This is a genomic window from Solitalea lacus, from assembly GCF_022014595.1.
GTDB lineage: Bacteria > Bacteroidota > Bacteroidia > Sphingobacteriales > Sphingobacteriaceae > Solitalea > Solitalea lacus.
In genome coordinates this window covers 1,960,831-2,018,501 of record NZ_CP091740.1, presented here as the reverse complement: position 1 = coordinate 2,018,501, position 57,671 = coordinate 1,960,831, and the positions used below count along the sequence as shown (strand labels likewise).

At 38.0% G+C, this 57,671-nt stretch carries 54 protein-coding genes, 2 tRNA genes and 1 pseudogene (1 of these 57 running past the window's edge); 23 read left to right on the top strand and 34 right to left on the bottom strand.

The features are described from left to right. The first annotated feature begins 172 nt into the window (after positions 1 to 172). The gene (locus tag L2B55_RS08585; protein ID WP_237850123.1) at positions 173 to 814 is read left to right on the top strand and encodes a Crp/Fnr family transcriptional regulator; all 642 of its coding nucleotides are present in this window, start codon (positions 173 to 175) and stop codon (positions 812 to 814) included. Positions 815 to 973: 159 nt separating this feature from the next. After that, complete coding sequence (locus tag L2B55_RS08580; protein ID WP_237850122.1) at positions 974 to 1,336, top strand: DUF4180 domain-containing protein; 363 nt, start codon at positions 974 to 976, stop codon at positions 1,334 to 1,336. Positions 1,337 to 1,434: 98 nt separating this feature from the next. Here L2B55_RS08580 and L2B55_RS08575 read toward each other — a convergent pair whose 3' ends face one another. Continuing rightward, the gene (locus tag L2B55_RS08575; RefSeq protein ID WP_237850121.1) at positions 1,435 to 1,941 is read right to left on the bottom strand and encodes a group II truncated hemoglobin; all 507 of its coding nucleotides are present in this window, start codon (positions 1,939 to 1,941) and stop codon (positions 1,435 to 1,437) included. Between the two features lie 888 nt (positions 1,942 to 2,829). Here L2B55_RS08575 and L2B55_RS08570 point away from each other — a divergent pair. Further along, complete coding sequence (locus L2B55_RS08570) at positions 2,830 to 3,543, top strand: hypothetical protein (protein ID WP_237850120.1); 714 nt, start codon at positions 2,830 to 2,832, stop codon at positions 3,541 to 3,543. Between the two features lie 95 nt (positions 3,544 to 3,638). Continuing rightward, positions 3,639 to 3,782 (top strand): annotated as a pseudogene (locus L2B55_RS08565) (IS481 family transposase); the annotation flags it as partial. Positions 3,783 to 3,957: 175 nt separating this feature from the next. Here the strand turns inward: L2B55_RS08565 and L2B55_RS08560 are convergent. The 14 genes from L2B55_RS08560 to L2B55_RS08495 form a co-directional block, all read right to left on the bottom strand. Beyond that, entirely contained in the window at positions 3,958 to 4,281 is a 324-nt protein-coding gene (locus L2B55_RS08560; RefSeq protein WP_237850119.1) for a hypothetical protein, read from the bottom strand. A 483-nt stretch (positions 4,282 to 4,764) separates the two neighbouring features. Next, the gene (locus tag L2B55_RS08555; RefSeq protein ID WP_237850118.1) at positions 4,765 to 6,402 is read right to left on the bottom strand and encodes a type I restriction-modification system subunit M; all 1,638 of its coding nucleotides are present in this window, start codon (positions 6,400 to 6,402) and stop codon (positions 4,765 to 4,767) included. A gap of 3 nt (positions 6,403 to 6,405) precedes the next feature. After that, positions 6,406 to 7,506, bottom strand: a complete 1,101-nt coding sequence (locus tag L2B55_RS08550; RefSeq protein ID WP_237850117.1) for an AAA family ATPase — start codon at positions 7,504 to 7,506, stop codon at positions 6,406 to 6,408. Further along, positions 7,499 to 8,800: a restriction endonuclease subunit S gene (locus tag L2B55_RS08545; protein ID WP_237850116.1), complete on the bottom strand. Its 1,302-nt coding sequence runs from the start codon at positions 8,798 to 8,800 to the stop codon at positions 7,499 to 7,501. The genes L2B55_RS08550 and L2B55_RS08545 overlap by 8 nt, the downstream gene beginning before the upstream one ends. Then, positions 8,793 to 11,765, bottom strand: a complete 2,973-nt coding sequence (locus tag L2B55_RS08540; protein ID WP_237850115.1) for a type I restriction endonuclease subunit R — start codon at positions 11,763 to 11,765, stop codon at positions 8,793 to 8,795. The genes L2B55_RS08545 and L2B55_RS08540 overlap by 8 nt, the downstream gene beginning before the upstream one ends. Before the next feature lie 295 nt (positions 11,766 to 12,060). After that, a complete protein-coding gene (locus L2B55_RS08535; RefSeq protein ID WP_237850114.1) occupies positions 12,061 to 12,768 on the bottom strand; it encodes a hypothetical protein in 708 nt (235 codons plus the stop codon). Between the two features lie 48 nt (positions 12,769 to 12,816). Further along, positions 12,817 to 12,891: transfer RNA gene (locus L2B55_RS08530), tRNA-Asn, on the bottom strand. 515 nt (positions 12,892 to 13,406) lie between these two features. Further along, positions 13,407 to 14,351 carry a relaxase/mobilization nuclease domain-containing protein gene (locus L2B55_RS08525; protein ID WP_237850113.1) on the bottom strand — a complete coding sequence of 315 codons (945 nt, stop codon included), beginning with the start codon at positions 14,349 to 14,351 and terminating at the stop codon, positions 13,407 to 13,409. Positions 14,352 to 14,353: 2 nt separating this feature from the next. Continuing rightward, positions 14,354 to 14,716 carry a plasmid mobilization protein gene (locus L2B55_RS08520; RefSeq protein ID WP_237850112.1) on the bottom strand — a complete coding sequence of 121 codons (363 nt, stop codon included), beginning with the start codon at positions 14,714 to 14,716 and terminating at the stop codon, positions 14,354 to 14,356. Between the two features lie 167 nt (positions 14,717 to 14,883). Then, complete coding sequence (locus L2B55_RS08515) at positions 14,884 to 15,171, bottom strand: hypothetical protein (protein WP_237850111.1); 288 nt, start codon at positions 15,169 to 15,171, stop codon at positions 14,884 to 14,886. Next, a complete protein-coding gene (locus tag L2B55_RS08510) occupies positions 15,168 to 15,434 on the bottom strand; it encodes a helix-turn-helix domain-containing protein (protein ID WP_237850110.1) in 267 nt (88 codons plus the stop codon). The genes L2B55_RS08515 and L2B55_RS08510 overlap by 4 nt, the downstream gene beginning before the upstream one ends. Before the next feature lie 104 nt (positions 15,435 to 15,538). Continuing rightward, a complete protein-coding gene (locus tag L2B55_RS08505; protein ID WP_237850109.1) occupies positions 15,539 to 16,300 on the bottom strand; it encodes a hypothetical protein in 762 nt (253 codons plus the stop codon). Between the two features lie 128 nt (positions 16,301 to 16,428). Further along, positions 16,429 to 18,108 carry a hypothetical protein gene (locus tag L2B55_RS08500; protein ID WP_237850108.1) on the bottom strand — a complete coding sequence of 560 codons (1,680 nt, stop codon included), beginning with the start codon at positions 18,106 to 18,108 and terminating at the stop codon, positions 16,429 to 16,431. Then, positions 18,101 to 19,015: a HEPN domain-containing protein gene (locus tag L2B55_RS08495; protein ID WP_237850107.1), complete on the bottom strand. Its 915-nt coding sequence runs from the start codon at positions 19,013 to 19,015 to the stop codon at positions 18,101 to 18,103. Before L2B55_RS08495 ends, L2B55_RS08500 begins: the two co-directional genes overlap by 8 nt. A 130-nt stretch (positions 19,016 to 19,145) precedes the next feature. Here L2B55_RS08495 and L2B55_RS08490 point away from each other — a divergent pair, with 130 nt between their 5' ends. Further along, complete coding sequence (locus L2B55_RS08490) at positions 19,146 to 19,553, top strand: helix-turn-helix domain-containing protein (protein ID WP_237850106.1); 408 nt, start codon at positions 19,146 to 19,148, stop codon at positions 19,551 to 19,553. Between the two features lie 166 nt (positions 19,554 to 19,719). On the opposite strand, the gene L2B55_RS08485 is transcribed toward L2B55_RS08490, so the two are convergent. The 9 genes from L2B55_RS08485 to L2B55_RS08445 form a co-directional block, all read right to left on the bottom strand. Beyond that, entirely contained in the window at positions 19,720 to 21,027 is a 1,308-nt protein-coding gene (locus L2B55_RS08485) for a TlpA disulfide reductase family protein (protein ID WP_237850105.1), read from the bottom strand. 143 nt (positions 21,028 to 21,170) lie between these two features. Then, positions 21,171 to 21,662, bottom strand: coding sequence for a nucleotidyltransferase (locus tag L2B55_RS08480; RefSeq protein WP_237850104.1), 492 nt, complete (start codon positions 21,660 to 21,662; stop codon positions 21,171 to 21,173). Next, entirely contained in the window at positions 21,659 to 22,087 is a 429-nt protein-coding gene (locus L2B55_RS08475; protein ID WP_237850103.1) for a hypothetical protein, read from the bottom strand. Before L2B55_RS08475 ends, L2B55_RS08480 begins: the two co-directional genes overlap by 4 nt. A 38-nt stretch (positions 22,088 to 22,125) precedes the next feature. Continuing rightward, positions 22,126 to 23,349 (bottom strand): site-specific integrase, encoded by a 1,224-nt coding sequence (locus L2B55_RS08470; RefSeq protein WP_237850102.1) that lies wholly within the window; start codon positions 23,347 to 23,349, stop codon positions 22,126 to 22,128. A 284-nt stretch (positions 23,350 to 23,633) separates the two neighbouring features. After that, positions 23,634 to 25,040: a group II intron reverse transcriptase/maturase gene (ltrA, locus tag L2B55_RS08465; RefSeq protein ID WP_237848891.1), complete on the bottom strand. Its 1,407-nt coding sequence runs from the start codon at positions 25,038 to 25,040 to the stop codon at positions 23,634 to 23,636. A 473-nt stretch (positions 25,041 to 25,513) separates the two neighbouring features. Then, positions 25,514 to 25,598, bottom strand: a tRNA-Ser gene (locus tag L2B55_RS08460). Positions 25,599 to 25,727: 129 nt separating this feature from the next. After that, positions 25,728 to 26,681 carry an aldo/keto reductase gene (locus L2B55_RS08455; protein WP_237850101.1) on the bottom strand — a complete coding sequence of 318 codons (954 nt, stop codon included), beginning with the start codon at positions 26,679 to 26,681 and terminating at the stop codon, positions 25,728 to 25,730. A gap of 33 nt (positions 26,682 to 26,714) precedes the next feature. Then, positions 26,715 to 27,257, bottom strand: coding sequence for an NADPH-dependent FMN reductase (locus L2B55_RS08450; protein WP_237850100.1), 543 nt, complete (start codon positions 27,255 to 27,257; stop codon positions 26,715 to 26,717). Positions 27,258 to 27,329: 72 nt separating this feature from the next. Then, positions 27,330 to 28,100 (bottom strand): cyclase family protein, encoded by a 771-nt coding sequence (locus L2B55_RS08445; RefSeq protein WP_237850099.1) that lies wholly within the window; start codon positions 28,098 to 28,100, stop codon positions 27,330 to 27,332. A 194-nt stretch (positions 28,101 to 28,294) separates the two neighbouring features. On the opposite strand from L2B55_RS08445, the gene L2B55_RS08440 reads away from it, so the two are divergent. The 9 genes from L2B55_RS08440 (at position 28,295) to L2B55_RS08400 (ending at position 36,363) form a co-directional block, all read left to right on the top strand. Then, positions 28,295 to 28,747, top strand: a complete 453-nt coding sequence (locus L2B55_RS08440; protein ID WP_237850098.1) for a MarR family winged helix-turn-helix transcriptional regulator — start codon at positions 28,295 to 28,297, stop codon at positions 28,745 to 28,747. 71 nt (positions 28,748 to 28,818) lie between these two features. Then, positions 28,819 to 29,358: a YceI family protein gene (locus L2B55_RS08435; RefSeq protein ID WP_237850097.1), complete on the top strand. Its 540-nt coding sequence runs from the start codon at positions 28,819 to 28,821 to the stop codon at positions 29,356 to 29,358. Between the two features lie 36 nt (positions 29,359 to 29,394). Further along, complete coding sequence (locus L2B55_RS08430; RefSeq protein ID WP_237850096.1) at positions 29,395 to 30,264, top strand: pirin family protein; 870 nt, start codon at positions 29,395 to 29,397, stop codon at positions 30,262 to 30,264. 152 nt (positions 30,265 to 30,416) lie between these two features. Continuing rightward, on the top strand, positions 30,417 to 31,175 hold the full coding sequence (locus L2B55_RS08425; protein ID WP_237850095.1) for a sulfite exporter TauE/SafE family protein: 759 nt from the start codon (positions 30,417 to 30,419) through the stop codon (positions 31,173 to 31,175). A gap of 181 nt (positions 31,176 to 31,356) precedes the next feature. Next, positions 31,357 to 32,442, top strand: coding sequence for a tRNA 2-thiouridine(34) synthase MnmA (mnmA, locus tag L2B55_RS08420; RefSeq protein WP_237850094.1), 1,086 nt, complete (start codon positions 31,357 to 31,359; stop codon positions 32,440 to 32,442). A 68-nt stretch (positions 32,443 to 32,510) separates the two neighbouring features. Continuing rightward, positions 32,511 to 33,485: a thioredoxin-disulfide reductase gene (gene trxB / locus L2B55_RS08415; protein ID WP_237850093.1), complete on the top strand. Its 975-nt coding sequence runs from the start codon at positions 32,511 to 32,513 to the stop codon at positions 33,483 to 33,485. Between the two features lie 141 nt (positions 33,486 to 33,626). Further along, entirely contained in the window at positions 33,627 to 35,042 is a 1,416-nt protein-coding gene (locus L2B55_RS08410; protein WP_237850092.1) for a dicarboxylate/amino acid:cation symporter, read from the top strand. Between the two features lie 32 nt (positions 35,043 to 35,074). Next, complete coding sequence (locus L2B55_RS08405) at positions 35,075 to 35,563, top strand: hypothetical protein (RefSeq protein WP_237850091.1); 489 nt, start codon at positions 35,075 to 35,077, stop codon at positions 35,561 to 35,563. 227 nt (positions 35,564 to 35,790) lie between these two features. Beyond that, the gene (locus L2B55_RS08400) at positions 35,791 to 36,363 is read left to right on the top strand and encodes an RNA polymerase sigma factor (protein WP_237850090.1); all 573 of its coding nucleotides are present in this window, start codon (positions 35,791 to 35,793) and stop codon (positions 36,361 to 36,363) included. A gap of 149 nt (positions 36,364 to 36,512) precedes the next feature. On the opposite strand, the gene L2B55_RS08395 is transcribed toward L2B55_RS08400, so the two are convergent. Further along, positions 36,513 to 36,899: a helix-turn-helix domain-containing protein gene (locus L2B55_RS08395; protein ID WP_237850089.1), complete on the bottom strand. Its 387-nt coding sequence runs from the start codon at positions 36,897 to 36,899 to the stop codon at positions 36,513 to 36,515. A gap of 85 nt (positions 36,900 to 36,984) precedes the next feature. Further along, a complete protein-coding gene (locus tag L2B55_RS08390) occupies positions 36,985 to 37,329 on the bottom strand; it encodes a type II toxin-antitoxin system RelE/ParE family toxin (RefSeq protein ID WP_237850088.1) in 345 nt (114 codons plus the stop codon). A 118-nt stretch (positions 37,330 to 37,447) separates the two neighbouring features. Here L2B55_RS08390 and L2B55_RS19040 point away from each other — a divergent pair, with 118 nt between their 5' ends. The 9 genes from L2B55_RS19040 to L2B55_RS08350 all read left to right on the top strand — a co-directional run bounded on the left by L2B55_RS19040 (position 37,448) and on the right by L2B55_RS08350 (position 44,730). Beyond that, positions 37,448 to 37,624, top strand: a complete 177-nt coding sequence (locus L2B55_RS19040; protein ID WP_420854516.1) for an RNA polymerase sigma factor — start codon at positions 37,448 to 37,450, stop codon at positions 37,622 to 37,624. Between the two features lie 134 nt (positions 37,625 to 37,758). After that, the gene (locus tag L2B55_RS08385; protein ID WP_237850087.1) at positions 37,759 to 38,157 is read left to right on the top strand and encodes a hypothetical protein; all 399 of its coding nucleotides are present in this window, start codon (positions 37,759 to 37,761) and stop codon (positions 38,155 to 38,157) included. Between the two features lie 135 nt (positions 38,158 to 38,292). Further along, positions 38,293 to 39,255 carry an ornithine cyclodeaminase family protein gene (locus L2B55_RS08380; RefSeq protein WP_237850086.1) on the top strand — a complete coding sequence of 321 codons (963 nt, stop codon included), beginning with the start codon at positions 38,293 to 38,295 and terminating at the stop codon, positions 39,253 to 39,255. Positions 39,256 to 39,268: 13 nt separating this feature from the next. Beyond that, a complete protein-coding gene (locus L2B55_RS08375) occupies positions 39,269 to 40,306 on the top strand; it encodes a proline racemase family protein (RefSeq protein ID WP_237850085.1) in 1,038 nt (345 codons plus the stop codon). Positions 40,307 to 40,312: 6 nt separating this feature from the next. After that, the gene (locus tag L2B55_RS08370; protein WP_237850084.1) at positions 40,313 to 41,884 is read left to right on the top strand and encodes a dipeptidase; all 1,572 of its coding nucleotides are present in this window, start codon (positions 40,313 to 40,315) and stop codon (positions 41,882 to 41,884) included. A 182-nt stretch (positions 41,885 to 42,066) separates the two neighbouring features. Next, the gene (gene rplU / locus L2B55_RS08365) at positions 42,067 to 42,378 is read left to right on the top strand and encodes a 50S ribosomal protein L21 (RefSeq protein WP_237850083.1); all 312 of its coding nucleotides are present in this window, start codon (positions 42,067 to 42,069) and stop codon (positions 42,376 to 42,378) included. 24 nt (positions 42,379 to 42,402) lie between these two features. Then, positions 42,403 to 42,684: a 50S ribosomal protein L27 gene (gene rpmA / locus L2B55_RS08360; RefSeq protein WP_237850082.1), complete on the top strand. Its 282-nt coding sequence runs from the start codon at positions 42,403 to 42,405 to the stop codon at positions 42,682 to 42,684. Between the two features lie 132 nt (positions 42,685 to 42,816). Continuing rightward, the gene (locus L2B55_RS08355; RefSeq protein ID WP_237850081.1) at positions 42,817 to 43,494 is read left to right on the top strand and encodes a Dph6-related ATP pyrophosphatase; all 678 of its coding nucleotides are present in this window, start codon (positions 42,817 to 42,819) and stop codon (positions 43,492 to 43,494) included. 30 nt (positions 43,495 to 43,524) lie between these two features. Next, complete coding sequence (locus L2B55_RS08350; RefSeq protein WP_237850080.1) at positions 43,525 to 44,730, top strand: THUMP-like domain-containing protein; 1,206 nt, start codon at positions 43,525 to 43,527, stop codon at positions 44,728 to 44,730. 92 nt (positions 44,731 to 44,822) lie between these two features. On the opposite strand, the gene L2B55_RS08345 is transcribed toward L2B55_RS08350, so the two are convergent. From L2B55_RS08345 to dinB, 8 genes are all read right to left on the bottom strand, one after another. Further along, the gene (locus L2B55_RS08345; RefSeq protein ID WP_237850079.1) at positions 44,823 to 45,746 is read right to left on the bottom strand and encodes a sterol desaturase family protein; all 924 of its coding nucleotides are present in this window, start codon (positions 45,744 to 45,746) and stop codon (positions 44,823 to 44,825) included. A 70-nt stretch (positions 45,747 to 45,816) separates the two neighbouring features. Beyond that, positions 45,817 to 46,923 carry a lipase family protein gene (locus L2B55_RS08340; protein ID WP_237850078.1) on the bottom strand — a complete coding sequence of 369 codons (1,107 nt, stop codon included), beginning with the start codon at positions 46,921 to 46,923 and terminating at the stop codon, positions 45,817 to 45,819. Between the two features lie 75 nt (positions 46,924 to 46,998). Then, positions 46,999 to 48,696, bottom strand: coding sequence for a sodium:solute symporter family protein (locus L2B55_RS08335; RefSeq protein ID WP_237850077.1), 1,698 nt, complete (start codon positions 48,694 to 48,696; stop codon positions 46,999 to 47,001). A 164-nt stretch (positions 48,697 to 48,860) separates the two neighbouring features. Further along, positions 48,861 to 51,335 (bottom strand): PIG-L family deacetylase, encoded by a 2,475-nt coding sequence (locus L2B55_RS08330; RefSeq protein WP_237850076.1) that lies wholly within the window; start codon positions 51,333 to 51,335, stop codon positions 48,861 to 48,863. An 84-nt stretch (positions 51,336 to 51,419) separates the two neighbouring features. After that, the gene (locus tag L2B55_RS08325; RefSeq protein ID WP_237850075.1) at positions 51,420 to 52,607 is read right to left on the bottom strand and encodes an acetyltransferase domain-containing protein; all 1,188 of its coding nucleotides are present in this window, start codon (positions 52,605 to 52,607) and stop codon (positions 51,420 to 51,422) included. Positions 52,608 to 52,668: 61 nt separating this feature from the next. Beyond that, positions 52,669 to 53,952 carry a hemolysin family protein gene (locus tag L2B55_RS08320; RefSeq protein ID WP_237850074.1) on the bottom strand — a complete coding sequence of 428 codons (1,284 nt, stop codon included), beginning with the start codon at positions 53,950 to 53,952 and terminating at the stop codon, positions 52,669 to 52,671. A gap of 98 nt (positions 53,953 to 54,050) precedes the next feature. After that, positions 54,051 to 56,990 (bottom strand): DNA polymerase III subunit alpha, encoded by a 2,940-nt coding sequence (locus tag L2B55_RS08315; protein ID WP_237850073.1) that lies wholly within the window; start codon positions 56,988 to 56,990, stop codon positions 54,051 to 54,053. Between the two features lie 6 nt (positions 56,991 to 56,996). Next, a protein-coding gene (gene dinB / locus L2B55_RS08310) for a DNA polymerase IV (protein WP_237850072.1) crosses the window boundary here: on the bottom strand, positions 56,997 to 57,671 show its 3' portion. 468 nt of this gene lie beyond the right edge of the window; 675 of the gene's 1,143 nt are visible here — the last part of the coding sequence; its start codon lies beyond the right edge, outside the window — the gene reads right to left on this strand; its stop codon occupies positions 56,997 to 56,999.

Genomic DNA, 57,671 nt, shown 5'->3' with positions numbered 1-57,671 from the left:
TGCTACTTATGTGCAAATAAAATTGACGAATGAAAGAGTCCAATAAACAATTCAATGAAATTGATATTTATCAACAAATTCCTTTGTACTTGATTTACATTTTACAGAGTCTTAGTTTTAAAAAATCTATCTAAAAATCATTAAGCCATTTAGCTTAAAACAATCTACTATTATGGAATTTTTATTTCAATCGTTATCGGCTATTACCCCTCTATCGACTGCCTATAAAAACCAGTTAAAGCAATTTGTTATTGAAAAACATTACGCTAAACATCAGCTGTTGATTGGCCAGGGTGATAAGATGGAAAATGTATATTTTATCAGAAAAGGGTTTGCTGTTGGTTATTTTTATGATGAGGAAAAAAGAGTTACCTCTTCCTTTTGGAGCACCGGACAATTCTTGTTCACAGCCCTTGATTTTGCAATTAACGAGAAATCTTCAATCTATATTGAACTTGTTGAAGATAGTATTGTGATGGCATTGCCATTTGAACATTTAACAGAGCTGAACACTTTGTTTCCTGAGGCGAAAGCAATCGAGCGTTTTCTGGTAGCAGAACAACACAAAATGTATGAAGACCGGCTAAAAGATTTCTTAACGCTTACAGGCGAAAACCGATACCTCAAATTAACCAAGGCCTTCCCTGACCTTTTCCAGAAATTAGCACAAAAATATATTTCCTCATACCTTGGAATTACCAAAGAAACCCTGAGCCGATACAGGGCAAAAAAACAGAACCTGAAGATTAGTTTTCTTTTGATTTCCAATTCTGTATTCATAAATCAATTTGAAGCCGCATTTGAATTCCTTTAGATACTACTTATTCGATAACGACCAGTTTTAATAATTGAACAACCTCCTGACAGTAATTTTGCTTTTAATTCTTTGGTATCTGCTCTTATATTTGACAGATTTGTTTGAATTAAAAAAAGAAAATTAGGGAACGAGATAGTCGAAGAATGAAAAGAAACAATGAAAATTGAAACTCATAAGATAAAAGACACATTAGTTGCCGAAGTGACTTCGGACGACATTATTATTAGCAATAACGAAGATGGATTAGACTTGTTAGGAAACCTGTATTACCAAGGATTTGATAAGATTGTAATTCATGAAAAAGACATCACAACTGATTTTTTTGATCTTAAAAACGGAATGGCAGGAGAAATACTACAAAAGTTTTCAACTTATCGTGTTCGCCTGGCTATAGTTGGAGACTTTTCTAAATACAAAAGCAAGAGTTTAAATGACTTCATTTTTGAAAGTAATAAAGGAAGACATATAAACTTTGTAACTTCCACGGTAGAAGCAATAAAAATCCTTTCGGACCGATAAATACAAGTAAACCAAATTGGGATAAGCATTATTTAGTAGAAACAACGACCAGCACTGCCGCAAACCATTACCATTAAATTACTTCCCAAAATTGATTTCTATTTTTCTTTAGGAATATAGGGGCCGCCAGTTTCTCCCCAACCCCACTTGGGCATGGGTTCATTATTGACCATGGGATTTTGAGTTAGTTGAGAATTGATGACTGCAATACGAGTTCCCCATTCTAAATAACCTACTAAGGCAGAACGAAACTCAGGATCACTTTTTAGTCCAATTTCGTCAGCAGTTTGCAATAAAAGCTGCATCCACCTTTTTCTTTTATCTTCTGTAAGCATCTTGCCAATATGTTTACCTATCATAGCAGCATGGCTTCCATTATCTTCAGTAGTATAAAATTCAGGCCCTCCGAAAACTTCTGCTACAAAATGTGAAACATGTTTGATATGCTCAGATGACATGTTTTTAAATACATCACCTAACAGGTCGTCTTTCAAGACTTTTTCATAAAAATTCTGGAATAAATTTTCAAAGGTTTGAATCCCTCCTGCCCATTCATAAAGGCTGGGAGCATTATCATTGTTTGGATTTATTTTTGTATCAGTCATTTGTAGTAGTTTTAATTATTTGTTTCAATAACAAACAGCCAAGCGATTGGTTCATGGAGGCTAAAGCAGTCAAGAGTAAAGTGCTTACACTTCATGGAACAGGGTTTATTCATTATTTAAAATAATTCCAATCGTCGGGCTTTTTCTGTTATCAGTTGTCTATACCGTTCTTTCATTTCATCAGGAATAAAGCTCGTTTCGATAAACTCAAACCATGAAGGGATAGCCTTTTGGAATTTCCGATAAATATTTTCCCTTGTTCTCTGTTCTATAGCATTGAATGCTGCTCTTAAAACAGTTTGTTTTAGGTGATTGAAGAGTTCAACCGTTATCTCGCTTCGCTTTAAAAGAACTGCAAACTCCTGAACAGAAGGAGACGCTTATGAAGTAGCTCACCACAGGAAACCTGCAACAGGCGACTTTGTTGGAGGATGGTCAGTTTAAGAACCTGAAAGTGTACAACGAAAAGCTGAAACCAGAGAAATAGAACTTTCTACTGAACTTAAACAAGAGAAAAAGGTTGCCAACAGCAGAAAGTAGAAACTTCAGTTGATGCACTAACAAGGTGAAAAAGGCTAAAATTATCAAAGCAACTTAAATACTCTTGTTCATGCTAATCAGCATTACAATACGTTCAACTGCATAACAATAAGCTTAAATCGAACATGGGGTTATATTTCCATTCTTTGGCCAAGAAAAGTGTGTACTTTCTTACATAAAGCCACATAATACGCACACCTGAAGAACAAGTAAATCGAATTAATTTCATTTAAAAGAAAATCCTAAGATTTCATTTCATTTTCATCTTCTGCCAATAGGTTTGCACAACAAAGTGATGGTAACATTTTTGCAATAATTATTAGTATTAACAACTAAAACTAAAATCAAATGAAAAAAATAACTCTTACAGCTATAGGTTTAATGGCTTTGGCGTTTGTTGCTTGTAAAAAAGATGAAGATAAAGGCTCATCCTTTAGCTATCAAGTTAAAGCAAGCAATGGTTCAACTTACTCAACTGCATCTACTTCAAAAGAAACGAACACAGTAGGCGTTACAGTCGGAACAACCTCGCTGATTAATTTTACTGCAGGTTCATTGTTAGTATCTGAAGTTGATTTTGAAGCAGAGAAAGATGAAGCAGCCGGACAAAATGAAGACAATACAGAAGTGGCTTTTGAGTTTGAAGGGCCTATAAAGATTGATCTGTTTGGAACCAGCCAGCCATTTGGTGATGTAAAGGTTGTGGCAGGTGCTTATGAAGAAATTGAGTTAAGCGTTAAGTTTAAAAAATCGGCTACTGAGCCGGCAGTTTCTTTATCGGGTACTTTCGGTACAATTCCTGTTCAGGTTGTGATCAATGATGAACTTGAATTTGAAGCTGAATATGAAAATATTGTAGTAAATGAAGAGATGGACTACCTGGGCTTAGTTCACCTGAATCTTAATTTGTTGTCAACCGGCATTACTGCAGCTGAGTTAGAGGCCGCTGTCAAAACCAATGGTAAAATTGTAATCAGCAGCACTTCAAATCAGGCTATTTACGCTAAAATGCTGGCTAATTTACATGCTGTTGCTGATGTAGAGTTTGAAAACGAAGACTAAGGCATTGTAAAAGCGCCGTCTTTGCCATATAATGACTTGCCTGATCGTAATTGACACAGTTTATTTTACAACATAAAGATCCTCTCTTTTAAGGATCTTCAGCCATTGACTTTGTAAATTATACAATGGAAAGATTTCCATTTAGAATACAAACCATTCAAACCGAAAATGGTCATGAATTTCAGGCGAAATTCCACTGGCATTGTGAAGTTCTGGGTATACATTATGGAAAAACTAAAGGCAGCTTTAGGTGGTAAAATACCTTATGAAGAGCTTAAGAAAAAAACTAATCCCGCATTAATATTCTTTTTCGAATCCCTCCTCAAAATATAAGGAGGGTTTGAAAAAGAATATTTTTGCATTGTCTCGTCAACCCTAGTTAACCATTGTCATAATTTCTTTCTTTTTCGGTTGTTAATAGGAAGGAGTTGAATAACTTGGTGTTGAGTAACTCGGTCTAGAATAGCTTGGTGTTGTCGAGTAACTGTTACCATACATTTCTTTGTTGGCTTTATAACGCATATCGGAAGTACCGTCCTTTTTGGTCTGTGCGTAATTTCTTTCCTGTTTCGGTTGTGAATAGGAAGGAGTTGAATAACTTGGTACCGAGTAACTGTTACCATACATTTCTTTGATGGCTTTGTAACGCATATCAGGTATATCGTCCTTTTTGGTCTGTGCGTTAACACCTAATGCTATTAAAGTCAACATTACTGTCAAGAAAAACATTCTTTTCATCTGCTTGAATTTAAACATTGCCCACTCTAATCAGTTTTCGGCTTCCTGTGCTTACTTTTTTGTTTAGTGTCGGTGAAGTCATAAAAGGTCTTAAACTGAGCGGATTTCTCTTGGTGATACGTCTAAAAAGGTTGTACTCGGCTAATGGTTGGTAACTACGGACCCCCATAGAGGACTTGCACCTCCTAGTTTATAGATATGCACGGCACACAACAAAAACGCTGTAAATCATTCAATTTACAGCGTTTGTTACTTTTTGATGAAGTAGGGAGCGGAAAGTGAGGGATTCGAACCAAGTTCGATTTAGTCACTTGTAACCGTTTTTCGCTGTATTTTGATTTAACAGGTCACTGAATAGGACACTGTCGTAAAAAACATCATTAATTATCCCTAAAATTAACCGTTTAAAATTATAATAACAATACCGATTAGATTAGAACTGACCTTTTGAGTATGATAAAAATCTAAATCAATTAGATAGTTTTAAATCAGAGGCAATCCCAATTCCTGTAAAAATTGGTTGTGCTTGTTTTTTGCTTCAGCTATTTTCTTTTCTAAATCAACCACGCTTTTGTTTACTGCCTGCAAATCAATTTTCTCTTCTTCTACTGAAGTACTTACATAGCGGGAGATATTGAGGTTGTATCCGTTTTGCTCAATTTCTGCCATTGAAACTTTACGGGAATAACGATCTTCTTCGCTCCGGTTTTTATACGTCTCTACAATTTTGCGTATATCGTTTGGCTCATTGCCATCTCCATCCCTTAAACGGTTTTGACGTTTCCCTTTTTCAAAATGTTCTGCTGCGTTAATGAACAATACATCGTCAAACTTTTTGCACTTCTTTAATACGATAATGCAAACAGGAATACCTGTTGAAAAAAACAAGTTAGCAGGCAAACCGATGACTGTATCTATGTTGTGATCTTTTAATAGCTTGGCGCGAATACGCTCTTCTGCACCGCCACGGAACAGTACGCCATGGGGCAGGATGATGGCCATCGTACCTTCATTGTCTAGGAAATGAAAACCATGTAACAAGAAAGCAAAATCTGCTGCTGATTTTGGGGCCAAACCATAGTTTTTAAAACGAAAATCTTCACCTAGTACTTCTGTAGGCTCCCAACGTAAACTGAAAGGCGGATTGGATACAATTGCATCGAACTCCATCTTTTTTGCCGGGTTCATCTCATTAAGTATATCCCAGTCATTCACTAAAGTATCCCCATGATGTATTTCAAATTCGGTATCCTTTACCCCATGCAGTAGCATGTTCATACGGGCAAGGTTGTAAGTAGTGATGTTCTTTTCTTGTCCGTAAATTTTGCCGATACCATGTGCCCCCATTTGGCGGCGTACATTTAATAATAGTGAGCCCGAACCGCAGGTAAGATCCAGCACCTTGCTCAGCTTTGTTTTTTTGCCTAAAGCAGGGTCCTGGCTATCTAGTGTTACAATTTCAGAGAGGATGGTCGATATCTGTTGAGGGGTATAAAACTCTCCGGCTTTTTTCCCTGAGCCTGCGGCAAACTGGCCAATTAAATATTCATACGCATCGCCGAGTATATCAGTATTGGTGGAGAACCTGGCAATGCCTTCGGCTATTTTTTGCAAGATGGTGCAAAGTCTGGCATTTCTTTCTTTATAGCTTTTACCCAGCTTGTCGGACGATAGATTGATCTCTGAGAACAGCCCCTGGAAATTACTTTCGAAGGATTGGTTTTCGATGAACTTGAAACCGTTCTCCAGTGTATGCAATAATTCGACATCTTGTTTCCTTGCCAGTTCTGCTAAATGGCTCCAAAGATATTGCGGTTCTATTACATAATGCACTTTACGGCGCATCTGCTTCTCAAAGGCTTCTATATCGTCAGGATTTTCTGCATACCAAACTTCTAAAGGTGTAGAATAGCCTAATTTTTTTAAAACATCCAAAGGAGTATCAGGATAATCCGAGCCTAATTCTTTTTTAACAGCTGCCTCGTAGTTATCACTCAGGTAGCGTAAAAAGAGGAAGGACAGCATATAATCCCTGAAATCATCGGCATTCATGGCGCCGCGCAAATCATCTGCTATGGCCCAAAGTGTTTTACCTAATTGTTGTTGTTCTATAGCGGTCATAATTTATGCTGTTTGTGCAACTGCCTCTGGAAATAGTTCAGGGTTAAATCGGTAATTGTTCATAAAATCATTCAAGATCCTTCTAAAATATTCCTTGTTTTCAGGTAGCATCTCAGTAGGTTCAAAAAGTGAATAATTACCATGACTTAAAATGTTTATTATACGGGCATATACTACACCTTCTGGATCATCATCTAGCTGTTTAATACATGAAGAAAAATTCTTAAATCCGTGAAAATTTGCAGTTTTCTCAAGAACATTTCGTAGAATATTAAAATGGTAGGTATATAGGTTTCCAGATTCGGCTGCTCTTCGCAAATCTTGCAATAAAGAAACATGGTAAAAATAGGGCGTGTCGCTTGTATCAGTTAAAATGTAGCTTCCATGGTTGGGCCCCTTGCTTAAAAAATATTTTACACCGTTCTTCAACTCATTAAACATAACATTAAAGAACAGAGTATGATGGGATGATATAATCGTTTTTACTTCATTGCCCTCTTTTTTTAACATTTGTGCCAAATGACTGGCAACTGCAATTGCATTATGATCATCAAGTGAAGAAATTGGATCGTCTATGTACAAATATTTCACCCAGGTATAACCAGGTTGCTTATCGATAGCTAATTGAGCGACTGCCAAAAAGAAGCACCAAATAAAAATATTCTCTTCTCCTCTTGAAATTTTTATATACTCTACATTTTGTACAGTCCTATCTACTAATACTTCACGCATGAAATTAACAGTCCAATTCTGATAATCTATCAGAAAGTTGAAATCGGCGTAACGATGTAACAATGGACGAATTTTGTTCTCCATGTCTTGTTCCTGAATACCAGAAAAAAAACTTGAATTTCTATTCATGCGTAAAACCCGCTGAGAATCATTCTCCAAGTCGTTGTCCCACGAGAATAAGTCTTCAGTAAAGGCATTAAAGTATAATGTGTCTCGTTCTGTACCGTTTTTACCGGCATCCTGAAACGCCATTGACAAGCGAGTTTTTCCAATACCATTATAAGCGTATAGCAAAGTATTCTTTTTGTTTATAGAACGAAGGTGGGCAACAACTGCTGACATATCAGCAAAAGGTGGTAATTGATTAGCCATTATTAATATCATTAAGGTTTGGGAAAAGTTGCTGCATCAGCCCTTTTTTATGCTGCTTAAGCTGCCCTATTTGTTCTGCCTGTGCCGTGATGAGCGCATCCAGGGCGGCAAGGCATTCGGCGATTTTTTGTTGTTCGATTGGGTCTTTAGGTATTAACATTGGGCAGTTTAAAACATCTTCTTTTCGAAGATTAGTTTGCTTAACACCATCATCAAATGCCAAAAAATGAGGATTTCTGTTTAATATGTAATACAAGAGGACATTGTTGACATTAAATGGTATTATTCGACAAATTCTTTGATTAACTGTATAAAGTTCATCAGCATCTAAAAGAAAACATTTTGCTATCGCCTTGCCATTGGGAACATCACTGAGCACCATTAAAATATCGCCTTTTCGTGCCAGGCAAAAAGCTGTATTTGTAAATTTTCTTTCCTCACCATCGGATGAAATGAACTTAGAGTTTACAACAACATAATCGCCTGTTTCTACGATATCTTGCTCGTGAGCTTTCCCATTTTCATAGTTTGCAACCTGGCTTAGTGTCGTCTCCTCCCAATCCCCATTATCTTTAAACTCAGGAAATCGAAACTTGGGTACAGTTTCGCCTTCGGCTGGGAATAGCTGTTGCATCAGCCCTTTTTTATGGGCTTTGAGTACATCCAGTTTTTGGCTTTCGGCAGATAATAATTGATCTAAAGAAGAAAGGCAATCGCGGATTTTTTGTTGTTCAAGCTTGTTGTTAGGATAACCAATTTTAATATTGGATAACCTTGTTCCAGATATACCTAAAACTTTTGCTCCTTGTGCTTCTCTTTGAATTTGTGCTCGTACAGCACCAGACCTGAACAGATGCCCGCCAAAACCAACTATTAACTTTGGCTCCTTCTGTCTTGCTAACAAAGTATGTAAACCAGACAATAATTTTTCATTGTTTAGGTTTACTATTTCAATGCTTTTTCCGACATCTTGTAAATCTTCTGATGCATCTGCAAAAATTATATCACCTTCAATACAGTAGTTCTCTTCTTGGATTTTTTCAATTGATATAGAAGGATTGATAAACGGAACTTTTTCTTTCGTTATATCAAATAGTGTTGAGAACTTCGTGTGAATATCACCATAGTGAATGTTTTTAACTTTGCCCGATTCATAGTTTAGGTTATCTCTCGAAAATGAGTTTGTAACCTTAAATGTATACAGTTCTCCAAAAGACTCGATATTACAGCCTTCTTCTTTAAATTCCGGAAACCTCAACTTCGGCACCATTGCGTTTATTGTTTCTTTACTCATAAGCATTCAATCCGGATATTTCATGCCCTTGGGCTAATTTTTTTAATTGTGGTATTAAGTCTTCCATCAAGGCCAGTTCTTTTTTGCTGCGGTCCTTCCAGCCCAGCTCCAGTGGTGCCAGGAGGTCGTTTAGTTGTTCCCCGTCAAAAATCATCCGGCTGATGATGTTGTTTACAAATGTTTTTAAGGATTTTATGTCCAGCCCATGCTTTTGTGCAATGGCTGCCAGTTCCGCTGCACTTTTTTCCTCTTTAAAATTTTCATAGCCATCCCGTATTTCTGTTTCACTCAACCCTTTGCCCACTTCCAGGCTGTTGATGTAGCCCACAATATCGTCCCGCTCGTCCATCAGGTTGGCGCTGGAGTTGAGCAGGTTAATAAGCTGCTCCTTGGTCATTTTTTGTTTGTTTGGCGGTCGCTGCGTGTAGCGGGCTATAAGGCCCATAATGTAATCGTAGTCGATAGTGGCAGAAGCAAAGAGCACAAATTCGAAATCCAGTTGCTGCACCACCGGGTCAGCATCCTCGCTTTTTTCCTGAATATCTTTCAGGCGTTTGGCCGTTTCCAGGTAAGCCCCTTTAAACGAACGCAGTTCTTCAGGCGGCAATAGGGCATCTATCTGCGATATCTGTTCAGGCGCCAGGTCGGTGTACTGGTCGAGCTGCGTTTTCAGCCGCTGCACTTCCTTAAAATGATTGATGAATTCGGTACGGGCTATATCACCTTTAAGATTATTTACCTCTTCGGGCTTATTTTCCAATCCCTGCAATTGCATGAATTGTTCCAATGCCTCCACAGCTTTTTCATATTTGCCAATCACCACCGGTGCAGGTTCTACCAGCCATATTTCCCGTGCATGTTCTTTCTGTTCGCCGGAGAATAGGCCGATGGCTTCATCTACATCTGCCTGCTGTTGGCGAAAGTCCAGCACGTTGCCATAAGGTTTGCTGTCGTTCAAAATACGGTTGGTACGGCTAAATGCCTGTATCAATCCGTGATACTTCAGGTTTTTATCTACATACAATGTGTTCAGGTATTTGCTGTCAAAACCAGTAAGCAGCATATCCACCACAATCACCATGTCAATTTTATTTTTTGCCGCGTAATCGGCATTGCTGTACTTATGGTCTTTAATGCGTTGCTGTACATCCTGGTAATACTGGTCGAACTCGCCAATAGTATGATTGGTTCCAAATTGTTTGTTATAATCGCTGATGATGGCTTTTAAAGCAATCTTCTTTTCCTCCGGCGCCACTTTATTGTCGGCCTTTTCCTGTTGTAGATCTTCTTGCAGTTGTTGCACGTCTTTATTGCCATCGGCAGGAGGTGAGAACACGCAGGCAATATTCAGCGGATGGAAGTTTTCATCTATCGCCTTATTTTTTGCCTGAATATCTTTAAACAAGTTATAATACGCAATGGCCTCATTGATGGAAGCTGTCGCCAGTATAGCATTGAAGCGGCGTTCATTGGTAGCCGCACCGTGTTTGGTCAGTATGGCTTCTGCTACGGCTTGCTGTGCAATGGCCTCGCCGGACTTTGCCTTATATTCGCCTTCACCTTTAAAGTAATCGATATGAAACTGCAATACATTGCGGTCTTCAATAGCGTGGGTGATGGTGTAAGCGTGCAGCAGTTTTTGAAAAATATCTTCGGTGGTTTTGTAAGAACCGATTGTGTCCTGTATCTGCTGGTATGATGCATTGGCTTCAAAAATGGGAGTACCTGTAAAGCCAAAGAGCTGTGCCTTTGGAAAAAATTCCTTGATGGTCTGGTGGTTTTCGCCAAACTGTGAGCGATGGCATTCGTCGAAAATAATGACCAGTCTTTTATCACTCAGCGGTTGCAAGCGCTCCTTAAACTTCTGCTTATGATTGGGGTCCAGTGCCAGCCCTAATTTTTGAATGGTAGTAACGATTACCTTATCGGCATAATCTTCCGACAGCATACGACGAACCAGCGTTTCGGTATTGGTGTTCTCTTCCACACATCCATCCTGGAACTTGTTGAACTCCTCACGGGTTTGCCTGTCAAGGTCTTTACGATCCACTACAAACAAACATTTTTCAATATCCGGGTTGTCTTTTAATAATGTAGATGCTTTGAATGAGGTCAATGTTTTACCACTACCCGTTGTATGCCAGATATAACCATTGCCCCTGTTTTGATGGATACACTCCACGATGGCTTTTACCGCATAGATCTGGTAGGGCCGCATCACTAATAGTTTTTGCTCACTTTCCACCAGCACCATATAGCGGCTGATCATTTCTCCCAGTGTGCATTTGGCCAGAAATTTCTCGGCAAAATCATATAGGTTGTCTACTTTCTTATTGTCTTCCTTTGCCCATTTGTACACCGGCAGGAATTGTTCGTCGGCATTGAAATTAAAATGTTGGTTGCGGTTGTTGGCAAAGTAATAAGTGTTGCTTCGGTTGCTCACAATAAACAACTGCATGAAACAAAGTAATGAATTGGTATAGCCATTGCCCGGATCATTTTTATAATCCACAATCTGCTGCATGGCACGGCGCGGACTGATCTGTAAGGTCTTCAATTCAATCTGCACCACAGGAACGCCATTTATCAACAATATAGCGTCGTATCGATGACTACTGTTTTCAGTATTCATCCGCAACTGGTTGATCACCTCAAACTCGTTTTTGCACCAGTCGGTAATATTTACCAACGAATAATGTAAAGGCGTTCCATCTTCACGAATAAAAGTGTTGCGCTGGCGCAGGGTTTTTGACGCTTGAAACACGTCGGCTGTAATGATATCATCCCGGAGGCGGGCAAATTCGGTGTCTGAAAGACGGACTCGATTCAGTGCTTCGAATTTGTTTCGGAAGTTTAGCTCCAGCGAGTGACGATCTCGTATATCCGGCCGGTGGGTATATTTAAGATCGGTTAGTTTTCCGACGAAGCCATATTCTATTTGGGATTCATTGACTATTGTTGTCATTTTCAAAACAATTGCAGCTTATCAGGTAAAATGGTTAAAATGGCAGCGTTTTTATTTTTTTCCAAGTCGCAAAATAACAAAAATGTAGAAACTGTACTGGTATTTATAGCTTATTTCATAGTTGATAATTGCAAAAATGGAATTCACACAGCATCAACTACTTGAATTCTTTAAGCTGGAGGAAAAGTTATAGTAAGTCATGGAGCATTTATCGCCCTCTTACTCTTATTTAACAAAAATCCCCAGAGAATTGGTTGAAAATTCTCCGGGGGGTTATAAGAGATGAAGTTTAGTATTAGTTACCAATTCTTCTTGGTTTTAGTTTTAGCCGTTTCTTTTTGTCAGCAAGTGTCCAGGTTTTTCTTTCATCAATTATTGCCTGAATATTAGTAAGACGTGTAAAGTAATAATTATAATGGGCGATATGATTGTTTTTGGGTCTTGCATCAATAAGCCCTCTTACAATTTCAATTATTTCCTTAAACACTTCAAACCAAATGTCTATTTGCATTACATCAATTAAATTCATCAATGTTTGTGCTTCATTGTCGTGTGTAATATTGTTTTTGTGTAAGGGAAATTCCCATTGACCATGAGCTATTTTGTTTCTAATTTGAGCTTGAGTTTTTAGATAGTCATCAATTAACTTGTGTATTTTCTTTTTCTTATTGGGTATTTCTGAACCGTTATTACGGAATTTACTAAAAGCAGTATTAACGCATTTTTTCCACTTATTAATTATATCCTTGTCTTTAAGTATTTTTTTCTTTTCTTCTATTGTAAAGCCGAATGGGGTATGCACTAATTTAATTAATGAAGCCTCTGTCCACGCACTATAAACCAATAAATAAAGGTTTGTGTATATTTTCAAAGAAAATTCATCGTCTCGTCTTAATGAATCGTTGATTTGAGAATTCACTTTTCTTCGTGTCGCTTCCATAGAAGCTACATTTTTACTGAAATCACGATGAAATTGTTGTTCATTTGTTGGTGTTAGTACCATAAAATAAATGCGGTAAAGGCAGTTGAGAGAGAACTTATTTATTTCGCCCTCAACTGCCTGGAATCGAACCAGGATTACCAAACTAACAGTAAGGCGTGTTATTCCAAATTACACTACAGCTGTTTCTTAAATATCTTTTTTTATAATTCTTGGTATTGGTGTCTGTTGTTTGTTGCGCTGCAAATGTAAAAATATACTAATTAACTATTGGTTAAAATAATCTTATTTTTTTCATTTTTTGGTAAAAAGCAGAATAGGGAGATAAGGTGTAAATTGGGCAACACAAAATTGAGCGAGTTTGCAAGTTTGCAAAACCCTATATATGCTGTTGCAAAGTTTCAAGCGTTTAAATAGTTAATTTTTAACTACTTAGAAAGTGTTTTATTCCGCCTTTTCCGTGGTCTTTGCAAAGTCGGTAAAAGCACCCTGTTTGCATCGATAATGGTAATTGGAATTTGCATGATTTGTTTGATACGATTTTCAAGCGTTCTGGGCTTGCAATCGTATTCTTCGCTGAGAATATCGAATAATGATTGCTTGGCCGATGAACAGGCGTAGATCCAGGTTTGTATCGCCCAACGAAGCGGTATGGATTATTTACTATATGGATTTTGACAACATTGGTAGGTGTAAAATTATTATAAGCTTTGCCGTTTCTTCTTTTTCTTCTTTTTTCGTTTAAACTGCCATTCAAAATCAGATACAGCATTATAACTGGAATGTTCGGGTTTTAGCAGTACTTCCAGTAGGTTTTCACTTTGGGGGGATTTCCACTGATGTGAATTATCACTCATTGCAGGTTCATTCTTTAACCTTAAAGAAGCTTGTTTTGAATGAGGGTAAGCGTTCAGCCGAATTCGGTTCTGCAACAATTGTTTATTTAAGCATGCATAACTGAGTGACCGGTCAATAGCAGAACCTTTTAAAACTATTCCATCCTTGCCAAAGGAAATGCCCTGAATGGTATTCGTTCCACGTTGGTACTTATACTGGATCATTATGCCCTTTTCAAGCAGAGCTGCTTCCAACTGTTCCCAATTGCTGGAGGTTCGTAAAACAGTATGAATGGAATCATATAGTTCATAACGCAGGCCATCCTTGCCCCTAAGCGATTTTCTGTTTACCAGTCCTTTTCCTCTTCCCAAATAATACCCGTATTTTAATGTCAATTCCTTGCAGACATTTACGTTTCGCCTCCAGTTGTTAGCATCCGAAATGGTTTTACCGTTATTGGCTACACGGTTATAAACGATGTGCAGGTGTGCGTGCTCGCGATCCTTGTGTTGAATAATGACAAACTGGGTATCCCGAATATTCATGCAGTTCAAGTATTCCTTTGCCCGCTCTTTCATGATGGTAGCACTGAGCTTAGCTTTATCTTCTTTACTCCAGCTGAGAATCAAGTGGCCGACCGCTTTGCCCAAGTTTGGGTTCAGTTTCCGCTGACGGTCAAAGTCACGAATCAAAGTGTTGACGTTTAAAGCGCTCACGCCCTGACTTTCCAGAATCACCGCTTCGGGTTTCAGCACTAAATACCGAAGGCAGCCTTTAAAGCTTCTGCCGGATAATTGTTTGCCGATCATTGCTAGGAGCGATTTAGCAGGTTCTCTATTTTGTCAAGCATCTGTTTTAAGTCCTTTTCGATGAGCGCAAGCCCGTACACATGACTTTGACGGGTCAGCTGGTTCAAATTATTGGCCATGCCTGCCAGGATGCGAAACCAATTAGCCTCCTGCACAGAAATTCTAGCCACAACCTCCGCCTGTTTGGCTGCCTTACGGAACCATTCACTTATTTTCAGCCCGGCCTTTTTCGCCTTGTTTTCAATCAGGAGCCGCTCGGTAGGTGTCAGCCGCACCATAATTACCTCACTCCGCTTGATTCCTTTTTTCGGCCTGCCCGGTAATCGCCTTTTAGTTTCATTTTGCTGACTGTTTTTGAAGCCCATCTTTCCTTTTCTCTAATATCATCCAACCCCAGTGACCATCGGGAGCAAGCTTCGGGGTCATCCCCCGAAGTGTTTTTGTATAGCAAAAACATTAACTTGCTCCTTAAAGGCACATTTAATACTCTCCGCTTACTTCAACTTTTTTCATCCTGCACTTTTAGGAATTCTTAAGCCTGTAAAAGACTTATCCGGCTGGCCTTTTTAGGATGATAAGAAGGCTGGTAATCAATAAAGCCGAGTGCGATCAATTCCTTTAAACATTTGTGATAGGTAGCAATGGATTTAATGGAAGACAGTTGCATCAGCTTCCTTCGGGATACCCTGAAGGAAGCATCATACTGCTGCTGTTTCCAAACTTCCAGTAAAGCAGCATATAGGCTGATATGAAATGTCCCCAGTTTGTTATACCTGGGTAACTGCTTTAGAAAATAACTTAACTGCGCTCCTGTTTTCATAACTCCTTCCCTCCTTCTAATAGGTTTAACAGTTCACCATAAGGGTAGTAATGAATGCTGCCCACTTTGCGAAACGGTAACACCCCTTTAATCCGCAGATGCTGAAGAGTGCCGTACGAAATCTTTAGTAGCTTTCGAACCTCCGCGCTTCTGAGCCATTTTCGTTCAGGTTGGTCTTCGGGCCTGAGCAGTTGTTTTAATTCCGTAAACAATTCCGATTTGAACCGGTCGAGGTCCTCTCTGGTCACTAATTCCACACGCATAATCCCTCCTTGTTTTGTTTGATAAAGACAAAATTGAAGGCTGAATGAAGGATTTAAATGACCATTGAAGCCGTTTGGTCATGTTCAGGCGCTAAACAGGCTTGCTAGTTGCATTTAAGCGGGATGATCTGAAAGTGTTTGTCCTTCTGAGGAACCTCGGAGCCTTTGATCAGCTTCACACTTTTTTGAGCCGGGAAATAATTACGGGCGGTATTGATGGGAATTTCCTTTTCGCCATGCAAGAAATACCTGCTGAGCAGCTTGTACCAGGGGCTTTGAGTTTGGGATTTTAAGAGCGATTTGTTGTTGGGAAGTGTCAGTTCCTGCAGCTGTTGCAAGAGGTCAATGAAGGTAGGCAGTTTGTCTTCGGCAATGCTGATCTTCTCAGCGCTTTCATGCTGGCGGAGCTGCTGGATCTCGGATTCAAGCTGCTTGATCCGCTCCTTCGACGCAGTCAGTTGCCGTTCCCATTCCGCAAGTAGGGAAGAAAAATTAAGTGTTTTATTCCATTCATCAATACTAATGAGGTGTTGCTTAAAACAGGTCAGTTTTTCAATATGATGAATATGTTGTGTATGTTTTGAAGAGAAAGGGTCTGAGTTTCTATAATAACTGATGCGGTTCACCACTATGCTCCAAACATGTTCGAAGAATAGATGTTTAGCATCCGAATGAGGGTGTTTTTCCAGGAAATATGCCAGGTGAAATTGATAATAATCCCCGTAGTGCTCTTCTTTAAGCTGATAGATTTTCAGCAGGAAATGATTGTCTTCATAACCCTTAGAAAGGCCGATGGGACTACCGATTTGGTAGGGATGAAAAGAAAAAGAGAATGGTTTGCGATGAGCGAAATAAGTTGTTTTCATATGGCAGCATCTTAAAAGAAAATTCAAGATAGAAATATGCATGCCAAAAATGAGAAGGCCGGAAGACCATTTTCCACCTTATCTCTCTGTAAGCAACCCTGAGAGGGTAAGGTGGAAAATGGGTCTGGTTAACGTGGAAACACCTGCATTCCAGTGACTGCCACGTTGTGTTTTGAAAGCATTTCTTTCAATTGATCTACCCATTTTATATTCTTTTCAATAAACGTAAATGGCAACATAAGATACGATTCACATTGCTGCCCGGGAAAATCAGGATGCAGGGAAAGTACCAGTTTTTTATATGCCTCTTCAATCTCACGGTCGCGTTGAACGACAAAAAGCCGTTCATCCTCCAACTTGAGATAACAAGTTCCTGATTGCAAAACATTGCATTCTGTACCATCCTCGTAACGCATGCAGGGTTCCAGTACCAACATATTATCCTTCTGTGAAATGTTCAGCACCGGCTGTTGGCAAAGTGAACGATGATTTAATAGGCTTGAATCCGGATCTTGCCCGGTCCCGATAACAGTCAATGGATACTGATGACTTAAATGCACCAAAAACGTCTGGAAGAACTCTTTAAGATGTGATTTTAGTACGGAGAGCTTATTACCTGACTGATGAAATAAATCCAGCAGTTCATCATCCATTAAAGAGGTTAATAAGTAGATGTTGTTATCCCTGTCCATTAAAAAGAAAGGAATGCGATTATTGCTGAACTGGACCTGTTTACCCCTTACTTTTAAAACCAACCGAAGCAGATAGTAATCACCTTTATCCTGCAAGTAAAAATGCAGTTGCGGTGTATCCAGTGAAAAACGACATGCATGCATTTCCTGTTTGCGTGGTTTCCCCTTGATGTTGCGCATGCCATAAGAGTATTGCTGAAAGGTAAATTGCTGCTGAACAAGTAGCGGAAAAACAGCCTTCCAATAATTAAATAAGGTTTGTTTTCGGGTAATAAACGCTGCTTTCGACTCCTTTATTTCTTCTCCACTGGCATTGCAGGGGTTAAGCAAGGCAATCTTTTGCATTTTGTCGGCATAGGCATTTAAAACCAGTTCTTCATTCGAAAAATGTAAAACAGGCTCCCGAGCAGGGTCATTCAGGTAGGACTCAAAGCTTATAACCGACGCACCGTTCTTTGTCGCCTTTCCACAAAAGGGCACCAGAAAGGGAAAGTGCTGCCAGTGATAAGAATGAAGGCTGGTATGGGCCAGTACGTAACCAATGACGATTTCACCAGATAGTTGGGATTGAACTGTTAAGGGAGAAACAAGTGGCTCACAATAAGTTTCTAGATCACAGGATAACAAGGGTACTCCCGGACGGAAAAACGTTCCATATTGCGGCTTAGCCTGAATTGAAAAAGAGGAATGTTCCACCGAAATCTGCAGGAATTTGTTCTTATCCTTAAAGAAATCCGGCCAATAATATCCTTGAAAACTCTTATAGCCACCTAAGAAGACAAACCTATACAAGCCAAAGTACGCATGGCGACTTAAGCTTGAGCCATCACCTATCTTGCTGCACCAAACCATCAAAGCCGATGGAGTCACTTTTAAACAAAGGAGCTCTTCCGTATCACCACGAATACTGACCAGCAGCTTTAATATGCCACTGGTATAGGCTAGCTCCTGGGTCGAGAACGAAACATAGCGGCGATTATCCTGCCGAAACTGAGAGTGTTTGTTTAATACTTCCAGTGTCAACGTAAAATCATCGTTTTCAAAAGGAAGAATGTAAGGCTCGGCGAGTTCAGTTAAATCGAAATCCCAAGCGGCGTGTTTGTTGCGTTTAGCCATGATGCACCTCCGTTTCCACAGGATCAGTTGCAAGTATATTCCTTCCTACTCGGGCTTTTACAGCAGCTTCAAAAACGACAAGCTGATGCATGCAAAGGTTTTCGATTGCGAGAATACACTCCTTCACTTTTTCGCAGATCAAGGTAACATCACCAGCACTTACTGTAAAGTTGTCTTTATAACGGGCACCGGAGTAACTGTTGTTCAAAAGTGTAAATAGGCGCTGTTCTTCTTTGGTGTTTCGTGGAAATAGCGTATCGGTTTGAGATAAGAAACAACCACACAAATCCAGCATCCGACCCAAATGATGCATGTCTGTCCGGTAAGCAATGTAAACCTGAATTAGGGTGGCCAGTGATTGTTCCAGGACTTGATGCAGTATGAACACGGCCACGGAATAATGACCTGTAGCCAATGTTTCCTGTGCTGCATTTAAAAAGCCTTTAGCCAGTGGGAAACGGCGTTCGAATTGCCTGCGGGCCTTTTCAAGCGTTTGTACAATATCAACTTCTGAAATAGCATAAGTCTGAATAAATCCATCCTTAGAATAGAGTATACAACCTTGCGACAAAACCGTAGTGAAGAACCTACTACCTTTTAAAATAGCCTCTTCAACGGTTTTCTTCCCATGGGAAAGAATGGTGACCTTGCCATCAGCAAAGCGAAAGTTGACAAAGTCTTGTACATTGAATTCAATTCGCTTGCTTTCTGCAGTAATCATTAATAGAAAGTAGTGATAGGATGTGCTTTCGGCTGGTTCAAAAAAGCAGCTTGAAGAATGATTGCTATGCTGAATCCTGCCAAAGCAAATGATTTGCTCTGGCTGATACTTTTCAACCAGGTCTTTAATGAGTTTCTGTAAGGCCTCCTCCTGACCAGTACAAAACGAAGTAAGTTTGTTTTCCATAACACAAAAGATTCAAGGGTGATATGATCAAAGTTCCTGAGGGAGAATGCTGTAGCGAACCACAGGCAGTTGTATTTTACAACCGATTGGTTGTTTCGTACTTTAGTCAAAAGTTGATATATTTGAAAGTATGGAAACATCAACACCTACATATAAATCCCACATTGGCCGTAAGATCAGCCGAATTCGTGAATTACGTGGTATGAAGCAGGATACACTAGCGTTCGAATTGGGAGTTAGTCAGCAAAGTATTTCGAAAATCGAGCAAAGTGAAATCGTTGAAGATACTGTATTGGAGAAAGTGGCTAAAGTATTAGGCGTTTCTCCTGAAGCCATAAAAGGATTTAATGAAGATGCTATATTTAATATTATTGGTAACAATTATCATGATCATTCAGCTTCCTTAAACTTTCAGTGCACATTTAATCCAATAGACAAGCTAATGGAGGTAATTGATGAAAACCGAAAGCTTTATGAACGACTACTTGAAAGTGAAAGAGAGAAAGTAGAATTATTAAAGAGGATAGTTGAAAAATAAATAATAATAATATTATAACCGTACATATGAGAGAGTTGGCAGATTTACTGCACGAAAAGAATTGTTACCATGTGGGAAAAACAATTATGGGAAGGCAAAATGATGGGGTGTGCCTTGGGTATTTTGGCTTACCATGTGTATTCAATTTTATGCCAAGAAAATCGGTTTAACCTAACAGCTTGGCTAAGGTTTGTTTTACTTCCTCGGCTGTGGGATCAATGGCTATAATTTTGCCTTCTTTGTCAATGAGGAATATGCCTCCACCACTATGGTCTTTCCCGTATTTTTGCCAGATCTTATTTTTTTTGTCCAGTTCTACCAAGTTTAGCCAAGGCCATTTTTCTTTTTCCAGGAAACGAACTACTGTATTTAAGGTTTTATATTCTCCAGCAACACCAACTATGGTGAAACCTTTGTCTTTATATTCAGCATAAATAGGAAGCATCCTTTTGCTGTTTGCAATACACGGCCCGCACCAGGTAGCCCATAAATCTAATAAAGCAACTTTTCCTTCAATTTTTTCAGATAGTTTCACCAGGTTTCCGCTTAAATCAGGAGCAGAAAAATCGACGTATCTTTTCCCGATTTTTATATTTTCCATTGCGCTTATAAGATTTATAGCAAGTTCATTGTAAGGATGATTGGGATTGGCTTTAGAAAGTATTTTATTAAATCTTTTAGCTAAATCGATGTCAATGTCTCGTTTCCAGTCGAGTTCATTTAAAAAGAGCCCATAAGAGACGATAGTAGGATTTTGTGCAATGTATTTATGTAAATATTCTTTTTGTTCGGCAAAAATTTTAAGAGTTTTTTCCTCTATAATTTTTGCTTTCGGGGATTTGTCCAATCCTTGTTTTATTAAATCGTCCATTTTTTTAAATAGATCTTTTTTTTCATCCTGTGATGATGCTTCTTGTAATTTTAAATCAATGGCTTTCATTTCATCACTACTGTATTGACCTTTTGCAATCATTTCATCCTGACTCTCATAAAGTGGCTTCAACCTTTCATTGAATTTAAGGTCCAGGCCGTTTTTATATTTTTTGTATTCCTCATTCAGTTTGCCGCCTTGAACCCTATTTTTATCAAATTCCTCTTCTGAATGTATTACCAAGTTTATATCCTCATTTTCTAAGAATAAAAACATATATTTTCCGCCCTCATTTTTAGCTTTACCAAGTAATAATCGTACTGCCTCAGGATGTAAAAGCTTAGTTTCAAAATGAAACTTTCCATTTTCAACAGGAATTTCTATTACGTCATCATGACGTGGATCCTGGTTTATTTTTTCCAATAAAATTGATTGGGTATTTGAGTTGAAAACAGTTCCGGTAATTCGGCAACTTTTTTCTTTTTTTGATTGACTCGAGATCTTTCCTTTTGATTTAGTTTGTGCATAAGCCGTTTGTACCAAACCAAAGGTTTCAATAATTAATAGAGCAATTAAAAAGATTTTAGATAGTTGTTGTCGCATGGTTTAAATAGTTAAAAGGCCGAATATAAAACTTTATGAATAGTTATTAATAGTTTAGTATAAGTTGCCGGCGACGAATGAGGAATGCCTATTTTCTTTATAATGCAAGATTTAGGTAGTAGTTTTCTGACGTTTTATTAATCTTATTTCTTTGGTCGTAGCCTTTTTTTCTTTACTACTTTTTCATCCATTTTATTTTTAATCTCTTTAATATCGGTCAAATCCTGGCTTCGGCCGGAAGATTGCTTGTTCGTAATAAAATCTTGCAAGCCTATGTAGTTAATCGTCAGATTATCGGCTTTTAACTGCTGCACGTTTTTTATTGCCTGGTTAAATTCAAGACCATCAATGTTATTGAGAATATCAATACGTAGCGGCGGGTAACCAATCTGGGTAATATAACCCGGTTTTAAAAAATCTTCTTTTTCAAAACCTAAAGCCGACAAGCCAAATTCATTTAATACCTTAAGCAGCTTCTCAGCGTTAACTTCAGAAATATTAATCCAAATATCCAAATCACCCGTATGACGTGGCTTGCCATGAAAAGCAAGTGCATACCCACCTACCACCATGTATTCAACAGCATACTTGTTGAGCAGTTGTATAAAATCCTCAAAATCCCTTGCTAATATCATGGCTTCATTAGTTGTTTGTTAATGATGGCTTTATTCATGCTTTCACCTTTTTTAAGCGATTGCGAAATAATAAACGTCACGGCTTCAATTCTTTTTTCAGTTGGTTGGGAAAGCCAATAGTCCAAATCCTTGGTGCTTTCCTTTGCCTGGCTCATTGCCACTCTGTTTACAACCGGCATAATCTGACGGGTAACCATAACTTCTTCTTTCATTTTAGGTTGACTAATAATCGGCTTTCGTTCAATGCGAACAGTATCATTTTCGTAGGCAGTTTTAGCCTTACTGAGATAATTATTCAGCGTATTGTAATTATATTCCGGATAACTCAGGCAGAAATTTTTAAGATTGGAAAAAACTTCCCATTGGCATTTCGCTTTGTTTTTCCAGTGCACAACTACCACGCGTTTAACGATTTGATTAGTCATATTAGCTATTAATATAACAAATATAGTTAAAATAATGGTCATTTGATAGCCACTTTAAGCTTCAGCTTAAGTCGCTTCATGTCCTCACTTACCTTAATATCCAAGATCTTAGCATAATGCTGGGTGGTTTTAATATTAATATGCCCCAGCATCTTACTTACACTTTCAATCGGAACCCCATTGGATAAGGTAACAGTAGTGGCAAAAGTATGCCTGGCAATATGATAGGTGAGCTGCTTTTTGATGCCGCATAAATCAGCAATTTCTTTTAAATAAGCATTCATTTTTTGATTGCTTAAAACGGGTAGTAGCAAGTCTTTGTATTCACATTCAATGTTATCCTGGTAACGATTTAGAATGGCAATAGCAGAAGGTAGCAAGGGAATACGTGATGTAGTATCGGTTTTCTTACGAGAGGTGTAAATCCACAATTCATCATCAATTCCTTTCTGGATTTCTGAGCGTTTGAGTTTCTTTACGTCAGCGTAGGCGAGTCCGGTAAAGCAGCTGAACAGGAAGATATCGCGAACAATACTTAATCGTTCAATGGAGAATTCTTTGTTAGTAATGCTTTGAATTTCTTCAGCGGTTAAATATTCACGTACCACTTCTTTTATTTTAGCTTTATAGTTTATAAACGGGTTCTTGTCCAACCAGCCGTTGGCCAGGCAAATACGGATGATCTTGCCAAAGTTCTTGATATACTTCACGGCTGTATTATTACTGCATTTACGAATGCTGCGTAAGTAAAATTCATATTCAGTAATAAAGTGATGATCAATCTTTCGAATATCAATATCTCTTAGGTTAAACTTCCAGTTTAAAAAGTCGGTGGTGTGCTTAAGAGAGGTCTTGTAGCGTTCCAATGTTCCCGCAGAATATTCCTGGCCCAGCAGGGCCTCCATTCTTTGGTTGTGCTCTTCAAAAATGGGAATCAAGGTCCGTGCTGTTTCATCCGATCCAAGTAATTTGTTTTTTAAGCTGACGGTTGTTACTGTCGAACCTTTTTTAAGCAAAGCATGATAGGCTTCATAAGCCTGCTGTTCTAAGGTTTTAAGATAAGCGTTCAGGGATTTGACTTCTTCTGAATTACCATTTACTTTTTGAGCCATGCGATTCCATTTTTTGGGTTCGATGTATCGTTTGGAGGCAATTTCAGTTTGCTTGCCGTCAATGGTGATGCGCAAGTAAATGGGAACTGTGCCGTTTGCAAGGAGTTTGTTTCTCTTTACGTAAAAGAGCAGGTTAAATGTTTTGTTCATAAGCCGGTAACCTTAAAAGTTAATTAAATTAAGCTTCAATCGGGCTTTAATCAAGATGTATGGCTGATGTACAGCTGATATTAAAGCCTTGTAAGGATTTTTCAGTGACCTGTTTGGAAATTTTTAAACAGGTCACTGAATAGGTCACTTACAGAATAAGAATTAATGAACTTTTTGAGACAGGTACCAAATCGAGTAGGAGGAAAAATAAAATAGGTTTTCCTCCTATTTCATTTTCCGACCTCTCACACCACCGTACGTACCGTTCGGTATACGGCGGTTTCTTAATTTACACAACGCAATTTTTGATAGTAGTCAGTAAAGAACAGGTAACCCGACTGCTTAAGGCGTTCATTGGTGATACTTCTGCTAAGGATTGGACTATTAGCTGTATGCCAGTAGCTTTTCCTTGTGTTGCCGTATTCCTTTGCCTTGTTTTTCGGGATATCCAGTTTTATCAGATTCCTAATTCGGGTTTTGATACTTTTCCATTGTTTCCATATCAATGACCTGATTCTTCTTCGATACCATTCATCTATGCGTTCCAACAATCCTTTCATGTCTGCCAGCTGAAAATAGTTAAGCCAGCCTGTGATGTACTGTCTTATTGCTTCCTTTCGGCGTTCATTGCCCCATCCGTTGCTCCGTGAGGTCAGTTCTCGGATTTTCTCTTTCATCTTTTCAACACTTTTCTTATGGGCGCGCATTTTGCAACCATTTTTGTTGAAGTAAAATCCATACCCCAAGAACTTAACGTCCTTGATGTGTGCAACCTTGGTTTTCTCCCTATTGACTTTCAGATAAAGCTTTTGTTCAATGTAGGTTGTAATGCCGACAAGCACCCTCTGGGCGGCTCGGCGGCTTTTACAGAATACCATACAATCATCAGCGTATCTGACAAAACGATGTCCTCTTTCCGTTAGCTCCTTGTCCAATTCGTTAAGCATTACATTACTCAATAATGGACTTAAATTCCCTCCCTGCGGAACCCCCATCGATGTCGCTTGAAAAACTCCATGCGTCATTACCCCTGCCTTTAGGTATTTATGTATCAATGACACCACCCTGCCATCAGGGATGGTTCGGGATAAAATCTCTATCAGCTTGCTTTGGTTAACAGTATCGAAGAATTTTTCCAAATCCATATCCACAACGTAACGATAACCCTCATTTGCGTTGACCTGGCATTGTTTTATTGCCTGATGAGCACTGCGTTTTGGACGAAAACCGTAACTGTTGGACGAGAACTGTCGTTCGTAAATAGGTGTTAATTGTTGGGTGATTGCCTGCTGAATGACCCTATCCACTACCGTGGGGATGCCTAAGGCTCGCTTTTTGCCGTTCTCTTTGGGTATTTCAACCCGGCGAACAGCTTGAGGCTTGTACCTCCCATTTTGTAGTGAATGAAGCAATACTTCTCGGTGGGAGTGTAAGTAGGGTAAAAGCAATTCTACGCTCATCCCGTCAACCCCACCTGTTCCATCATTACGCTTAACTTGTTTGTAGGCCGCATTAAGGTTCGACGGCGAGAGTATGTACTCCAGAAGTTGGGCTTGTTGCCCTTGCGTTGTGTTGGTGTTTCCTTTTTCAGTCATCCATAGATATGTCTGCCCTCCAGAGCTTGATTCGGTTGCCGACCTAGTTCCGCTCTGCCAGGTGTCTTGCTCCGTTTTCTGCTTTCTACCATTCATACAGTAACTTTCAGTTGATGCTCACCTCTTAAGATTCGACCCTTCCCCTGCTAGCTCGTAGCAGCGTACTTTGGTCTCTGCTGACTTCTGACAGCAATTGTTAGCCGTGTTTCATACTGCTTGTTTCCGCACGTCTGTCAGACCTCCCGTGGTAAACCTATACACTTTCTCCCCATGTAACCGCCTTATTTACACTCCAGTATCCGGGTAGTTATTGGACTTCGATTTGTGTTGCAATCTCATCCTGCTGGATATGCCTGATAGGGTTCGTGTGCCTCGGTTCAGGGATTTGCCTCAAGCTTCCTTCAGATTCCGCTTCGCAACGGACACCCTTGCTCTTGGCTAATGGTTGGTAACTACCGACCCCCATAGAGGACTTGCACCTCCTAGTTTATAGATATGCACGGCACACAACAAAAACGCTGTAAATCATTCAATTTACAGCGTTTGTTACTTTTTGATTAAGTAGGGAGCGGAAAGTGAGGGATTCGAACCCCCGGACCTGTTACAGTCAACGGTTTTCAAGACCGCCGCATTCGACCACTCTGCCAACTTTCCGGAGGCAAAAGTACAAATTCAGGTCATACTGGCAAATCTTTTTTAGTGTTTAGTGACCCATAAAGACATACTCTGTTCACATTCAGTTAAATAATTTTTTACTTTTTATTAAAACAAGGGTAATTTCTATCAAAATACACTTGCTTTATCCAACTTCAGCATCGAATTTTCATCAAGTTTTATCCTTAAGGCCCCTAAAAGTTCAGTTAACTGATGGCTTTTTGTTGCACTTGCGATAGGAGCAGCTATACTTTTCTTAGCCAGTAACCAGGCTAACGAAATTTGAGCAGGCGTTGCCTTATAGTTTTCAGCCAATTCATCTAGGGCTTTTAAAATTGAAAAGCCTCGTTTATTAAGATAGTTTTTCACTCCTGCACCACGGGCACTTTGTCCCAGGTCGACCTCCGACCGGTATTTGCCCGTTAAAAAACCGCTGGCAAGCGAATAATAGGGAATAACTCCCAGCTTTTCTTTTAAAGCCAATTGTTCCAACTGTTCTTCATATTCCGCACGATCGTATAAGTTGTAAAATGGCTGCAAACTTTCGTAGCGTGGTAATCCATTGGTTTTACTGGCTGATAAAGCGGCTTGCAACCTGCTGGCACTAAAATTCGAAGCGCCGATGTAACGTACTTTTCCTTCTTTTATCAATTGAGCATAAGCTTCAAGAGGTTCTTCTACCGGTGTGCTTAAATCGTCATAATGTGATTGATATAAATCAATATAATCAGTTTGCAATCGCTTTAAGGAACCTTCTACTGCCTTTAAAATATAGTCTTTTTTCAGGGTTTTCTGTGGAGAACGGACCATTGTTGAACCCACTTTGGTTGCTATAATTAGTTTATCGCGATTGCCTCGTGCTTTTTGCCAATTACCAATTATCCGTTCAGATTCACCCCCTTCATTTCCAGGCACCCAATTTGAGTAAACATCAGCCGTGTCAATAAAAGTAAATCCGTTGGCATAAAATTCATCCAACAATTGAAAAGAAGTTGCTTGATCAACGGTCCAGCCAAAAACATTTCCTCCAAACACCAATGGTAAAAATTCAAGAGCTGTATTTCCTATTTTTCTTTTTTCCATGCAAAATTTAATTGGATATCTAATAAAGCACCTCTACCCTATCTTATCACACAACCACAAAAATTCATCAATAAACTTTTCAATACGCTCACCATACCCAGCATCAATCAACGCATTCTCTACATCAAATAATGTTTGCACTTTAGGAGTGATTAAAAAAGACGGAGAAACTATTCCATTTAGACGTAATCCGTAATGTTGTAGATCACGGGCCGCATTTATACCGCCTAGCATACCAGCCGAAACGGTTACAATTCCAAAGGGTTTACGAAAATACTCTTCATAAAAGAAATCCATCGTGTTTTTCAAGGCACCAGAAAAACTGCTATTGTGCTCTGGAGAAACCACCACCACAGCTTGTGACTGAGCTAAATATTGCTGAAACTCTTTCATTTTATCTGTTGGAGATGGATGTGTACGAAATGTATAATCAAGCAATGGCAATTGATACTCCTTTACATCCAATAAAATGGTATTGATACTTGACCGTTTATCAAGTCTTCTTTGAACCTCTAAAGCAACCTTATGCGATTGACGTTCGGGACGTGCGCTGCCCGATATTACTGCAACTTGCATATACTCTATAATTAACAGTACTTAAGTTAACGTTTCTCTTGGAAGTTTAACATGCCCAGCCTTTTGAAAAAATTATTGTTCATCCAATATGGCAACAACCCTTGCAGGTGCAGCAGAAGCTCCCTTTATTTTCAAAGGAAAAACAGCCACTTTAAAACCTGAAGCTGGTAACGCATTCAAGTTTACAAGCTGCTCAATATGGCAGTACTCCTTTTCCTGTCCAACTAAATGTGCTTGCCAGAAAAATTCAGGATTGCCACTTTCCTTCGTTTTTTTTGCCATATATTTTAACGGAAGATCGAACCCCCATTGATCGATACCAATTACTTTTACACCCTGGTCAACCAACCATTCTGTTGCTTCCCTACTCATACCGGTTCCGGTTGTAATATATTCAGGGGTTCCACTCAGTTTGTCTCTACCAGTTTTAATGAGCACAATAGTTTGGGGATTAATCTTTGCCCCACTTTTTTGTAAATCCATTTGAATGTCATCAACTGTAATCACAGAAAAGTCGACTTTATGGCACATATCAATAACAATACCATTTCCATAACACCATTCAAGTGGAACTTCATCAATAGTTTTAGCGCGCTTTCCATTAGAGGTCGGACTATAATGCCAAGGAGCATCTATGTGCGTTGAGGCATGTACTCCCATGCTGAGTATTTTGTCGTCAGCCCAACCGGAAAAGTTTTTGGGAAATAATTTTTGAGGCAAACCCAGAAAAAAACGGATTAGCAATTTACTTCGATTGTGTGGGTAGTTTTTTACTTTAATCCGCATAAACCACGGATCCTTCTTGCTGTACTGAATTGTTTTGGATAGATCGATAATTTTCATTTGTAATCGGCAAATATTTTAAGCACGTAAAAATAAAAAAGACTTTTACTGAATAATAATGAACCTTAATTCTGACAAACATTGAAGTATTTTACAACTCTTTAAAAAAGCAATCCCTTTAAATATTAAAGCTTTAAAAACATTTTTTTAAAAATATATGTTGCAACAACAATTGTTTTTACTATATTTGTATTGTGAAAATTGAAAAAGAAATACTTCAGGAAGATTTTGGCAACAGTCATCAGAAAGCGGTAATCAATTTAATGTTTACCCACAACTGGGTACGTGATAAGCTGAGTGGTATTTTTAAAACATATGATATTTTACCTCAGCACTATAATGTACTAAGAATATTAAAGGGTAAACACCCTCAACCAGTTTCACCTGGACAAATTAAAGATGTGATGATAGACAAAGGCAACGACGTAACTCGCCTTTTGGATAAACTAGTGACCAAAGGTTTTGTTAAACGATGTCTTTGTGAAGAAAACCGTAGAAAAATGGATATTACTATTACCGAAGCAGGTTTAAAGCTTCTTGATGAATTAAGTCCGTTTTTCGACGAATTTTATCAAGCAATGAAAGGACGTTTAAATGAAAATGATGCTGAATTATTAAGTGATTTATTAGACAAATTGCGGGATTAATTTTTTTGACCAAATATTTGTTACAACAAAATTAGTTAAAACAAAATATTTAAAATTTAAATTATAAAACTATGGCAAATACAAAATGGGGAATTGACCCTTCGCACAGCGAAATTCAATTTAAAATTAAACACATGATGGTTAGCAATGTAACTGGTAACTTTAACCAATTTGATGTTAATGTTGAAACTGATAATGATAATTTTGAAAATGCAAAGATCAGTTTCAATGCTGATATAGACTCTATTTCAACGGGAAATGAACAGAGAGATTCACACCTTAAATCTGCAGATTTTTTTGATGCAGAAAGTTTCCCTAAAATCACTTTCGAATCATCAGAATTTAATAAGGTTGATGACAGCGAATTTGAGTTGAAAGGTAATTTAACCATAAAAGATATTACCAAGCCTATTAAGCTTAATGTTGAATTTGGTGGATCAGGCCTTGACCCATGGGGAAACAAAAAAGCAGGCTTTAGCATTGCAGGAAAAATTAACAGAAAAGATTTTGGACTAAACTGGAATTCAGCTTTGGAAACCGGTGGAGTTTTGGTAAGCGATGAAGTGAAATTGCTTGCTGAAGTTCAATTGGCAGAAGTTGTAATTGCTTAATAAATGCTAAATTAATTTAAGAAAGGAGTTGTTGTAATGGCAACTAAATCAATAAAACAGGTATTAACAGGAGCATCTCCACACATGGTAGGCGACGGTTTCCGAGTGTCAAACTATGTACCAGGCCCATACGGCATCACACGTGAAACCAATCCATTCATAATGCTGGACTATAACATGCCCCACTATTTTGAGCCTTCAGCATACCGAAGAGGTGTTGGAGAACATCCTCACCGTGGTTTTGAAACGGTAAGTATTGCATACGAAGGACAAATTGAGCACCGTGACTCTTCCGGTGGTGGGGGAGTTATCAGTGCAGGCGATGTGCAATGGATGACAGCGGCTGCAGGTCTGATGCATGATGAATTTCAATCACAAGAATTTGCAGAAACAGGAGGTTTGCAGCACTTCATTCAGGTTTGGGTTAATTTACCGGCCAAGGATAAAATGAGCCCACCTAAATACCAGGCTATTACTAATGATAGCATTAGCACGGTTAAGATTGATGACAAAGGCAGTGTGAACCGCATTATTGCCGGAAATTTTAAAGGGGTAAATGGAGCTGCAAGTACTTTTACTCCAATTGAAATGTATGACATCAGAATGGTAACTGGAGCGGAAGTAAGCTTTGATCTTCCTGCTTTGTTTAACACTATGATACTGATTACAAAAGGAAGTTTCATCATAAACAACGAACAACAAGCCAAGCATAAAGACTTTGTGTTGTTTAATCATGATGGAGAAACCATTACATTAAAAGCTGAAGAAGACAGCTATGCAATGGTTTTTAGTGGTGAACCTATTAATGAACCCATTGTTAGTTATGGCCCTTTTGTTATGAATACACAGGAAGAAATCATTCAAGCTATAAATGATTTTAACTCAGGAAAATTTGGTTCAATTTAAGTGATAATTTTTTTTGCTGTTTTCCATTAAAAAGGGAAACAGCAATTCTTTTATCCACTATCCCTCCTATTTTACAAGCGTAATAAATTTATTAACAATGAGTATGGGTGAAAAAATCTCTGCAAATTTGTCGCCCAACTATTCGACTTCAAATGGAAATAATTTTATTGTGTTGTTTTGCTTTTCTTGCTGGATTTGTCGACTCTATTGTGGGCGGAGGCGGCCTGATTCAAATGCCTGCACTATTATTCACATTGCCCCAAACGGCATTGCCGGTACTTTTCGGTACAGGTAAAATACCAGCTATTACCGGTACTACAGCAGCCGCTTGGCAATACAGTAAAAAAGTTAATTTTAACTTCAAAATATTAGCAACTGTTGCCGCTTGTGCACTTGTTGCAGCTTATTTAGGAGCCCAAACAATCAATTTGCTTGACAGCTCCCTTTTGAAACCTCTTATTCTGATCATCCTTGTACTTATTGCCGTATATACCTTCTTTAAAAAAGATTTAGGCAGCACGCAGGCCCGAGAAATCCCTGAAAGCAAAATGCTGATCATGGGGAGCTTGATTGGATTGATAATCGGTTTTTATGACGGTTTTTTTGGCCCAGGAACAGGAAGCTTTTTCATTTTGGCATTTATCATGTTTTTAGGATTTGATTTCCTAAACGCCTCTGCTTATGCTAAAATCATTAACTGTGTTACCAACCTTTCAGCATTAACGGCATTCATCTTTAACAAACAAGTGTTGTATCACATAGCCTTGCCAATGGCGGTATGCAATCTTGCTGGCGGTATAATTGGCAGCAAATTGGCCTTAACTAAAGGCAATGAGTTTATACGCAAATTCTTCTTAATTGTAATTTGCTTGTTAATTGCCCGTTATGCTTATGATGTGTTTTTCAAATAAACACAAATTGGTATCATTTTGAGGAGTTAACAGGCTTTCATGGAAAAAAAGCACATAATCAGCCGGTTACTATTATCAAAAATGGTTTATTCAACCAAATCCAACTAGCATTTTACCTTGTAATGACGCAGAAATCACTTCATTACAAAACCAAATGTCTATCTTTGCGGTTTGAAAAATTATGAGTAAGCACGGAAGAATTTTAGTGGCAATGAGTGGAGGTATCGACAGTTCGGTAGCTTCAATTATGTTGCATGAGCAAGGCTATGAAGTAATTGGCCTTACCATGAAAACCTGGGATTATGCATCTTCGGGTAGTTCTTCTAAGGAAACCGGTTGCTGCAGTCTTGACTCAATAAACGATGCACGTTCTTTAGCCGTTCAATACGGCTTTCCTCATTATATTTTAGACATTCGCGAGGAGTTCGGCAATTTTGTTATCGATAATTTTGTTGAAGAATACCTTGCCGGACGTACACCTAACCCATGTGTATTATGCAACACCCACATCAAATGGGAAGCATTAATGAAACGTGCGGATAAACTGGATTGTGAATTTATTGCGACCGGTCATTATGCCCAAATTCGCCAGGAGAACGATCGTTATGTGGTTTCAAAAGGCTTGGATAACAACAAAGACCAATCTTACGTACTCTGGGGTGTATCTCAATATAATTTAAGTAGAACAATGTTACCATTAGGCGGTTTCAGAAAAACTGAAATCCGGCAAATGGCCATGGAAATGGGACAAATTGACCTGGCTAACAAAAGTGAGAGCTATGAAATTTGCTTTGTACCCGATAATGATTATCGTTCGTTCTTAAAGCATCGCGTACCTGATCTGGAAGAACGCGTTGACGGAGGTGACTTTGTATTAACTGACGGGCGAAAAGTTGGTAAGCATAAAGGCTATCCTTTTTATACCATTGGACAACGTAAAGGCTTGGGCATTGCTTTGGGAGAACCAGTATTTGTAACCCGAATTATCCCTGAAACCAATACTGTTGTTTTGGGCAGAGAGGAAGATCTACAAAAATCACAAGCATTTGTTCGTAATTATAACCTTGTAAAGTATGATTCGATTACCAATCCTATCGAAGCTGTTACAAAAATTAGATATAAAGATGCCGGCACAATGAGTACTATTGTGCAGGATGGAGATCTGATGAAGGTTGAATTTGACCACTCAGTTTCAGCAATTGCTCCCGGACAATCAGCTGTATTTTATGAAGGTGATGATTTAATAGGTGGAGGATTTCTGTGTTAATTAAAAATTTCCTTTCAATATAACCATTTAACCAAGTTTTTAACCTAAACTTAGAACACTGCAAAAGTATGTCAAGCGAATTAGAACACATTCATTGCCTGATCATCGGATCAGGACCCGCAGGTTACACTGCGGCTATTTATGCTGCGCGCGCTGATTTGAAACCAGTTATGTACACAGGTTTGCAACCAGGCGGACAGCTTACAACTACAACTGAAGTTGAAAACTTCCCTGGTTATCCTGAAGGTACTCAAGGACCAGAAATGATGGAAGATTTCAAAAAACAGGCTGAACGCTTTGGAGCTGAAGTACGTTTTGGTATTGTTACGGCTGTTGATTTCTCTTCACTTCCTCACAGGGTAACTTTAGATGATGGAAAAGTAATAACAGCTGACTCAGTAATTATTTCAACCGGAGCTTCTGCTAAATGGTTGGGATTACCTTCTGAAGAAAAATATAACGGTTTTGGAGTTTCTGCTTGCGCTGTTTGCGACGGATTCTTTTTCCGTAAGCAAGATGTTGCCATTGTTGGTGCAGGAGATACAGCAGCTGAAGAAGCTACTTACCTGTCAAAACTTTGCAATAAAGTTTATATGATTATTCGTAAAGGTGAAATGCGTGCTTCTAAAGCTATGCAGCACCGTGTAATGAACACTCCTAATATTGAGGTATTGTTCAACCAAGAAACCAAAGAAATTTTAGGTGACGGCCAAAATGTAACCGGAGCATTATTAATTAATAATGAAACTGGTAAAGAGACGACTATTGACGTTACAGGTTTCTTTGTAGCCATAGGTCACAAACCAAATACCGACGTGTTTAAAGACTGGTTGGATATGGATGAAAATGGTTACATCATTACTAAATCAGGTAGCACAAAAACCAATATTGAAGGAGTATTTGCTGCAGGTGACGTACAAGACCATATTTACCGTCAAGCGGTAACTGCAGCCGGTTCAGGTTGTATGGCAGCACTTGATGCTGAACGCTATTTGGCGGCTAAAGAGCATAGCTCTATTTATGCAGAAGACTTAACTAACTAAGTTATAAAAGCAATAATCTAACGCCGGTACCATGTACTGGCGTTTTTTTTGTGTATTAAACTATTAATTAAGCAATATAAGAAGCTTACAAGCCCATAGTTTTTTATAGATTTGCGGATTATCAAAAAACAAATCATTTCTATGTTGGAGAAAAAAAACAGGTTAACCCTATACATCTTTATCGCCTTAATATTGGGTGTAATTTTAGGGTACATTCTTAACGTTTCCTATATCAACACCTATAATGATGGAATATCCGCAGCTACCCAAAAAATAGCGGTTGCCGAAAAAAAATTACCTACACTAGATAGTGCTTCTACTGCATACAAACAGCTAACAACTGAAATTTCGGAAGCTCAAAAAAGCAAATCAGAAAACGATAAGTTGCGCGAAAAAAAACTGGAGCTTTTCACCGTATTGAGTGATATTTTCCTTCGCTTAATTAAAATGATTGTTGCGCCATTGGTACTAACTACCTTGGTTGTTGGAGTGGCTAAACTTGGGGATATAAAATCGGTAGGACGTATTGGAGGTAAAACTTTACTTTGGTTTTTAAGCGCCAGTCTACTTTCATTACTGTTGGGAATGATTTTGGTAAACATCTTCCGTCCGGGAGAAGCTATGAATTTGCCTTTACCAGATACCCATGCAAGTACCGGAATTCAAAAAGCAGCCCTAAGTTTCAAAGATTTCATTGCACACATATTCCCTAAAAGTGTTATTGAAGCAATGGCAAGCAATGAAATTTTACAAATAGTTGTTTTTGCATTGTTCTTTGGTGTAGCGACAGCTGCAATTGGCGAACAAGGTAAAATTGTAATTAAATTATTTGATGCGGTAGCACACGTTATATTAAAAGTTACCGGCTATGTTATGAAATTTGCCCCTTTTGCTGTTTTTGGTGCAATGACCGCCATAATAGCAAAGCAAGGTTTGGGTATTCTTTCAACCTATGCCCTATTCATTATAGAGTTCTATGGAGGCTTACTTTTCCTTTGGTTACTGCTTACGTTAATCGGCTCAACCATTTTAAAGAAACGAGCTTTTGACTTAATTGGAAGAATAAAAGAACCTATCCTGCTTGCCTTCAGCACATCAAGTAGCGAAGCTGCTTACCCTAAAACCATGGAGCAATTAGAGCGCTTTGGTTGCAAAAACAAAATCGTAAGTTTCGTATTACCACTGGGGTATTCCTTCAATCTTGATGGTTCAATGATGTACATGACCTTTGCATCATTATTCATCGCTCAGTCATATGACATTCACCTTTCTATAGGACAACAAGTAACCATGTTATTAGTCCTGATGCTAACTAGTAAGGGTATTGCTGGGGTTCCCAGAGCTTCATTAGTTGTAATTGCAGGTACTTTGGCAACATTCAATATACCTGAGGCAGGTTTAGCATTGTTATTAGGTATAGATCCTTTGTTGGACATGGGCCGTTCAGCTACTAATGTTGTTGGAAACAGTATTGCTACCGCTGTAGTAAGCAAATGGGAAGGTGAGTTAGGCGAACCAATTGATGATTCTGTGGAAATTGAACGCGTTGCAATTTAATTTTTAATAGATTTTAAAGTAAAAAAGTTTAGATGAACGAAAAGGCAAAAAAAATCTACCTGCTAACCATGATTATAGGTTCTTTTTTAATCTACATGGGTTATTATTATTACACTGCATATTTTAAAAAGATGCATTATAAAATGGTAGAGTTTGACCATTTAGAAGTGAAGTTTACAAAAGGTAATGAAGTTGGTTATGAATACAATTCAAAAACTCAGGAGTTGAGGTACAGAAATAACCAGGATTCGTTAATTATTGAAAAAGTAACGCTGACTCCAGAGGCTATAAAAGAGATCCACCAAAAAATGTGGGATTTAATGTATTTTGATATGCCTGATCAAATGATTGGAGGATCACAAGCAACAACCCCACGCTTTTTCATAAACATGTGTTACACACAAAAATGTAAAAGCATAACATGGGATGAACAAGCAGCGGAAAAACCTCAATACATGGAACGGGTACGCGAACTGAAGAATTTCATTGAATCCAAAATTGAAGAAAGCGAAAAAAAATAATCAAATTCTACAAAAATCTTATTTGAAAGCCGGTTAACATATTAACCGGTTTTCTATTTTTATAACCATTAGCAAACAAAAACCGCTCATATTTTATTAACACAAACAAATCAATATCTACATACAAAAGGTCAATATATTACCGATCAAGCTTTATCATTTCAGCTAAATTGGAATAATCAATTTGCTTCAATTTAATTAACAGTATGATTTAACCCCAATTAATCATGTTTTATTGCAACGAAGAATATAATTGGCTATGGAGTGAAATAAGGCTTGGTAATGAACGAGCTTTATACAGATTGTATGAGGTTTCCTATGATAATTTGTTCCGTTTTGGTTTAAGAATTAGCCGAGACCGTGAAATCGTAAAAGATCAAATCAATGGGGTTTTTATCGATCTTTGGACTAAAAGGGAGCGATTAGATTCAATTCGTCAAATACAGCATTATATTTTAATTTGCTACAAACGTCGACTTACAAAAGCAATCTGTAAACAAAAAGAACTGAATTATGATGTATTCCCTATAGAACCTGAAATCGCTTCATATGAACAATTATTGATTGATCAGGAAATTGACTCTGAACGCAAAACAAGAATACATGCCGCTATTAACAATCTCACTACCAGACAAAAAGAACTCATAAAGCTCCGTTTCTTTGAGCAATTGAGTTATGAGGAAATAGCTGGCAGAACCTCCATTTCAATCCGTACCATTTACAACACTATTCATGCAGCAATAAACCTATTGCGCCAGAATGTACTATTCCCGATTATTTGTTACTGGTTCCTATTCTAAATCATTACTTCCTTTTTGTAGGGCATTATGTTTATTCGGAGCAGCTCTGGGACTGGTGGGCTTTCTCCTGGTGTAAATAATATGATTCGGTATTTTTTTGTCGCGGGATATATCCAAAAAAGCTATCCATTCGGATAGCTTTTTTAATTTTAAACAAATTCTAAATGTTGATTTTCTAACTCAATTGTTATTTTAACTTTTGCATCTAAAGCATCTAGCACTTTAGTGAGTATTCCTATTGTAGTATTATTGTATCCTTTTTCAAGTTTACTTATTTGAGCTTTTTTCACACCAATCTTTTCTCCTAATTGTTCTTGAGAAAGATGTCGAATCTTTCTCGCTTCTTTAATAGCTTCTTGTAATAATTCTAATTTGAATTCAATTTCAAAAGTTTTTCGTTCTTCTGATCCTTCCTTCCCAACTGTTTTTTCAATGAAATAGTCGATGCTTTTTCCCTTTTTTCGATTGCGGGGAAGTGACACAATCGCACCGTAGTCAGATCCTTGATCTTGTACAGTCGATTTTGTTTTAATCATCTTTTAAATAAATATTTATAACGTAAGTTTTAATTGCTTGAAGAATAACTTCAAGCCTAATTCATTTAGGCTTGAAGTGTTTAAATTAATCTTCAAGATAAGTTTTCTTTATCTTTTTTGCTTTTTGAATTTCCGACTTTGGGGTGTTGTCGGTTGTTTTTAAGAATCCATGAGTGCAAATAATAGTAGTAAAATCATCACCCTCATATTTTGCCATGAAAGCCAGGATTCTGTAAAACACCTTATTATCCCTTACTCTAAATTCAAAAATTCCATCTGAATCTTTAAGCTTTTTAAAGTCTTCTTCTTTGCTAAGTCCTTCTTTGACTTTTAAAAAGACTTTGGCAAACTTTAATTTAGCTTTTTCTTCCATTCCCTCGAGGAATTCCTCGGCATCCTCTGATACTTCAATTTCAAAACATTTTTTCATGGTAAATAACACCCTCACTATTTTCTTTAATAAATACAAAAGTAACAAATAGTTTCCATATATAGAAACTATTTGTTACTTTTATCGAGGCTCCTTATTACAGTAGACAATTCTCGTCTTGTCAGATGGGCAAGAACTCATAAAGCTCCGTTTCTTTGAGCAATTGAGTTACGAGGAAATAGCTGGCAGAACCTCCATTTCAATCCGTACCATTTACAACACTATTCATGCAGCAATAAACCTATTGCGCCAGAATGTACTATTCCCGATTATTTGTTACTGGTTCCTATTCTGATCATTACTTTCTTTTTGTGGAGTACCTGACCTCTAATTCCAAGTACTAATCGTTTTGGAATAAAAAATTAAAAAAGTTCATTTTTTCTTGGTAAAAATTCCTAAAGCCATACTCTTTAATAAAAAACAAAAATTATGGTTCATGAACATTATACAGTTAAAGATTTTTTAACCGATGATTCGTTCATCAATTATTGCTTTAAGACCAACGAAAGTGATATTACTTTTTGGAATGAATGGATAGAAAATCACCCCGAAAAACAAAATGAATTTAACGAAGCTAAAGCATTATTCTCATCTATTGCCATTCAGCTTAGCGAGGATGAAAAACGAAAGGAATTCCAAAAGCTGCAAAGAGAAATTCATAAAATCAACTCTCGTTCTATTAATCGCCACCAAGCTAGAATCAAGCCAAGCAACATATATAAGAAAATAATTGCTGTTGTCTCCATTGCCATTTTCATAATGGGCGGTCTTTGGCTTCTACTCAATTTTATCATCCCACAACATTTTAATGTTATTAACAAGTATTGAATAAATATTAACCGATTAGAATCACTTAAATAAATAAACAGTAAAACTTTATTAGAATTGCCTGAAAACCCAAGCATATATTAATGGGTTAAGAAAATTCCCTGAAAGAAATTCTTCATTTTACGTAAACTAAACATGCTTGTATTAAACAACACTGACATTGCACAATTACTTTCATTTCAAGAAGTTATTGAAGCTGTTGAAACGGCCTTGATTGATAATGAGAAAAAGAAATGTTTTGCTCCACAGCGGTTACATTTTGATCGGGAGGAGAACACTTTTCTGGTAATGCCTTCCTTCTCTGAAAGTCATTTTGGAACCAAACTGGTTTCGGTAGTTCCTGATAATAGTACAAAACAATTACCTGTAACAAACGGAGTAATGATTTTGAACGATGCCAAAACCGGAATGCCTTTGGCAATTTTCAATGCGGCTAAATTAACAGCCTTACGCACTGGCGCTTTAGGTGCAATCGGAATTAAATACATGACTCCTCCAAACGTTAGCTCTATCGGATTAATCGGTTGCGGAGTCCAGGGTATTCACCAAGCATTGTTTGCCTGTTCTGTACGTCAAATTGAAATAATTTATTGTCTTGAACGTACTCCTGAAAGTGTACAGAAGCTTGCATTTGAAATAAACCACTTCTTTCCCAACGTAACAATTGTTCCCTGCAAGACGGCAGAAGAAATTCTATCGTTAACTGATGTTATAGTAGCCGCCAGCAGATCGGCGGAGCCTGTTTTACCTGACAACCCCGATATGCTACAAGGAAAACATTTTATTAGCATAGGCTCTTATAAACCTGATATGCAGGAGTTACCTGACAGTGTATTTCGTTTGGCCGGAAAGCTGGCAATTGATTCCGATGGTGCTCGCAAGGAAGTTGGAGACATTATAAATCCTATAAAAAAAGGATTAATCACTGAAGAAAATGTCTTTACCCTTGGGAAAGTACTAACTAATGAGCAGCAAATCAATGTAAACCAAACCACTGTATATAAATCGGCTGGTATGGCCCTATTTGATTTGTTTGTTGCACAAGAAATGTATAAAGCTGCAGTAGCCAAAAAAGCCGGCCAGTTAATTCAATTATAAACCAAAAATTCAGATGCATAACTTATTCAATAACTGGAATTGGAAAGCTCCTCAACACTGGACCAGAATCACAACGATTGACATGCATACAGGAGGAGAACCTTTGCGTGTTTTCACCTCTGGCTTACCTGAAATTAAAGGCAATACTGTTCTTGATAAAAGAAGATATTTTAAAGAAAACCTTGATTTTATTCGTACAGGCATAATGTGGGAGCCACGTGGACATGCTGATATGTACGGAGCCGTACTTACAACATCCTTAGATGCAGACTTTGATGTCTTCTTCCTGCATAACGAAGGATACAGTACTATGTGTGGGCATGCAATTATAGCATTAACCAAACTTGTATTTGAAACCGGCCTGATCGATAAAAACAGTAATACACCAGAACTAACTATAAATGTACCTGCCGGGAAGGTGCGGGCAAAAGCAATTATTGAAAATGGCAAAGTGATAGAAGTGAGTTTCAGAAATGTCCCTTCTTTCTTATACATGAGAGATCAACAGGTTGAAGTTGCTGGAATTGGAACTATTAAATTTGATATTGCTTATGGAGGAGCCTTTTATGCCTTCGTAGATGCTGATGCATTGGGATTAAGCATGAAACCTGATAATTTCAATAAATTAATAGATTATGGCCGTCGTATTAAGCTTGCGGTAATGGACAATTTTGAAATTGATCATCCTTTTGAGAAAGATTTAAGCTTTTTATACGGAACCATTTTTACAGGTAAGCCAGAAAACCCTAAACACCATAGCCGCAATGTTTGCATTTTCGCCGATGGTGAAGTTGATCGTTCTGCAACCGGATCAGGCGTTAGCGCCCGCGCAGCACTGCATCATGCAAAAGGTGAATTAACTGAAAATCAAGAAATAACCATCGAAAGTATTTTAGGCAGTACAATGACTGTAAAAGTTGCAGAATTAACCTCATTTGGGGCTTACGATGCCATCATTCCCCAAGTTGGAGGCACTGCTTTCATCACTGGTCAAAATGAGTTTTATTTTGATCCGGAAGATCCATTTAAAGAAGGCTTTATTTTCAGGTAGAAACCTATGTGCACAATTATAGCTGCAGGTAAAAAAGCTACTGCCGATGGTTCAATCCTGGTCAGTCATTCAGATGCGGGTAAAGACTCCCGAGTTAGAATTATTGAAAGAGCAAGCTACCCAGAGGGTTCCCAAGCAAATGTTTACTGGGGCTTACAGGAAATCAGAAATGACGACCTAAATGATTTCGGTGAAGTACTTGGACAAATTCCTCAGGTCAAAGAGACCTTTCGATATTTTCACTCAGCTTACTCGCACATAAATGAGCACCAGCTGGTAATTGCAGAAAGCACGATTTCCCAAAAGGAAGAACTTGTTTGTAGCCGTGATAATAGTGGAGCCATTATTACTGCAGAGCAGGCTATGATTTTTGCACTTCAGCGTTGTAAAACTGCACAGCAAGCAATTTATTGCATTGCCGGGCTGATGGAAACTTATGGTTTTTTACCTTCCTGTGTTAATGGAGCCGAAGCTTTTTGCATCGCTGATCCTGATGAAATTTGGGTAATGGAAGTTGTTGGGGTGGGTCCGAATTGGCAACCCAATTCCGGAAAGCCGGGCGCAATTTGGGTAGCCAGGAAACTTCAAAACGACGAAGCGCTGATTATTGCTAATTGGAGTATTATTAGAGAAATTGATGACCAGGACACCGAAAACTTCATTGTTTCAAAACATTATAAAAGTGAAGCTCTAAATAGGGGTTGGTATGACGACTGTATGGCTAAACCATTTATATGGCAAGAAATTTATTGTCCTGTACCACGGGAATGGGCTACTGAACGTCTATGGTTGTTCTATTCTTCCATTGCACCTTCATATACTCAATGGCCTGACCGAAAATTGGAAAAAGATAAGTTTAAAACGCTTGATCAATATGGTCAATATGTTGAACCTTTATCCCTGTATCCGTTTTCTGTCAAACCAGAAATTCCACTAACTGTTGAGTTCATCAAATCGTTCCAACGTTCAGTATTTGAAAACACCATTTACGATATAACTGAACAACCTCAATGGTACGTGCTGGATAACGAAGGAAATACTGTTAAAAGTCCCTTAGCTACACCTTTTCCTTCTAATGATTTACGCAGATTGTTAAAACTTTCTCATCGCCGTACAGTAGCCCGTCACTTCGGTTACTACGGGATGATTTGTCAACTGAGAGAAAAGCTACCTGATGATATTGCATGCATTTACTGGATCTATCTTGACAACCCTCAGATAAGTGCTTACCTGCCTTTATATTTAGGTGTTAAATCTATTCATCCGGCATATCAGATTTATAACCCTGAAGTATATAGTGATGAATCAGCACGATGGACAATAGATTTTGTTGATAATATGGTTCAAATGCAGTACCAAGATGCAATTAAAGATGTAAAGGCTGCAATCGAAATTTTCGAAAAAAAGATTGCTGATGAAATGCAACTATTAGAACAAAAGATTGCCATTAATCCTGACTGTGAAAATCTCCAAGAAGAAATAACCGGTTTCTGTAAAGGATTAATGAGTCAGGTTCCTGCATTATATGTAAATATTAGAAATCAACTGATTGTTAAATACACCAACAATAAGAAGTAATAAAAATGAGAGAAAGAGGCTTTTGGGTGAGCAATATGAATGAAATCTTATCTGAAATTTAAGTACAAAAATCCGAAGTCGAGGTCATTTTTGTTAATCAACATTATTTTTAAAAGACTTCGTTTTATCAAACCAAATTTCTATTTTTGCACCTCATTAAAAAATATTTTATTTAATTCATCATGTACGCAATAGTAAATATAGCCGGGCAACAGTTTAAAGTTGCAAAAGACCAGCAGATCTTTGTACACCGTTTACAAGGAGAAGAGGGCGCTAGTATTGAATTTGGCGATGTTTTATTGGTAGCTAACGGCGACAAAATTTCGGTTGGTGCTCCAAACGTTGCAGGTTCAAAAGTAACCGCTAAAATCGTTTCTCACTTAAAAGGCGATAAAGTTATCGTTTTCAAGAAAAAACGTCGTAAAGGGTATAAACGTAAAAACGGTCACCGTCAGTCGTTTACCAAAATTCAAATCGAAAACATTGTATTCTAATCATTAAGAAAGGAATTTTAAGAAATGGCACATAAAAAAGGTGCGGGTAGTTCGAAGAACGGCCGTGAGTCACATAGTAAACGTTTAGGTATTAAAATTTTCGGTGGCCAATCTGCTATCGCTGGTAATATCATCGTTCGTCAACGTGGTACCAAACACAATCCTGATAAAAACGTAGGTATTGGTAAAGACCATACTTTGTTTGCATTAATTGATGGTACTGTTGTTTTCAAAAAGAAAAAAGATGACAAGTCATACGTTTCAGTTGTTCCTTTCGAAGCTCCTGCTTCAGAAGTAAAAAACTAAGAAACTTTTAAAAATATAGAAAAGCCTTTGGTATTTTTGCCAAAGGCTTTTTTATGGATACAAGGTTAGTAGTTTTAGCCTTTAATTCATCTAAAGTCATAACTAGACTTATTTACCATTTACTCTCTTTGTATGACCTCAAAATCAGCTGCAGTATTGTGGACCGGTGGTAAAGATTGTGTACTAGCTTTACATCAAGCTTATAAGGAACAAATTAAAATTGATTATTTAATCACTTTCGCTCCTCACAATGCCGATTTTTTAGCCCATCCAATTTCTGTACTTCAACTTCAATCTGAAGCAGTGGGTATTCCTCACAAAGTGATTCAAATTGATGAACCCTTTAAAGAGGAGTACGAAAAAGCGATCAGACTTTTAAAAGAAGTTGACGGAATTGATCTGTTGATCAGTGGTGATATTGATGAAGTAAACAGCTACCCAAACTGGATAAAAGAGCGAAGTGCTGCTTCAAAAATGAACGTTTATACACCTTTATGGCAACGCGACCGTAAAGAGCTACTTGAAGAATTAACAAAGAACAGCTTCAAAGTAATTTTTTCTCTGGTGCGCCGCCCCTGGTTTACCCAAAGCTGGGTTGGAGACCTTATTTCGCCCTCAAAAATCGATCAATTATCTATGTTTAAAGAACTTAAAGGCATTGATTTAGCGGGTGAACAAGGAGAATATCATACATTAGTACTAGATGCCCCTCTCTTCAAAAAAACATTAGTCATCAAAAAAAGCCATATCGAGAATAAAGAAGATATGTGTTATTTAAAAATTGAAGAAATAATCTTAAAAGATAAATAAAACCTTAAGCTTGTCTTAAGTTTCGTCCTAATGAATCAGCAGGAATTTGAACTTTTAAAGTCCGATGAAGCACGGAAATTAATAGATCAGTATATTGATTTTGATCCTTTAAAATTTGCTCTCAGTCATAAAGCGTCCCAAATTCCGACAGGATTAATCTCCTCACAATTAAAATATCTGCAGAAGGCAAAAGCAAAACTACCTTCTTATTTTGCTGCACGTTGCATTATTCCTGCTTTATCTTATGAACAATCAAGCAGTGAAGTCACAGCAGCCCTAAAAAAATATTCTGGTAAATATTGTCTTGATTTAACATGTGGTTTAGGGGTCGACAGCTTATATTTCTCCAAACAATTTGAAAGGGTTGTCAGCCTTGAGATGAATGAAACATTAGCCAACATAACCCGTTTCAACTTCAATAAACTTAACGCCACAAACATTGAGTTAATTAATACCACTGCCGAAGATTTCATAAGCAATTACAATGGCGAAAAGTTTGACTTAATTTTTGTTGATCCAGCCAGAAGAGATGACGCACAAGGACGCGTTTTTTTATTTGAAGATTGTTCACCTGATTTGTACACGATACTTCCACTGGTGGAGCCCATCTGTAAGAAACTGATAGTTAAAGCCTCTCCCCTCTTTGATAATTCGGAGGCATGGAAAAGATTTCCTTCAATGAAGAGCCTTACCGTTGTATCTGTTGATAATGAATGTAAAGAGCTTTTGCTTGAATTTGATTTTACAGATTCGAACCAAACTCAACTCAATCAAATTCATATAAGCAAAAAAGGCATTGAACAACAGTTTAAGTTTCAGTCTGAACAAGCCCCTCCTGCGGCTATACCAAGCAACGATGGAGTTAACTATTTAATTGAACCTGACGTCGCCTTTTACAAAAGTCGTTTGTGCATTGAGCTTTTCAATGAGTATTATCCAAATCTGAACATTACTTTTGACCAAGCAGACGGTTACTTTTATTCGCAAGAACCTGTTGAATCTTCATTCCCAGGTAGATTTTTTAGAATTATAAAGCAGCTGGACTATCAGCCTAAAACAATAAAAAAACTTCTAAAAGAAAAGGGTATTAAGAAAGCTAATGTAAGCAAACGGAATTTTCCTTATTCAGTTGAAGAAATCAGAAAAACATTAAATCTCTCTGATGGAGGAAATCAATATCTATTTTTCACCAAGAACCGAAATAATGAGTTAAAACTGATTTGGGCCGAAAAATAAAACCTAATAAAAATTCGCATTGCTTCAACTGCTGTTAATAAAGTTAGCATGTGCTCAATGGACTTTGGCCCGAAAGCCTCCTTTTCCCTTTATTAACTTATTAATTCCACTGGCTGTTGTTGAGCCGTCGAATTTGTTTTATCGTTTAATTCAAATTCAGTTTTTAATTGTGCTGATGTTTTCCGGCTACCATCATGGCTCCAACCTGGAGGGCCAAACAGATACCCAAACTTTGCTTTCCATGTAGGAGCATTCCAAACATCTTTAAATACCGTTCCCCACTCGTCAAATGCAATACGGAAAGGATTATAGGTTTCAATATTTTTAGTTAAACCATAAGTTGGGTGGACATCTTCTTTTATAAAGGTTCCGAACATACGATCCCAAATAATTAATATTCCGGCATGATTTCTATCTAAATACTTTACATCTGAAGCATGATGGACACGATGATGAGCTGGAGTATTAAAGATAAACTCAATAAGTCGCGGCATTTGTTTAATCATTTCAGTATGAATCCAGAACTGATACAATAGACTAATAGACATCATGGTAGCAATCATTGTTGGGGTGAATCCAACTAGTGGCATCCACATCCAAAACAACCATGATCCTGTTAAATTGCCTGTCCAGGTTTGACGAAGCGCTGTTCCCAGGTTATATTTTTGAGAAGAATGATGAACCACATGTGAAGCCCAAAAATAGCGAACACTGTGACTGGTACGATGAAACCAATAATATGAAAAATCATCGGCAAAGAAACACAGCACCCATGGCCACCATGTGTTTTCAGGCAATGTAAAAAAACGATATTGGTAAACAAAACCCAACGCAACGGGAATTATAGCTTTACTAACAAAACCAATCAACACATTACCGATACCCATGGAAAGACTGCTTGCAGTATCTTTAGCATCAAAGTAGTCATCGTGCTTTTTTTGAAAATAGGCAACTACCAGCTCTGTTATCAATAAAATGATAAAACCAGGAATTGCCATTACTATCAAATTCTTCATTTCTTATAGGCTTACTATCTGAGCTCGAAAAATACTATATTTTTTTAAAATACAAATGCATGCATAACTATTATTGATTCGGCTGGAAATAATATTTTTTAAGGAGAAATAGGTAGGGATTAAACAAATGATGTACAAATATATTCTTACCGGTAAACTTAAACCTGGCATTATATTCTGAATCCGTAAGAAGCACAATTTGATTGCCTGCAGGCACATAAGCATTGGAAGGTGCATATTGTGGCTCCTTCAACTGAGGCATTGTTTTTTTCACTTGATCATATACTAAATGCCCTAAGTATTTGTGATAATAGTTTACTCCCTTTTCTGCGGTGTTATTCATTTTTCTATAAGCCGAATTCAAATAAGACCTTACCAACCAAGGCATATCCTTTATTGACTCCTTGTAATTAACTAAAGGATTAGCCTGATTCATATCATTTAATGTTTGAACAGTTAACGGTGTTTCCGGAACCCAATCCGCAGAATTCACAATACGAAATGCCCACCCGACCCGTGTAATAAAATCAAAGTCATAAGCATAATACAAATTACCCGGCTTTGGTGCCCCACTGCAGTAGGTTTTATATTGAATATCTTTTGGGAGTTGGTTTTGCGGTAAATATTCAAGATACGATCGTGTAAGATAAGCAAGTGCCCCACCCTGACTATGTCCGAATATTATTACTTGTTTCATGCCGATTTTGTATAACTCATTTAATTGCGAAATGATAAACGGTGCCAGATGCGCCAAACCAACAGTCCATCCTACATGAACGTAGGCATTATCTTTTTCTGCAAATTTATATTCAAACTGAGTGCTGTCATTTAGCTGCAAAGTACCTTTTGCCGGTATCATGGCCGAATAAAAGTTTTCCAGCCAGGACTCAGTTTTGCTGATTGTACCTCTAATAACAAGCACAACAACATCATCACTCCTTACCCAAAGAAAACACTTATTAAATAAGCCAACTTCTGGTGATTGATAGAATAGTTTATAGCTATGAAAAGACGAATTTTGAATGGAAACACCTGTCTGGAGCGAATCGTATTCTAAATTTAACAAGTCTGCATACTCTACGGCATCAAAACCCGGTTTTAGTTGCTGAGCATATACAGATGAGCTAAGAGAATAAAGAAAAAACAGAACAACAATTTGCTTAAGAATGTTTTTCATCTGACGACTAAAGATTTATTGATTTTACAGTAAGTAATGATGATTACCTCAAGGTAAAAATTTAATCTTCAAGCATCAAATGGTAACCTCTGCCTTTTGGGTTAAGCCAATTTGCAATATTGCAGCAATGCCCATTACCAATACACATCCGATTAAATTATACCATAAAAAGGAAATACCGGTAAAAAAATACCCAAATAGAACAAGGCCCTGAGTTATAACAGCCGCCCAAAATACAGCGGCCCCGTTTATCCACTTCATGAAGAATGCCACCATGAAAATACCTAAAATAGCGCCATAAAACAACGAGCCCAATACATTTACAGCCTCAATCAAACTGCCTAGCTGTGTAGCCAAACCTGCAACAATCATTACAAAAAAGCCCCAGATAACGGTTGCCCATTTGGATGCGATTAGATAATGTGCGTCTTCTGCATTTGTTTTTACATTTCTTTTATAAATATCAATCACGGAAGTTGAAGCCAGGGCTTGTAAAGCCGAAGATGATGAGGACATTGATGCCGCTAAAATAACTGCTATCAATAAACCAACCAGGCCGGAAGGAAAATGATGTGTTACGAACCAAAGGAAAACATAATTTACATCATCGGCATTGGCTGCAGGATCATTTTTCAATATTAATCCTTTAAGTTCTTCACGAACTTGTTGTTGAGCTTTAGTGTCACTTGCCAGTTCACTTTGAAGCTTATTTACAGCAGATTGATCGTCATTATTTAATGCTACCACTAATTCATCAGCATGCGCTTTTTTCTGATTAAATAGTATGGCATGCTTATTTTCAATTTCTTTCAGCTGTGGTGCATAGTGGCTTTCCTTCAGTTTACTCAGTTCAACTTGATTAAAAAAAACGGGAGCCCGTTGAAACTGATAAAAAACCAAAAGCAGCACGCCAATCAACAAAATTCCAAACTGCATCGGAATTTTAACCAACCCATTAAATAGCAACCCCAAACGGCTTTCTGTAGTATCCTTTGCTGAAAGGTAACGAGCCACTTGTGACTGATCGGTTCCAAAGTAAGATAATGCTAAAAAGAACCCTCCAATTATCCCCGACCAAATATTATATTTATTATTCAGGTCAAACTTAAGATCAATGATATTCATATGCCCCAGTTTACCACCTAGCTTTAATGCGTCTGTAAATCCTATGTGCTGTGGCAACAAATAAGTGATTAGTATACCGGCAATCACCATTCCTGAAAGGATAATAGTCATTTGCCCCATTTGGGTGTAACTTACTGCACGTATTCCTCCGGTAACCGTGTAGATTACCACAACAGCACATATCACAAAATTGGTTACATAAATATTCCAGCCTAAAATAGAAGAAAGAATAATACTAGGTGCAAAAACAGTAATACCAGTTCCTAAACCGCGTTGAATTAGGAATAAAAATGCTGCTAACGAACGTGTTTTTAAGTCAAATCGACTTTCGAGATATTCATAAGCTGTATAAACTTTCAGCTTATGATAAATCGGCACTGCCGTTAAGCACAAAACCACCATTGCCAATGGCAGTCCAAAATAGTACTGCACAAAACGCATTCCATCCGTATATGCCTGCCCGGGCGCCGAAAGAAATGTTACAGCACTAGCCTGGGTTGCCATAATCGTTAAACCCACCATGTACCAAGGAGAAGTATTTGCCCGTAGAAACGTTTCAGTAGTTTTATTCTTACCACTTTTATACAAACCGTATACAACAATAAATGAAAGCGCAAGAATTAATACGAGCCAATCAAGTAACCTCATGAAAAAATGCAGGTCAAAAAGTAGAACAATATTATTTCAAAAAGCAAAAAGCCAATTACGAGGAGATACAGGGTTTTCCAACTTAACTTCATTTCAATTAGTCGTTATCTAAACTGAAAGAAGAAAAGGGCCTAATTTATTTACCCTCTGCTTCTTTCAATAATTTATTTCCCTAGCTCAATCATATTTACAAACAATCTGTACGCCCCGGGAACTCCGGCCGGTAATTCCCTGAAAAATGCCAATCCTGAATAAATGAAATGTCCCTTTCCATATTTAGTAATCAGAGTGCTTCCTAATAAGGATTTTTCATTCGGATCATTTAAACTCAATGGTGTTTCATAATTTTTATCCCAGTCAGAAGCAAAATAGATTCCTCGTTCCTGAATCCAGCCGTCAAAATCATTTGCGGTAATTTTATTCGGACTGTTTAGCACTTTATGCTTTGGTAAATCAAAACGAACTTCAGCGGCTTCATCAGTTACTCTATCGCGGCCTATAGCAAAAGGATACGGTCCGATTTCAGATTTTACTCCGCCTATGAAATTATTGGTATTATATTGAACAATCAGATTACCCCCATTTTTAACATAATTCATTAGCTTGCTATAGTAATGCTTCATCCTATCGTTTGTATTATAAGCCCTAATCCCTACAACAATAGCATCATAGACAGATAAATCAACTCCGTTACTCAACATTGCATCTGAAAGAAATTTCACCTGATAACCTAACTGTTCCAGGCTATGTGGAACCTCATCTCCTGCACCTTTTATATAACCTATGTTTTGCATTTTTCGGTTCAGATCAAAACGTACCAATTTAGCCTCTGCCTCCAGAAATAACGTTTGGATGGGAATATGTTTATAATCAATAATCGTTTGTCCTTTCGAATATTTTACTCCATCAATCTCTGCAACAGCCTTTAAATAGGCAACAGAGTTCTCCGACGGTGGGATTACTTCAAACTCGAAGTTTTGCTCCTCATCTTTATTCTGCAGGCTAAATGGTATTGAAGCAGGGTTACTCCTCCAGTTTTGAGGAAGATCAAGTTTTAACAAGCCCGCACAGTTTTCTTTGCCTGCTTTCAGAACAATATTTACTTTGCGAGAACTCTTATTAGGAAAAACGTACGCCTTTGCATCCAGGTTAATCATTACAGGAGGAGTGATTTGCATAGGACGATATAATTCACCATCAACAGGATCAACCCAACGATACAGTACCGGCTTATTTATAGTTATGCGCTGACCACTAAAAGAAAGTACAAACTGAACTTGCAAAGCAGCTGGCGACTCAGCCAAACCAATTAACATTCTGTCTTTTACAGTAAACAATCCTTCCGAATGCTTTTCAGCTAACCAGTAGGGGTTATTATAAGCGAGGTTGGCATTCAGTGTAAAAGTCTTTTCTTCTTTATGTGCTTGGTCTTTATCGAGTTGTTTTTTCGGCGAACTATTACCGCCTTGAGGCGAGAGTATTTTTTCAAGTGTTACCAAAACATCAGAACGATTGATGGCGCTTATGTTCAACTTAACAGGTTGACCAGGAGTGACTGCATATTCAGTAGCAGTAGCTTCTAAGTAGATTCCTGAACAAGCAATCAACAAGCTCTCCAACTCCTTTCGTTTCAGCTCTTTCCAATAGTCATCATTTATTAATTCTAAAGCTTTGTATGCTTCCAATAAATCAGGTACAATTGTAGCAGGTTCATCTGCTAAAAACTCACTTTCTGCTTTTTTAGCCCATTGTTTAAATGTTTCTGCTCCATCTACTCTATTAGCTGATAGATCGATCCCATCAAAAATATCAGCATCAATTGCATCACCTTTTATCGGTTTAAAATATTCAACTACTGAACCTCGTGTGCGTGCCGAACCAAAACCCTGACTTTTATGCATACTACGACTTTCCCCGGCAAGTTCTCCGTATGATTTGCCCAGCATTGGGTTAAACTGACCAACTTCTGTCGCAATATTACCGGTCATATCAGCATTTGGATTCCAAAAACGGGCAGCATTATTATACAGCAAGCGTTTTGCTTGCCATGGTTTTACAAATTTTAATTGTTCAGGAAAACGATTGGGATCGGCAGCAGCAACAAAAGCTTCTTCAGCCAAGATTGCCGACGCCGTATGATGACCATGCCCACCACTTCCGTCGGTTGCAAAACGTGTAATCATCACATCCGGACGAAACTTTCTGATTGTCCACACCGCATCTGCTAAAACCGAATCCTTGTTCCAAATTCTAAAGGTTTCCTCAGGATTTTTTGAAAATCCAAAATCATTAGCCCGTGTAAAAAACTGTTCTGCACCATCAACCCTGCGAGCAGCCAATAACTCTTGTGTTCTTATCAATCCAAGCAATTCACCTTGCTGATCTCCAATAAGATTCTGCCCACCGTCACCACGTGTCATTGATAAATAACCGGTACGAACGCATTTCTCATTAGCCAGCCATGATATTAATCGTGTATTTTCATCGTCGGGATGCGCAGCAATGTACAATGCTGTTCCAAACGTATTCAGTTTTTTTAAGGCTAATAAAATTCCTGCTGAATTAAGAGATTGCTGTTGGGCTTTTGAAGCGTTGATAAACAGAATAATACTTAATAAAAGAATTAAGGGTTTCCGCATTTTAATGGTTAGTTTGGGATAACTAAGATAGAGTAAAAATATATTTCAAAAAGAAATACGACTATTAAAATAACTGTTACAATACTACAAATAGCTAATCCACCACTTTCCCGAGTGTTTTTTAACGTTCATAAACCATTTACAGGGGTAATATAACAGCAATATGACCAAGACCCAAAACAAATAAACAATAAGTAAATTAAAGCCATAACCATGTTTAGTACCCGTAAACAAATCACTTGAAAACAAAAAATCTACTCTATTAATAGTAATCCACGCTGCTAAAACAGCTATTATATGAATTAAGTAGATGTGTAAAACATAATAAAATAGAGGAACCCGACCGTAAACGATGAAGAAAGAGGTTAACTTGCCCATACTATTCTCAAACAAGGCCAACAAAAGTATACCTATTCCAATGGTGATCATGAGAAACAATAGCGATGGAGGATATTTCTCAACATTCATAAATGAAAGAAAAGTCAGCAATGAGTTCTTTTGCTGCACCCATGGGAGTAAATCCCCATAAAAGTTTAAATAGCGTAATATGAAGAATCCTAGTATCGTGCCACAGCCGATTGAGAAAAACCATTGCTTGCGTTTAATCACATCCTGTTTATAAAATGAGCCGAAGGCATAGCCGGCAGTCATTACGCCAATCCAAGGGATTAAAGGATAAAGCGCCAGCAATCCATAATGTTGATTGAATGGAATAAAACCTCGTTCATGCACAACTTTCCAAAGCCATCCTGTGTCTCCAAAATCTTTAGCGGTAAACCCATCCAGCAAATTATGCAGCACAATCATTCCAATTCCGATAAACCCAATCCATCTCACCGGAAAAAAGATCAATGCCGACAAAAAAACCATCGACATGCCTATAACCCAAATAACCTGAGCAACCGAAAATTCGTAATCGAGATTGAAGGTCCACCCTAAACGAACGACCGTAAACTCAAGTAATACCAACCATAGTCCTCTTGTGAATAAAAAGAATGACAGTTGCTCTTTAGACTTTCCGGCCATAGTCATCATATATGCCCCAACTCCGGCCAAGAAAACGAAATTAGGCGCACATAAATGGGTAATCCAACGCGTAAAATAATAGAAAGGAGTAGTTTGTGCTATATCCAAAGGATCAAAAGCGGCATTGCTAAAATAATCGCGGGTATGGTCAAGCGCCATAATCACCATGATAACTCCCCGTAACAAATCAACCGCAACAATTCTTGTGCTTTTTGTTGTTACCTCCGGAAGCGTTTGAACATACATCAGGCAGAAAAAATTTACCTAAAATACTCAAATACAATAATTTAATAAAGAACTTTCAACTTTAAGGAATATTCTTGGTTACCAGAATCTTATCAATTCTTCTTCCATCCATATCAATCACCTCCAAGGTTAAATTTTTCCATTCAATTTTAAATCCTGTATCAGGAATACCCTTAACAAAATGCAATATTATACCACTAACAGTATCAGCTCTTGAAACAGCGTCGTCCTTTGTTAGTTCAATATCAAAGTACCTGGCAAACTCTAATAAGGAAACTGAGCCATCGACTAAAAACGAATTATTATCCCTTGGAATAATCTCTTGTTTTTCATGCATTTGGGTAGTAAAGTCAACTACCAGTGCTTCCACCAAATCATTCATCGTTAATATTCCCTGCACAGTACCAAATTCATCAACAATCACAGACATATGATCTTTCATTTTCTGAAACTTTTCAAGCGCCTTATAAGCTGTAGAATTTTCAGAAAGAAACATTGCCGGCTTCAACACACCTTTAATATTAAATATATTTTCTTTGAGCAACGCATTCAGCATTTCTTTTGAATGCAGGATCCCTAAAACATTATCCAATTGTTTATCGCAAACCGGAAACGATTTATAAGGCGAATTAGCAATCAATTCTTTCAATTCAGGGATTGATAGATTAATATCAATCCAAGCCACATCAAACCGCTGGGTCATTAATGACTTTACCTTTCTATCTCCCAAATGAAAAACATTTTCCATTATTCCCTGCTCAATTTCCTGAACTACACCGGTGTCAGTTCCTTCCTGAATAATGGCTTTTATTTCCTCCTCTGTTACCTGCCCTTCTGATGATTGCCTGATTTTAAAAACATTGATAATAAACTCCGTAGTAACTGTTAACAGCCAGATAAAAGGAGCTGCAATAACCGAAATCCAATACATTGGGTAGGCTAAAACTCTCGAAATGGTTTCAGGCATAATCAAACCCAATTGTTTAGGAACCAATTCACCTAATACCAAAGAAAAGAAAGTAAGAATTATCACTATAACGCCTATTGAAAGCATTTTACTATAGGGTTCTAATAGCTGAAATTGACTAAAATAGGCTTGTAAGTCGCCCGTAATTTTTTCACCACTGTAGATACCTGTTAAAATCCCTATAAGGGTAATGCCTATTTGTACCGTCGATAAAAACTTACTGGGATTTTTGGCGAGATCCAAGGCTTTTTGGGCAGTAACATCACCTCTTTGCGCCAGTCGTTCTAATCTGCCTTTTTTAATAGAGACCATCGCAATTTCCGACATTGCGAACATGCCATTTAACAAAATGAGTAAAAAGATGATGAGTATTTCCATTCATAAAACCTACTGGTTTAACTCAAATATAAGAACATAGCATCGGTTTAGCTATCATTTAATAAGTAAACTGCTAATAATATAAACTTTTAAATAGCTTAAAACCTGGGATCTTTTACCGTTTCAAGTTTGGCAAATTTTTCTACTTCTAAACTCGGAAACCCGAACTCTTCAACTACTTTACCTTCTATCAAATAACAACCGCCACCTCTAAAAGGCATCTCAAGCGCTGCTGCCGGAAAATGTGTGGTATCAAAAAAGTCAGCATAGGCATCAAAGAAAGTCCCGAAATACATCATCTCATTTTTTACCGTTTTTACAGGCTTATAGGTTACGAAATTCCCCACCATTCGTACTGTCTGTCCAACATAATTCATTAAATCTTTGGTAAAGACATTTCCTCGATACCTCGTTTTCAGCAATTCAAAATGATTCATACTCACCGGAAAGCCCAACAGTTCTATTTCGTCAAATGCATCTTCCAAAGCTGAATGCTCCAACTCAGGCAGTCTATATTTCTTAGTAGGCTGAATAAATAATCGATTATCCTCTCGCCTGGCTTTTTTATGCCCCAAGTAATTATATACCTCCCATAATAATTCCTTTTTACCTTTACCGGTAAACCTGAAAGCATTTAAACGGATAAGCAATAGTACTTGATCCAAGGTAATTTCAGTACGATGAACAAATTCTTCCAAATCGGCATAAGGCCCGTTTCGATGACGCTCTTCCACAATTGCATTTGCAAAATGCCCTTCAAGATTAGCTATATGAATAAAACCCAGGTAAACATCTGATCCTTTAATACAAGTATAAACCTCACTTTCATTCACACAAGGATTCTGAATTTCACAACCAGCTTTTCGGGCCTCATGAACATAGACCCACGTACGGTAAAAACCACCAAAATTATTAATGACAGCGACCATAAACTCTTTTGGGAAATAGGCCTTCAAGTACAAACTCTGGAAGCTTTCCACTGCAAACGAAGCGGAATGTGCTTTAGAGAAACTATAGCCTGCAAAGGACTCCACCTGGCGCCATACCTCTCGGGTTGTTGCCTCAGGCCTGCCCAAAGCATTGCTTCCTTCAAAAAATCGTTCTACAATCCGGTCAAACTCTTTACTCGACCGATATTTACCGCTCATTGCCCTACGTAATACATCGGCATCAGCTAAATCCAAACCGGCATAATGATGGCAAACCTTTAGCACATCCTCTTGATAAACCATCACTCCAAAAGTTTCCTGCAGCTGTTCCTTCATTACCGGATGCAGGTATTCTATCTTTTCAGGTTCATGATAGCGTTGTATATACTGGCGCATCATCCCTGATTTTGCCACTCCAGGCCGGATAATAGAGCTGGCAGCTACCAAAGTTAGGTAATCATCACAGGTAAGTTTTTTCAGCAAACCGCGCATCGCCGGACTTTCAACATAAAAACACCCAATAGAGTCCCCCTGTTTAAGTTGTTGCCGTACCGCGATATCTTCTTTAATTACAGCTACATTATGGATATCTATTGCAACACGGCAATTCTCCCTAATGATATCAACGGCTTCTTTTATATGTCCAATGCCTCGCTGACTCAAAATATCAAACTTCTCAAATCCGATGCTTTCAGCAGCATACATATCCCATTGCACTGTTGGAAGGCCTTTAGGCGGTAAATCAAGTGCAGTGTAATAAGTTAAGGGTTTGTCTGAAATCAATACACCCCCGGCATGAATAGACCGCTGATTCGGCATATTATGCATTGAATCCCGTAGCCGGATAATCCTACGGGTAATATCATTTCTATTCCATACTTTGTGTGGAAAATCGACTAGTTCATCAATTTCTTCTTTGGGTAAACCATAAACTTTCCCCAACTCACGGATAATTGAACTTCCCTGAAAGGTACTCATGGTGCCCAATAACGCTGTATGATCTTTCCCGTATTTATTAAAAATGTATTGATGGACAGCATCGCGCTGATCCCAGGAATAATCAATATCAAAATCAGGCGGTACTGAGCGTTTGGGGTTCAGAAAACGTTCAAAGTATAAATCGAGTTCAATCGGATCTACATCTGTAATTTTAAGACAATAGGCCACTACACTGTTAGCGCCGGATCCTCTTCCCACATGGTAAAAGCCCTTTTGCATTGTATAGCGTACAATGTCATGCGTAATTAAGAAGTAAGAAGCGAAGCCCAGGTTATTAATAATTTCCAGTTCTTGCTCAACACGTTTTTGAGCCACAAAATTATGAGCCCCGTACCTATACATTAACCCTTCATAGGTCAGGTTTCTCAGTAAATCCTTATCCTCATAAAAACTGTTAGTAAACCGCTTTTTATTCTTCGATTCTTTAAAATTAAATTCTACCTGACATCCATCGAGAAGTTTGCGGGTATTTTCTATAATAAAAGGATAGTTTTCAAACCGATTTAACAGCTGACTTTGCGGTAATATAAACTCATCTTCTGCAGCAACATCGCCAGCCTGCAACTTGCTAAAAAGTATATTGAAATCAATTGCACGCAAATGGGCATGCAAAAAACGGCCATGCTTATCTTCAAATGTAACAGGATGCAGAATGACCAGCCGTTCACACAAATCATTCAGAGGTTTACCAAATAATTTATTCAACTCAGTGGCTCGTATCCCGATAAATTCATTCTCTCTAAGCTTATCTGCTTTTGATGTGGCAAACGGGTAAATTATATAAGCATTCGCAAAGTCATCCGGCTGATCAGGCAACTCTGTTTTTGAAAGATTAAAGCGGGTAAGAAACTCATTCAACTCTCTGAACCCTTCATTATTTTTAGCTATGCCAATATATAGCAACTGACCATCGCGTCTGAATTCAATTCCTATCAATGGTTTTATGCCAGCTTCCACACACTCTTTTACAAATTGCCAGCTTCCGGTTGAATTATTTATGTCCGTTAAGGTCAAACACTCAACACTATTTTCCCGGGCTAATTCAATCAAACGTTCCAAGCTCAAAACACCGTACCGCAAGCTAAACCAACTATGACAATTTAAATACATGACTTATTATTGAAGTATCCCTGCTATAGTAATGGCCTTTTCACCAAAACGCTTACGTATTTTATCCATTGCCTGAAAAAGATTGTATTGTTCAACAGACTCGCTAAACAGATTAATTTGCTCAAATCCCGTTACCAAATGAGAAAACCGAACACCAATCAAACGTACCAGCATTCGCCTCGAATACAGTTTATTAAAAAGTTCGCGGGTAATATCTATTAATGGTTTATCAAGTGCTGTATAAGATATCCTGGCTTGCTTGGTTTCTGTATCAAAATTTGAATACCGCAATTTTACCGTAACACATGAAGTCAGTCGTTTTTCTTTTCGAAGCTCAAATGCAAGCTCCATTACCATAGCTTGTAAGAGCTGATTCAGGTATTCTACATTGATTGTGTCTTTGTCGAAGGTGGTTTCAGTGCTTATAGATTTTCGCTCCGTATAAGGAATGACCGGCGATTCATCAATACCGTTTGCCTTTTGCCATATAGTAATACCATTTTCACCCAATACTTGGTACAACTGTTCGGGTGCAATATGAGCCAGCGTATGTATTTTGTCAATGCCCATACTCCTCAATAACTGATAAGTTTTCCCTCCTACTCCAGGTAGCTTTATAATTGAAAGCGGATTTAAGAATGATTTTACTAAAGGTGATTCAACAAACTTTTCACCATTTGG

Excerpts from the sequence above, each read along its gene's own strand:
- L2B55_RS08585 (WP_237850123.1), top strand. The coding sequence starts at position 173 with ATGGAATTTTTATTTCAATCGTTATCGGCTATTACCCCTCTATCGACT.
- L2B55_RS08580 (WP_237850122.1), top strand. The coding sequence starts at position 974 with ATGAAAATTGAAACTCATAAGATAAAAGACACATTAGTTGCCGAAGTG.
- L2B55_RS08575 (WP_237850121.1), bottom strand. The coding sequence starts at position 1,941 with ATGACTGATACAAAAATAAATCCAAACAATGATAATGCTCCCAGCCTT.
- L2B55_RS08570 (WP_237850120.1), top strand. The coding sequence starts at position 2,830 with ATGAAAAAAATAACTCTTACAGCTATAGGTTTAATGGCTTTGGCGTTT.
- L2B55_RS08560 (WP_237850119.1), bottom strand. The coding sequence starts at position 4,281 with ATGAAAAGAATGTTTTTCTTGACAGTAATGTTGACTTTAATAGCATTA.
- L2B55_RS08555 (WP_237850118.1), bottom strand. The coding sequence starts at position 6,402 with ATGACCGCTATAGAACAACAACAATTAGGTAAAACACTTTGGGCCATA.
- L2B55_RS08550 (WP_237850117.1), bottom strand. The coding sequence starts at position 7,506 with ATGGCTAATCAATTACCACCTTTTGCTGATATGTCAGCAGTTGTTGCC.
- L2B55_RS08545 (WP_237850116.1), bottom strand. The coding sequence starts at position 8,800 with ATGAGTAAAGAAACAATAAACGCAATGGTGCCGAAGTTGAGGTTTCCG.
- L2B55_RS08540 (WP_237850115.1), bottom strand. The coding sequence starts at position 11,765 with ATGACAACAATAGTCAATGAATCCCAAATAGAATATGGCTTCGTCGGA.
- L2B55_RS08535 (WP_237850114.1), bottom strand. The coding sequence starts at position 12,768 with ATGGTACTAACACCAACAAATGAACAACAATTTCATCGTGATTTCAGT.
- L2B55_RS08525 (WP_237850113.1), bottom strand. The coding sequence starts at position 14,351 with ATGATCGGCAAACAATTATCCGGCAGAAGCTTTAAAGGCTGCCTTCGG.
- L2B55_RS08520 (WP_237850112.1), bottom strand. The coding sequence starts at position 14,716 with ATGGGCTTCAAAAACAGTCAGCAAAATGAAACTAAAAGGCGATTACCG.
- L2B55_RS08515 (WP_237850111.1), bottom strand. The coding sequence starts at position 15,171 with ATGAAAACAGGAGCGCAGTTAAGTTATTTTCTAAAGCAGTTACCCAGG.
- L2B55_RS08510 (WP_237850110.1), bottom strand. The coding sequence starts at position 15,434 with ATGCGTGTGGAATTAGTGACCAGAGAGGACCTCGACCGGTTCAAATCG.
- L2B55_RS08505 (WP_237850109.1), bottom strand. The coding sequence starts at position 16,300 with ATGAAAACAACTTATTTCGCTCATCGCAAACCATTCTCTTTTTCTTTT.
- L2B55_RS08500 (WP_237850108.1), bottom strand. The coding sequence starts at position 18,108 with ATGGCTAAACGCAACAAACACGCCGCTTGGGATTTCGATTTAACTGAA.
- L2B55_RS08495 (WP_237850107.1), bottom strand. The coding sequence starts at position 19,015 with ATGGAAAACAAACTTACTTCGTTTTGTACTGGTCAGGAGGAGGCCTTA.
- L2B55_RS08490 (WP_237850106.1), top strand. The coding sequence starts at position 19,146 with ATGGAAACATCAACACCTACATATAAATCCCACATTGGCCGTAAGATC.
- L2B55_RS08485 (WP_237850105.1), bottom strand. The coding sequence starts at position 21,027 with ATGCGACAACAACTATCTAAAATCTTTTTAATTGCTCTATTAATTATT.
- L2B55_RS08480 (WP_237850104.1), bottom strand. The coding sequence starts at position 21,662 with ATGATATTAGCAAGGGATTTTGAGGATTTTATACAACTGCTCAACAAG.
- L2B55_RS08475 (WP_237850103.1), bottom strand. The coding sequence starts at position 22,087 with ATGACTAATCAAATCGTTAAACGCGTGGTAGTTGTGCACTGGAAAAAC.
- L2B55_RS08470 (WP_237850102.1), bottom strand. The coding sequence starts at position 23,349 with ATGAACAAAACATTTAACCTGCTCTTTTACGTAAAGAGAAACAAACTC.
- ltrA (WP_237848891.1), bottom strand. The coding sequence starts at position 25,040 with ATGAATGGTAGAAAGCAGAAAACGGAGCAAGACACCTGGCAGAGCGGA.
- L2B55_RS08455 (WP_237850101.1), bottom strand. The coding sequence starts at position 26,681 with ATGGAAAAAAGAAAAATAGGAAATACAGCTCTTGAATTTTTACCATTG.
- L2B55_RS08450 (WP_237850100.1), bottom strand. The coding sequence starts at position 27,257 with ATGCAAGTTGCAGTAATATCGGGCAGCGCACGTCCCGAACGTCAATCG.
- L2B55_RS08445 (WP_237850099.1), bottom strand. The coding sequence starts at position 28,100 with ATGAAAATTATCGATCTATCCAAAACAATTCAGTACAGCAAGAAGGAT.
- L2B55_RS08435 (WP_237850097.1), top strand. The coding sequence starts at position 28,819 with ATGGCAAATACAAAATGGGGAATTGACCCTTCGCACAGCGAAATTCAA.
- L2B55_RS08430 (WP_237850096.1), top strand. The coding sequence starts at position 29,395 with ATGGCAACTAAATCAATAAAACAGGTATTAACAGGAGCATCTCCACAC.
- L2B55_RS08425 (WP_237850095.1), top strand. The coding sequence starts at position 30,417 with ATGGAAATAATTTTATTGTGTTGTTTTGCTTTTCTTGCTGGATTTGTC.
- mnmA (WP_237850094.1), top strand. The coding sequence starts at position 31,357 with ATGAGTAAGCACGGAAGAATTTTAGTGGCAATGAGTGGAGGTATCGAC.
- trxB (WP_237850093.1), top strand. The coding sequence starts at position 32,511 with ATGTCAAGCGAATTAGAACACATTCATTGCCTGATCATCGGATCAGGA.
- L2B55_RS08410 (WP_237850092.1), top strand. The coding sequence starts at position 33,627 with ATGTTGGAGAAAAAAAACAGGTTAACCCTATACATCTTTATCGCCTTA.
- L2B55_RS08405 (WP_237850091.1), top strand. The coding sequence starts at position 35,075 with ATGAACGAAAAGGCAAAAAAAATCTACCTGCTAACCATGATTATAGGT.
- L2B55_RS08400 (WP_237850090.1), top strand. The coding sequence starts at position 35,791 with ATGTTTTATTGCAACGAAGAATATAATTGGCTATGGAGTGAAATAAGG.
- L2B55_RS08395 (WP_237850089.1), bottom strand. The coding sequence starts at position 36,899 with ATGATTAAAACAAAATCGACTGTACAAGATCAAGGATCTGACTACGGT.
- L2B55_RS08390 (WP_237850088.1), bottom strand. The coding sequence starts at position 37,329 with ATGAAAAAATGTTTTGAAATTGAAGTATCAGAGGATGCCGAGGAATTC.
- L2B55_RS08385 (WP_237850087.1), top strand. The coding sequence starts at position 37,759 with ATGGTTCATGAACATTATACAGTTAAAGATTTTTTAACCGATGATTCG.
- L2B55_RS08380 (WP_237850086.1), top strand. The coding sequence starts at position 38,293 with ATGCTTGTATTAAACAACACTGACATTGCACAATTACTTTCATTTCAA.
- L2B55_RS08375 (WP_237850085.1), top strand. The coding sequence starts at position 39,269 with ATGCATAACTTATTCAATAACTGGAATTGGAAAGCTCCTCAACACTGG.
- L2B55_RS08370 (WP_237850084.1), top strand. The coding sequence starts at position 40,313 with ATGTGCACAATTATAGCTGCAGGTAAAAAAGCTACTGCCGATGGTTCA.
- rplU (WP_237850083.1), top strand. The coding sequence starts at position 42,067 with ATGTACGCAATAGTAAATATAGCCGGGCAACAGTTTAAAGTTGCAAAA.
- rpmA (WP_237850082.1), top strand. The coding sequence starts at position 42,403 with ATGGCACATAAAAAAGGTGCGGGTAGTTCGAAGAACGGCCGTGAGTCA.
- L2B55_RS08355 (WP_237850081.1), top strand. The coding sequence starts at position 42,817 with ATGACCTCAAAATCAGCTGCAGTATTGTGGACCGGTGGTAAAGATTGT.
- L2B55_RS08350 (WP_237850080.1), top strand. The coding sequence starts at position 43,525 with ATGAATCAGCAGGAATTTGAACTTTTAAAGTCCGATGAAGCACGGAAA.
- L2B55_RS08345 (WP_237850079.1), bottom strand. The coding sequence starts at position 45,746 with ATGAAGAATTTGATAGTAATGGCAATTCCTGGTTTTATCATTTTATTG.
- L2B55_RS08340 (WP_237850078.1), bottom strand. The coding sequence starts at position 46,923 with ATGAAAAACATTCTTAAGCAAATTGTTGTTCTGTTTTTTCTTTATTCT.
- L2B55_RS08335 (WP_237850077.1), bottom strand. The coding sequence starts at position 48,696 with ATGAGGTTACTTGATTGGCTCGTATTAATTCTTGCGCTTTCATTTATT.
- L2B55_RS08330 (WP_237850076.1), bottom strand. The coding sequence starts at position 51,335 with ATGCGGAAACCCTTAATTCTTTTATTAAGTATTATTCTGTTTATCAAC.
- L2B55_RS08325 (WP_237850075.1), bottom strand. The coding sequence starts at position 52,607 with ATGTATGTTCAAACGCTTCCGGAGGTAACAACAAAAAGCACAAGAATT.
- L2B55_RS08320 (WP_237850074.1), bottom strand. The coding sequence starts at position 53,952 with ATGGAAATACTCATCATCTTTTTACTCATTTTGTTAAATGGCATGTTC.
- L2B55_RS08315 (WP_237850073.1), bottom strand. The coding sequence starts at position 56,990 with ATGTATTTAAATTGTCATAGTTGGTTTAGCTTGCGGTACGGTGTTTTG.